The 57,671-nt window shown below is 22.5% G+C and carries 54 protein-coding genes (1 of these 54 running past the window's edge); 33 read left to right on the top strand and 21 right to left on the bottom strand.

Going from position 1 to position 57,671, the window contains the following annotated elements; genetic code table 4:
• Positions 1-176: 176 nt before the first annotated feature.
• Together SFLOR_RS02905 and SFLOR_RS02910 are read left to right on the top strand one after the other, a co-directional pair.
• Entirely contained in the window at positions 177-2,594 is a 2,418-nt protein-coding gene (locus SFLOR_RS02905; RefSeq protein WP_100916599.1) for a hypothetical protein, read from the top strand.
• On the top strand, positions 2,557-4,671 hold the full coding sequence (locus SFLOR_RS02910) for a hypothetical protein (protein WP_100916600.1): 2,115 nt from the start codon (positions 2,557-2,559) through the stop codon (positions 4,669-4,671). Before SFLOR_RS02905 ends, SFLOR_RS02910 begins: the two co-directional genes overlap by 38 nt.
• Before the next feature lie 211 nt (positions 4,672-4,882).
• Here the strand turns inward: SFLOR_RS02910 and SFLOR_RS02915 are convergent, their stop codons facing one another.
• Both SFLOR_RS02915 and SFLOR_RS02920 read right to left on the bottom strand, forming a co-directional pair.
• The gene (locus SFLOR_RS02915) at positions 4,883-6,763 is read right to left on the bottom strand and encodes a lipoprotein (protein ID WP_100916601.1); all 1,881 of its coding nucleotides are present in this window, start codon (positions 6,761-6,763) and stop codon (positions 4,883-4,885) included.
• Positions 6,764-6,993: 230 nt separating this feature from the next.
• Entirely contained in the window at positions 6,994-8,871 is a 1,878-nt protein-coding gene (locus SFLOR_RS02920) for a lipoprotein (RefSeq protein WP_100916602.1), read from the bottom strand.
• 190 nt (positions 8,872-9,061) lie between these two features.
• On the opposite strand from SFLOR_RS02920, the gene SFLOR_RS02925 reads away from it, so the two are divergent.
• From SFLOR_RS02925 to SFLOR_RS02970, 10 genes are all read left to right on the top strand, one after another.
• A complete protein-coding gene (locus SFLOR_RS02925; RefSeq protein ID WP_100916301.1) occupies positions 9,062-9,391 on the top strand; it encodes a hypothetical protein in 330 nt (109 codons plus the stop codon).
• Positions 9,358-10,212: a DDE-type integrase/transposase/recombinase gene (locus SFLOR_RS02930; RefSeq protein ID WP_100916333.1), complete on the top strand. Its 855-nt coding sequence runs from the start codon at positions 9,358-9,360 to the stop codon at positions 10,210-10,212. The genes SFLOR_RS02925 and SFLOR_RS02930 overlap by 34 nt, the downstream gene beginning before the upstream one ends.
• A gap of 36 nt (positions 10,213-10,248) precedes the next feature.
• Positions 10,249-10,434 (top strand): hypothetical protein, encoded by a 186-nt coding sequence (locus tag SFLOR_RS02935; protein WP_100916603.1) that lies wholly within the window; start codon positions 10,249-10,251, stop codon positions 10,432-10,434.
• Positions 10,435-10,542: 108 nt separating this feature from the next.
• A complete protein-coding gene (gene tkt, locus SFLOR_RS02940) occupies positions 10,543-12,510 on the top strand; it encodes a transketolase (RefSeq protein WP_100916604.1) in 1,968 nt (655 codons plus the stop codon).
• 49 nt (positions 12,511-12,559) lie between these two features.
• A complete protein-coding gene (locus tag SFLOR_RS02945) occupies positions 12,560-12,781 on the top strand; it encodes a YneF family protein (protein WP_169919188.1) in 222 nt (73 codons plus the stop codon).
• A 152-nt stretch (positions 12,782-12,933) separates the two neighbouring features.
• Positions 12,934-13,617 carry an MBL fold metallo-hydrolase gene (locus tag SFLOR_RS02950; RefSeq protein WP_100916605.1) on the top strand — a complete coding sequence of 228 codons (684 nt, stop codon included), beginning with the start codon at positions 12,934-12,936 and terminating at the stop codon, positions 13,615-13,617.
• Between the two features lie 211 nt (positions 13,618-13,828).
• Positions 13,829-14,566: an MIP/aquaporin family protein gene (locus SFLOR_RS02955; protein ID WP_100916606.1), complete on the top strand. Its 738-nt coding sequence runs from the start codon at positions 13,829-13,831 to the stop codon at positions 14,564-14,566.
• A 42-nt stretch (positions 14,567-14,608) separates the two neighbouring features.
• A complete protein-coding gene (gene glpO / locus SFLOR_RS02960; RefSeq protein ID WP_100916607.1) occupies positions 14,609-15,769 on the top strand; it encodes a type 2 glycerol-3-phosphate oxidase in 1,161 nt (386 codons plus the stop codon).
• 30 nt (positions 15,770-15,799) lie between these two features.
• Positions 15,800-17,299, top strand: coding sequence for a glycerol kinase GlpK (gene glpK / locus SFLOR_RS02965; protein ID WP_100916608.1), 1,500 nt, complete (start codon positions 15,800-15,802; stop codon positions 17,297-17,299).
• Positions 17,300-17,650: 351 nt separating this feature from the next.
• Positions 17,651-18,502 carry a hypothetical protein gene (locus SFLOR_RS02970; protein ID WP_100916609.1) on the top strand — a complete coding sequence of 284 codons (852 nt, stop codon included), beginning with the start codon at positions 17,651-17,653 and terminating at the stop codon, positions 18,500-18,502.
• A 45-nt stretch (positions 18,503-18,547) separates the two neighbouring features.
• Here SFLOR_RS02970 and plsY read toward each other — a convergent pair whose 3' ends face one another.
• Positions 18,548-19,336: a glycerol-3-phosphate 1-O-acyltransferase PlsY gene (plsY, locus tag SFLOR_RS02975; RefSeq protein WP_100916610.1), complete on the bottom strand. Its 789-nt coding sequence runs from the start codon at positions 19,334-19,336 to the stop codon at positions 18,548-18,550.
• 134 nt (positions 19,337-19,470) lie between these two features.
• Between plsY and SFLOR_RS02980 the strand changes: the two genes are divergently transcribed.
• From SFLOR_RS02980 to SFLOR_RS03010, 7 genes are all read left to right on the top strand, one after another.
• A complete protein-coding gene (locus SFLOR_RS02980) occupies positions 19,471-20,154 on the top strand; it encodes a hypothetical protein (RefSeq protein ID WP_100916611.1) in 684 nt (227 codons plus the stop codon).
• A 17-nt stretch (positions 20,155-20,171) separates the two neighbouring features.
• Positions 20,172-20,465 (top strand): hypothetical protein, encoded by a 294-nt coding sequence (locus SFLOR_RS02985; protein WP_100916612.1) that lies wholly within the window; start codon positions 20,172-20,174, stop codon positions 20,463-20,465.
• A 765-nt stretch (positions 20,466-21,230) separates the two neighbouring features.
• On the top strand, positions 21,231-21,515 hold the full coding sequence (locus tag SFLOR_RS02990; protein WP_100916613.1) for a hypothetical protein: 285 nt from the start codon (positions 21,231-21,233) through the stop codon (positions 21,513-21,515).
• The gene (locus SFLOR_RS02995) at positions 21,499-22,392 is read left to right on the top strand and encodes a riboflavin kinase (RefSeq protein WP_100916614.1); all 894 of its coding nucleotides are present in this window, start codon (positions 21,499-21,501) and stop codon (positions 22,390-22,392) included. Before SFLOR_RS02990 ends, SFLOR_RS02995 begins: the two co-directional genes overlap by 17 nt.
• 76 nt (positions 22,393-22,468) lie before the next feature.
• Complete coding sequence (locus SFLOR_RS03000; RefSeq protein ID WP_100916615.1) at positions 22,469-23,374, top strand: deoxyribonuclease IV; 906 nt, start codon at positions 22,469-22,471, stop codon at positions 23,372-23,374.
• A gap of 117 nt (positions 23,375-23,491) precedes the next feature.
• Positions 23,492-25,330 (top strand): lipoprotein, encoded by a 1,839-nt coding sequence (locus SFLOR_RS03005; RefSeq protein ID WP_100916616.1) that lies wholly within the window; start codon positions 23,492-23,494, stop codon positions 25,328-25,330.
• Positions 25,331-25,729: 399 nt separating this feature from the next.
• Entirely contained in the window at positions 25,730-27,607 is a 1,878-nt protein-coding gene (locus SFLOR_RS03010; protein WP_100916617.1) for a lipoprotein, read from the top strand.
• Positions 27,608-27,661: 54 nt separating this feature from the next.
• On the opposite strand, the gene SFLOR_RS03015 is transcribed toward SFLOR_RS03010, so the two are convergent.
• Both SFLOR_RS03015 and SFLOR_RS03020 read right to left on the bottom strand, forming a co-directional pair.
• Positions 27,662-28,516 carry a DDE-type integrase/transposase/recombinase gene (locus tag SFLOR_RS03015; RefSeq protein WP_100916333.1) on the bottom strand — a complete coding sequence of 285 codons (855 nt, stop codon included), beginning with the start codon at positions 28,514-28,516 and terminating at the stop codon, positions 27,662-27,664.
• Positions 28,483-28,812: a hypothetical protein gene (locus SFLOR_RS03020; RefSeq protein ID WP_100916301.1), complete on the bottom strand. Its 330-nt coding sequence runs from the start codon at positions 28,810-28,812 to the stop codon at positions 28,483-28,485. The genes SFLOR_RS03015 and SFLOR_RS03020 overlap by 34 nt, the downstream gene beginning before the upstream one ends.
• A 167-nt stretch (positions 28,813-28,979) precedes the next feature.
• On the opposite strand from SFLOR_RS03020, the gene SFLOR_RS03025 reads away from it, so the two are divergent.
• From SFLOR_RS03025 to xseB, 6 genes are all read left to right on the top strand, one after another.
• The gene (locus SFLOR_RS03025; protein ID WP_100916618.1) at positions 28,980-30,848 is read left to right on the top strand and encodes a lipoprotein; all 1,869 of its coding nucleotides are present in this window, start codon (positions 28,980-28,982) and stop codon (positions 30,846-30,848) included.
• Between the two features lie 239 nt (positions 30,849-31,087).
• Entirely contained in the window at positions 31,088-32,050 is a 963-nt protein-coding gene (locus SFLOR_RS03030) for a lipoprotein (protein ID WP_100916619.1), read from the top strand.
• Positions 32,051-32,098: 48 nt separating this feature from the next.
• On the top strand, positions 32,099-32,500 hold the full coding sequence (locus SFLOR_RS03035; protein WP_100916620.1) for a transcription antitermination protein NusB: 402 nt from the start codon (positions 32,099-32,101) through the stop codon (positions 32,498-32,500).
• 21 nt (positions 32,501-32,521) lie between these two features.
• Positions 32,522-34,105, top strand: a complete 1,584-nt coding sequence (locus SFLOR_RS03040; protein WP_100916621.1) for a hypothetical protein — start codon at positions 32,522-32,524, stop codon at positions 34,103-34,105.
• Between the two features lie 24 nt (positions 34,106-34,129).
• A complete protein-coding gene (gene xseA / locus SFLOR_RS03045; RefSeq protein WP_169919189.1) occupies positions 34,130-35,395 on the top strand; it encodes an exodeoxyribonuclease VII large subunit in 1,266 nt (421 codons plus the stop codon).
• 4 nt (positions 35,396-35,399) lie between these two features.
• Positions 35,400-35,603 (top strand): exodeoxyribonuclease VII small subunit, encoded by a 204-nt coding sequence (gene xseB, locus SFLOR_RS03050; RefSeq protein WP_100916623.1) that lies wholly within the window; start codon positions 35,400-35,402, stop codon positions 35,601-35,603.
• A gap of 41 nt (positions 35,604-35,644) precedes the next feature.
• On the opposite strand, the gene SFLOR_RS03055 is transcribed toward xseB, so the two are convergent.
• Positions 35,645-36,364 (bottom strand): glucosamine-6-phosphate deaminase, encoded by a 720-nt coding sequence (locus tag SFLOR_RS03055; RefSeq protein WP_100916624.1) that lies wholly within the window; start codon positions 36,362-36,364, stop codon positions 35,645-35,647.
• Between the two features lie 772 nt (positions 36,365-37,136).
• On the opposite strand from SFLOR_RS03055, the gene SFLOR_RS03065 reads away from it, so the two are divergent.
• The 7 genes from SFLOR_RS03065 (at position 37,137) to SFLOR_RS03095 (ending at position 43,918) form a co-directional block, all read left to right on the top strand.
• Entirely contained in the window at positions 37,137-37,574 is a 438-nt protein-coding gene (locus SFLOR_RS03065; RefSeq protein ID WP_100916626.1) for a hypothetical protein, read from the top strand.
• A 64-nt stretch (positions 37,575-37,638) separates the two neighbouring features.
• Positions 37,639-39,273 carry a 1-deoxy-D-xylulose-5-phosphate synthase N-terminal domain-containing protein gene (locus tag SFLOR_RS03070; protein ID WP_169919191.1) on the top strand — a complete coding sequence of 545 codons (1,635 nt, stop codon included), beginning with the start codon at positions 37,639-37,641 and terminating at the stop codon, positions 39,271-39,273.
• A 3-nt stretch (positions 39,274-39,276) separates the two neighbouring features.
• On the top strand, positions 39,277-40,176 hold the full coding sequence (locus tag SFLOR_RS03075; RefSeq protein ID WP_100916628.1) for a hypothetical protein: 900 nt from the start codon (positions 39,277-39,279) through the stop codon (positions 40,174-40,176).
• An 18-nt stretch (positions 40,177-40,194) separates the two neighbouring features.
• Positions 40,195-41,016 carry a TlyA family RNA methyltransferase gene (locus SFLOR_RS03080; protein ID WP_100916629.1) on the top strand — a complete coding sequence of 274 codons (822 nt, stop codon included), beginning with the start codon at positions 40,195-40,197 and terminating at the stop codon, positions 41,014-41,016.
• Positions 41,006-42,316 (top strand): Y-family DNA polymerase, encoded by a 1,311-nt coding sequence (locus tag SFLOR_RS03085; RefSeq protein WP_157806938.1) that lies wholly within the window; start codon positions 41,006-41,008, stop codon positions 42,314-42,316. Before SFLOR_RS03080 ends, SFLOR_RS03085 begins: the two co-directional genes overlap by 11 nt.
• Positions 42,317-42,326: 10 nt before the next feature.
• Entirely contained in the window at positions 42,327-42,947 is a 621-nt protein-coding gene (locus SFLOR_RS03090) for a SprT-like domain-containing protein (protein ID WP_100916631.1), read from the top strand.
• A 119-nt stretch (positions 42,948-43,066) separates the two neighbouring features.
• Positions 43,067-43,918 (top strand): hypothetical protein, encoded by an 852-nt coding sequence (locus tag SFLOR_RS03095; protein ID WP_100916632.1) that lies wholly within the window; start codon positions 43,067-43,069, stop codon positions 43,916-43,918.
• Between the two features lie 172 nt (positions 43,919-44,090).
• On the opposite strand, the gene SFLOR_RS03100 is transcribed toward SFLOR_RS03095, so the two are convergent.
• The 12 genes from SFLOR_RS03100 to holA form a co-directional block, all read right to left on the bottom strand.
• Positions 44,091-44,396 (bottom strand): hypothetical protein, encoded by a 306-nt coding sequence (locus SFLOR_RS03100; RefSeq protein WP_100916633.1) that lies wholly within the window; start codon positions 44,394-44,396, stop codon positions 44,091-44,093.
• Positions 44,396-45,151: a polysaccharide deacetylase family protein gene (locus tag SFLOR_RS03105; protein ID WP_100916634.1), complete on the bottom strand. Its 756-nt coding sequence runs from the start codon at positions 45,149-45,151 to the stop codon at positions 44,396-44,398. The genes SFLOR_RS03100 and SFLOR_RS03105 overlap by 1 nt, the downstream gene beginning before the upstream one ends.
• A gap of 90 nt (positions 45,152-45,241) precedes the next feature.
• Positions 45,242-45,811, bottom strand: coding sequence for an SDR family NAD(P)-dependent oxidoreductase (locus SFLOR_RS03110; RefSeq protein WP_281253756.1), 570 nt, complete (start codon positions 45,809-45,811; stop codon positions 45,242-45,244).
• Complete coding sequence (locus SFLOR_RS06090) at positions 45,763-46,074, bottom strand: SDR family NAD(P)-dependent oxidoreductase (protein ID WP_281253757.1); 312 nt, start codon at positions 46,072-46,074, stop codon at positions 45,763-45,765. The genes SFLOR_RS03110 and SFLOR_RS06090 overlap by 49 nt, the downstream gene beginning before the upstream one ends.
• Positions 46,075-46,157: 83 nt before the next feature.
• On the bottom strand, positions 46,158-46,577 hold the full coding sequence (locus SFLOR_RS03115; RefSeq protein WP_100916635.1) for a MerR family transcriptional regulator: 420 nt from the start codon (positions 46,575-46,577) through the stop codon (positions 46,158-46,160).
• A gap of 9 nt (positions 46,578-46,586) precedes the next feature.
• Positions 46,587-47,156 (bottom strand): dephospho-CoA kinase, encoded by a 570-nt coding sequence (gene coaE / locus SFLOR_RS03120; protein ID WP_100916636.1) that lies wholly within the window; start codon positions 47,154-47,156, stop codon positions 46,587-46,589.
• A 53-nt stretch (positions 47,157-47,209) separates the two neighbouring features.
• A complete protein-coding gene (locus SFLOR_RS03125) occupies positions 47,210-49,150 on the bottom strand; it encodes a hypothetical protein (protein ID WP_100916637.1) in 1,941 nt (646 codons plus the stop codon).
• A 246-nt stretch (positions 49,151-49,396) separates the two neighbouring features.
• A complete protein-coding gene (locus SFLOR_RS03130) occupies positions 49,397-50,440 on the bottom strand; it encodes a hypothetical protein (RefSeq protein WP_100916638.1) in 1,044 nt (347 codons plus the stop codon).
• Positions 50,441-50,454: 14 nt separating this feature from the next.
• Positions 50,455-50,733 carry a hypothetical protein gene (locus SFLOR_RS03135; RefSeq protein ID WP_100916639.1) on the bottom strand — a complete coding sequence of 93 codons (279 nt, stop codon included), beginning with the start codon at positions 50,731-50,733 and terminating at the stop codon, positions 50,455-50,457.
• 88 nt (positions 50,734-50,821) lie between these two features.
• On the bottom strand, positions 50,822-51,319 hold the full coding sequence (locus SFLOR_RS03140) for a methylated-DNA--[protein]-cysteine S-methyltransferase (RefSeq protein WP_100916640.1): 498 nt from the start codon (positions 51,317-51,319) through the stop codon (positions 50,822-50,824).
• Positions 51,320-51,392: 73 nt separating this feature from the next.
• Positions 51,393-52,871, bottom strand: coding sequence for a hypothetical protein (locus tag SFLOR_RS03145; protein ID WP_100916641.1), 1,479 nt, complete (start codon positions 52,869-52,871; stop codon positions 51,393-51,395).
• Positions 52,872-52,891: 20 nt separating this feature from the next.
• Positions 52,892-53,845: a DNA polymerase III subunit delta gene (gene holA / locus SFLOR_RS03150; protein ID WP_157806939.1), complete on the bottom strand. Its 954-nt coding sequence runs from the start codon at positions 53,843-53,845 to the stop codon at positions 52,892-52,894.
• Positions 53,846-53,975: 130 nt separating this feature from the next.
• Between holA and rpsT the strand changes: the two genes are divergently transcribed.
• Entirely contained in the window at positions 53,976-54,218 is a 243-nt protein-coding gene (gene rpsT, locus SFLOR_RS03155) for a 30S ribosomal protein S20 (RefSeq protein WP_100916643.1), read from the top strand.
• Positions 54,219-54,265: 47 nt separating this feature from the next.
• On the opposite strand, the gene SFLOR_RS03160 is transcribed toward rpsT, so the two are convergent.
• From SFLOR_RS03160 to SFLOR_RS03170, 3 genes are all read right to left on the bottom strand, one after another.
• Positions 54,266-55,996 (bottom strand): ComEC/Rec2 family competence protein, encoded by a 1,731-nt coding sequence (locus SFLOR_RS03160; protein ID WP_157806940.1) that lies wholly within the window; start codon positions 55,994-55,996, stop codon positions 54,266-54,268.
• Positions 55,997-56,282: 286 nt separating this feature from the next.
• Positions 56,283-56,816 carry a hypothetical protein gene (locus SFLOR_RS03165; protein ID WP_100916645.1) on the bottom strand — a complete coding sequence of 178 codons (534 nt, stop codon included), beginning with the start codon at positions 56,814-56,816 and terminating at the stop codon, positions 56,283-56,285.
• A gap of 48 nt (positions 56,817-56,864) precedes the next feature.
• On the bottom strand, positions 56,865-57,671 hold the final stretch of the coding sequence (locus SFLOR_RS03170) for a valine--tRNA ligase (protein ID WP_100916646.1). Its footprint extends 1,845 nt past the window's final position; only the last 807 of its 2,652 coding nucleotides appear in the window; its start codon lies beyond the right edge, outside the window; it ends in the stop codon at positions 56,865-56,867.

The following is a 57,671-nucleotide window of genomic DNA, read 5'->3' on the forward strand; positions in this document are numbered from 1 at the left end:
AAAGCAATAAATATATTTTTGATGATAAAGTTTTTAATACTAAAAACGAATTAGATATATATATTGAAAATAAATTTAAAATAAAAAATATTACAACTAAGCGCAATCCCAATGATTATCTAATAAATACATCTGGTGAGTTATCATCGCTTGTAAAAACTAATAGCAATGAAAAAATGCAAAAAGTTTACAAAGGATTAAATGGATCAGCTTTTTTATCAGAAAAAGATGCCAAAGAAACTTTTCAAAATAACTATTCTTTAAATTATAAAGTTGATGGTCAAGTATTTGATAACACTTATAGTGCCAGAGAATATTATTTAAATGTTAAATTAAAACAATTAGAAGATAATGCAATAAAAACTATTTGTTATGAACAAGGAGCAATGTGTCAAACAAAAGAGCAAATTACTTCTTGACTAAGAGATAATACTGTAAAAGGTTTTGAATATCAGGGAAAAGATTTTTCAAATTTAAACTATTCAGAGTTTTTATTAGCAATGAATGATTTAGATGATCAAATTATAGATAAAAATATTAAACCTGTTTTAAATGCTGATAGATCATCTTATTGAGTAACTCAAAATACAAAAAGTAGTTCAGGATATTTTGTAGGTCCAAAATATTTTGAAAGTAATGAAGCAGTTAACTCTGTTGCTAAATTTCAACCAATTAAATCATATGATGTAAATGCTTTTGCTTTACCAATTGCAGGTTGAGCTTTTGCTGGAATTACTAGTTTAGTATTAGATTCTTTAGTTAAAGAACCTGTTCAAAGCAATTATGAAATGATAAAATTTTTAGAAACTACATTTAATAAATTAAATTTAGATATTAAATTATTAAAAAATTTTGAAGATAAATTTTATAAATCCTTATCTAAAAATTTACAACAGGATTTATCATATGGACTTGATGATATAAAAGACTCTGAATTAAATGATTTTTATAGATTATTAATTTCTTTTAAGAGATTTTTAGATATTACAAAAATTTATGATTTGGATATTAAAACAGATGAATTAGAATTAACTTTAAAACAAATAGTTGTAGAAATTTTAAACTCTCAAAAAGAGTTTATGAACAATATGTTAGATATTAACAATGATAAAAATGGAGCAAATATTTTATTAGATTCAAGTATCTCATTTGATGATATTTACAGTTTGTTTTTAAATACAAATGCTTTCTTTAATGATGGGGGAACTAAAAAAATACTTTGAGATATTGCAGAAAATATTTTAAGAAGAATGGATAAAGTCATGGAAATAATTGGCTCTATAGCAGACAATATTGGAAAAGTAACAGACAATATTGGAAAAGTAACAGACAATATTGGAAAAATGAAAACAACTACAAATAAAAATGAGAAAGAGTTTACAACAAATGTAGAAAAAAATAATCAATTAGTAACTGAAACTCTTATTGATAATAGTGATTTATTAATAAAAGAATTAGGATTAAATTTAGATTTTACAACTAATTATATTGGTCCTGCAGCTTTATTATTAGCAATTCCAGAAATGATATCTGCAGTATGAAACTTAGGACAAATGTTGAGTTTTATTTCACTAAAAACCTATGAAGCAAAATTAGATAGTAATCAATCACTATATTATTTTGAACCAACTTTTAAAATACCATTATTAGATATTTCTTTTGCTCAAAGAGTTCAAGATCAAAACATTCATGTTTTAAATCAAAGTCCTTTAAGTTATTTTTCACCAAAACAAGATGGTAAAGAATTAAATGAATTATATGAATTTAATGGAAAATATTATAAAGATAAGAAAATTGCAATTGATGATTTAAAATATGAAATTTATAAAAAACCAGAAAACTTTTTAAAAACAAAAGAGTTATTTACTTCAGTGTTAAGCAAAGATAATAATCATATTTTAAATATAAACAAAATTTGTAGTACTGATGAAGAACAAAAAAATAGAAAAGATAGTTGTATTAGTGCTTATGAATATGAAAAAGAAGTTTCTAAACAAAGCGAAGAGTATATTCAAAGATTATTTAAACAATATTATGAAAATACAGGAAAGGAATATTATCTTGATGGCTTTGGAGGAGCATATGATAATAAAGATATAGCAATTCAGCAATTAAAAAATAAAGTTGATTATTTAGATAATTATCAAAAAGTTTATAGTTATAAAATTTATAATAATAAAATTGTAAAAGATACAGAACAAGAAATTAAAGATTATATTAAAGCTAATCAATATATTGAATCAAAAACAATTATAAATACAGATTTAATTCAAACTAAATCATATGATCTTTTAAAAGAAAATAATGGCTATGATTTTGATATTTATGAAATGAGTTACTATGGTCAAATAAAATATTTTAGAAGTCACTTAGAGGCAATGAATTATCTTGATAAAAAAGTAAATTATGAAGTTTATTCATATAATAGAGAAGAAAAGACTTATGACTATAAAGGTGTAGAGTTTATAAATAATCAACAATTTATTCAATGAGTTAACAGTCAAATCGAAGTTGTTTCACAAAAAGATTTTACAGATAGTGGAGGGGAAATTTCTAATGTTAAAACATATTTTAATAGCTTCAGCTATATCTAGTTTTTCAAGTGCATCTATTGTTCCTTTTATAAATTCAAATAATATAAATGAAGAAGAAAACTTTATTGAGTTTTTAAGAAAAGATATTGAAGAAAATAAATTTTATTTAGGAAAGCAAGTTTACAGTGAATATGATGGAAAAATTTTTACAAGTCAAGAATCATTAAATGAATATATTCTCTCTAATTCAATTGTTCAAAGTGAATTTACTTCATCAAATCCAAGCAAAATAATTAAAGATTATGAACATATGACTTTAGATGAAACAAAAATATATGATATTGATATGGACAAATTCTTACCAGTATATAGAGATGCTTTTGGAAACATTGCTCAAACAAGTCAAAAAGCATTAGACATTTATACACATGGAGGTCTTGTAAGACAAAAATACAGCTATGATGAAGAAGAATGATTTGATTCACCAGAAGAAGCTAAAATAAATCAAAAAGATAAAATGAAAATTAATAAATCGCTTTATTATATTCATAATAACAAGTACTATAATGCTTTTAATTTAAAAGATATTAATAATTTGTTAAATACGTTTGAAGAAGGCTACTTTGTAAACAAAACTAAAAGTTTAGAGGGCAATCAATTACTTCAACCAATAATAGAATATGGAAATAAAGATATATTGTATAAAAAAATGAAAAGAGAATTAAAAGAGAATTTCTTTGATTCATATTTTTATGAAATATCAGATATGGATTATCAAAATAAACTTTCTTTTGAAATAAAAGATAAAAACGAACTAAGAATTGCATATCCTGGAAGAAGTCAAGAAATTTATTATTCTGGATCAAGACCACAAATAACTTTTGCAAATAAATACTCTTCAACAAAAGATATGATTGATGATTTCAAAAATATTGTAAAATGAAGTGAAGGTGTGGAAAGTGGAGGTGCAGGTATTGGAAGATATTATTGATATAGAGACTTTGATTTAATTGAAAACTCAAATAAAGTAACAGCTACAGTCAAATTACTTCCGAAATGAAGTGCGGGTTTTGGTAAAAATAAACCAAGCTTTGATCATTATACATATACAAATAAAACTGTATCAAAAATAAATACTTATTATGATAAAAGCAAACAACAGTTAGTAGATTCAGTTGGAGAGTTTTCAAAAAGATATTCTATTCAAGAATCAACAAGAGAAGACAAATCAATTATGTATGATTCATGATTTGATGAATATTTTCAAAAAAATATAACAAGTTTTCCTGGAAATGAAAATAAATTAGTAAGATATGAAGATATTTTACAAGAAAATTTTATTAAAAATTCTGATCAATCTGTTTATAAAGATTTATTATATGATGTAAATTATGCAAAAGGAACAGCTTACTCATTAATTAAAAGTTACTATGATTGACAGAGAGTAAAAAATGATTTATTAAATAATCCTGTAACTGTTAATGAAGAAATTATGTATCAATTAAGACCAGATTTCTATGCAACAAAAGAGCAATTAGATTCTTTTATAGCTTTACAAGGAAAATTTAATGCTGTTTTAAAATACTCATATGGATCAAATGCAGATTTATCTAGTCCAGATGGTAAATTATTGGCAAACACTTACGAAGAGGCAAGAGAAAAACAATTTGCAAATGCAAATTTAAGTCTTAAAAAAAGATATATTGCCTATGATGTGTTTGAAAACGCAATTGAAAGTGGTAATTCTGAACAAGAGGCAATAAGAGAATTGCAAAATAATATTCTTTTAGAATCAAAAATGGTTCATAAAAAAGAAATTGAAAATTGAAATTGAGATGTAAAAAAATCTTATGACTCTATTATAAGCGATGGAAGATACTTAGTATATAAAGTAAAAGCTCCAAAATCAAATAATTATATTTATTATTCATCTCAAGAAATGGCATTAAAAGCAGCTCTTTCAAATGCTAGAATAAGTGGAGATGTAAATAAAATGTCTCTTGAAAAATATGTGTATACATATACAGATTCCTTTACACAAAAAGAGTATAGTGTTATTTTTTACAATAATGATATTGATTCAGCAATTCAAAAGATATTATTGGAAATAGAATCAATTAAAAAAATCTTACATTAGTTTTTAAAAAAAGAATATTTTAAATATTCTTTTTTTAATTTTTTTATAAGTTTATATAGTTATATTTACTTACTTAAAGAAAAACTAAACTCCATAAATATAAGCAAGTAAAAAATATTAAAACTTAATTATTAATAAAATAAAAACCCCCTTTAAACTTTAAAAGGGGTTTTTTCAATATTTATTATTTCTTTGCTTTAATATAAAATTACTATTCTACAAATTTAATAATTTCTTTTGTATCTCCATTTTTATTTATTAATAAGTCTTCAATATTTATTGTAAATTTTAAATATCCTAATGCAACAGTAATGTATTTAAGTAAATTATTATTTTTTAAAGATATTGAATTTTTATTAAAATTAATAATGTCACTATTTTTTTCAAAAACACCTCAAGATGTACCTGTAGTTTTTGAATCAAAAATTGTACCTAAACTATTTAAATTGATAAAGTATTCTCTTCTTAAAATATACTCCTTATTAATAAATTGAGAAAAGTTTAGTTTATCTCTCAATTCATTTAGAGATTTTGTTCTTGAAAGATATCATGATCCATTTGAATTTCCACTTAAAATCATATTTAAAATTGCAATACTATATTTACCACTATTTGAAGTATTATCATTTTTGAAAATATCTATAAGCTCTTTATTTTTAATATTAAATAAATAATTATCATTTGAATCAAAGTCAGGATATTTAAAACTTGTATCTATTCCATAAAATTCTTGCATATTTTTTACTATGTTTTTTAAAATTAGTTCATTTAGTAACTCTCAATTAATATCTTTTTTAGAATTATAAGAATAAGAACTTAAAATATTAAAATCAGGTAATTCATGAGTATAGCTGTTTTGATCATCACCTAATTTAATTGAAAGTCCTGTTATTTTTAATTTAAAGTTAGCAATTGAGCTTTTATATGAATCAATTTTTTTAATACTGTTTATTTCATTGTCATTAAATTTCATTTCTTTAAAATAATTATCTTTAAGTAAATCTCATTCTTTTATTCATTCTTGCTTATTAGAAGAAGTTAAATAAACATCATTTAAGATTTGTTTACTTTCTTGACTATTAGTATCTTTTCTAAATAATAGTTCAAACATTTTTTTAGATTGTTCTTTTAAAGTTGAAAAGTTATTAAAATTTTCTACTCTTTTATTTTCAAAAGCTGTTAAGAAATTGTTCTCAAAAGTTCCTTCTTTATAAATTGATTGCTTCATAAAATTCATATTTAGATTTTGAAAATTTTTAAAGTAATTTTTTTTAATAAAACTTATTAAATTCTGAGAATAAGTATTATTTGAGTTTACATATTTTTTTATATTTTCACTATAATCTCCAAATGCTTCTCAATCTTGTTTATCATTTTTTATTTCATCTCATTTAAAATTAGAGAAGTTTCTTGTTTCTTCAGATAGGAAAAACTCTTTTGTAATTTTTTCTTGCATTTGTTCTCCAGCTAATTTAAATGCTTCACTATCTGTTGAAGTATATTTTAAAGTATCTTTTATTTCATATTTTTCAATGTCATTTTTACCTTTATAGTTTATATTAATTTTAAATTCTACTATAAATTTTCCAATAAAAACTCCTTGTGAAAGTTCTCCTGAATCAATTTTAAAGTTGTCATTGTAAATAACTTCAACTCCTTTAAAAATAGAGTCAACTTCATCAAGAATAATTTTATACTTGTTAACTTTTTTTAATTCATTTAACTTTTCTTCTAATAGTTTAGCTTTTAAAATTACATTAATATCATTTTCAATTTCTTTTTTGTTTTCTGGTTTTATTTCAGTTTCTTTTTTAGAATAAGTTTTAATATTTTCTTTTTTAATAAATAAATGATTTTTTTCTGTTTCTGATAAACCAATTAGTTGACTAAAAACCTCTGTGTTAATGTGATTATCATAAATTTTTGTAACATCATTTTGAAAATCTTGTATAATTTGAGCTAAATTATCATTTTCTGGCTCTTTATCTTTTTCTTGATCTTTTACTTCTGTTTTTTTACCACATGCTATAACTGTTGAAGTTGATGTGGCAATTAAAGTTACTGTACCTAATAAACTTAATAATTTTTTCATATTTTTCTCCTTTTTTAAGTAATCTTTAAAAGAGCAAATAAGTGAACAATTTAAGTTGAAAAACTCATAGTGATTATAAAAAAAAAAAAAAAGTCAAATTTTGCGAAAAAAATTTAAGAATAAGATTTAAAAGATGAAAGGGAATAGAAAATACTATAGTTAGATTTTAATCAAAAAAAAATATTCTAAATTTAATAGAATATTTTAATATTTTTAAAAATTTATATTTGTTATTCGACAAATTTAATAATTTCTTTTGTATCGCCATTTTTATTTATCAATAAGTCTTCAATGTTTATAGCAAATTTCAAATATCCCATTTCAAAAGATAGAGATTTTAATAAATTGTTATTTTTAAAAGTAAGTCCAGTTTTATTCAAAACAATAATATCTTTATTATCTTGAAAAACTTTTGTACTAGTTCCTGTAGAGTCATCGTCTTTAATATTTTCTAAATTATTTAAATTAAAAAAGTACTTTTTATTTCTATTATTTTTACTTATAAATGAAGTGAAATTTAGTTTCTCTAGTAAACTTTTTAAAGAATTTGTAGTGTTATAATAATATGTTCCTTTTGAGTTTCCACTCAATATCATGTTTAAAATTGCTATACTATGTATTTCATTTTTAGCAGCTCCTGAATTTTTCAAAATATCAATAAGTTCTTTATTTTTTAAATTAAATAAATAATTATCTTTTGATTGAAAATCAGGATATTTAAAGTCTGTATCTATTCCATAAAAGTCTTGAATATTTTTTACTATATTTTTTAATATTAATTCTTTTAACATATCTCAATTAATTTCTGTTTGAGAGTTATAAGAATAAGAACTTATAAGATTGAAATCTGGCAACTCATGAATATAGCTATTTTGATCATCACCTAATTTAATTGAAAGTCCTGTTATTTTTAATTTAAAGTTAGCAATTGAACTTTTATATGAATCAAATTTTTTAATATTGTTTATTTCATTTTCACTGAATTTCATTTCTTTAAAATAATTATCTTTAAGTTGATTTCATTCTTTTGATCATTCTTGTTTATTAGAAGAAGTTAAATAAATATCATTTAATATTTGTTTACTTTCTTGACTATTAGTATCTTTTCTAAAAATTAGTTCAAACATTTTTTGAGATTTTTCTTTTGAGTTTGAGAAATTATTGAAGCTTTTCATGTTTTTATTTTCAAAAGCTGTTAAGAAATTGTTTTCAAAAGTTCCTTCTTTATAAATTGATTGTTTACTAAAATTCATATTTAGATTTTCAAAATTCTTAAAGTAATTTTTTTTAATAAAACTTATTAAATTCTGAGAATAAGTGTTATTTGAGTTTACATATTTTTTTATATTTTCACTATAATCTCCGAATGCTTCTCAATCTTGCTTATCATTTTTTATTTCATTTCATTTAAAATTAGAGAAGTTTTTTGTTTCTTCAGATAGGAAAAACTCTTTTGCAATTTTTTCTTGCATTTGTTCTCCAGCTAATTTAAAAGCTTCACTATCTGTTGAAGTGTATTTTAAAGTGTCTTTTATTTCAAATTTTTCAATGTCATTTTTACCTTTGTAGTTTATATTAATTTTAAACTCTACTATAAATTTTCCAATAAAAACTCCTTGTGAAAGTGCTCCTGAATCTATTTTGAAGTTATCATTGTAAATAACTTCAACTCCTTTAAAAATAGAGTCAACTTCATCAAGAATAATTTTATATTTATTAACTTTTTTTAATTCATTTAACTTTTCTTCTAATAATTTAGTCTTTAAAATTACATTAATATCATTTTCAATTTGTTTTTTATTTTCTGCTTTTATTTCATTTTCTTTTTTAGAATAAGTTTTAATATTATCTTTTTTAATAAATAAATGATTTTTTTCTGTTTCTGCTAAACCAATTAGTTGACTAAAAACCTCTGTGTTAATGTGATTATCATAGATTTTTGTAACATCATTTTGAAAATCTTGTATAACTTGAGCTAAATTATCATTTCCTGGTTCTTTATCTTTTGAAGAATCTTTTGTTTCTGTTTTTTTACCACATGCTATAACTGTTGAAGTTGATGTGGCAATTAAAGTCACTGTACCTAATAAACTTAGTAATTTTTTCATATTTTTCTCCTTTTTAAGTAATTTTTAAAAGAGCAAATAAGTGAACAATTTAAGTTGAAAAACTCATAGTGATTATAAAAAAAAAAAAAAAAAGTCAAATTTTGCGAAAAACAAAAAAATTGACTTTTAAATGAATGTTCCCCCCATTTAGGCAACAATTTTTATACAATAATAGAAAAGGATAAAGTATATGGCAAAAAAAGGACAAAAGTTTAGAAAGTGAACTCAAGAAGAAAAAGAAAAAATTATTGAATTAAGTTTGAATGGTTATTCTCTAAAGGAAATAGCATTAAAATTTAACTCAACTACAGGATCAATTGGAACAATAATAAACAAATACAAAAATACAGATATTGGTGATTCAAAAACTCGTTTACCTTATAAAATAGATTACAGTATATCTCAAAAGGCAAATGATCTGTTTGTAGGAATTCTATTTGATTACAATAAGGAATTAATTAAGGAGAATGATATTTTAAAAAAGCAATGAGCCTCCAAGGCCAAAACCAAAAAGAAATAGTTCAACAATTATTGATAAATACCAAGAGCAATAGAACAATGATTTGTAAAATTTTAAATATTAATAGAACATCAACATATAAAAAAAATAAAACTTTAATGAATTTCCTGGATGATACAAGAATTATGAATTTAGTTATTTCAGAAATTGAAAGGAATAATTTCCTTAGTGCTTATAGTGCTAAAAGATGAGCCCTATATTTTAAATTAAATTATATTGACCCTTTCAGAATTAATCATAAAAAATTAGAACGTATATTTAAAAAATTTAATCATATTGCATATTACATTAAGAAACAATCTAAACATGAGATTAAAAGATATAACGAAACTATTAGAAAGAATTATTTAAAAGAAGCAAAAGAAATTGGTTTTGAAAATATTTGAACTAGTGATATAACTGAATTTTCAGTTAAAACAAAAAAAGGTTATATTTGCACAGTTCAAGATAATTTAACTGGAGAAATAATAGGAAAATCTAAAAGAATTGATAATCAAAAAACAGATTTTGTTCTTGAAGCTGTAGAAATGGCATATAAAAATAAAAAATATTTAGGTTCAATATTATTACATTCAGATAATGGAAATCAATATACCTCTCTGGATTACATAAGTTTATGTAATGATTTACAAATTATTAGAAGCTATTCAAAACCAGGAACACCTCATCATAATGGTAAACATGAAAGTTTTCATGGTCGTTTAAAAGATGAAACTATAAGAACATGTCATATTGAAAACATTAATCAATGTATGGAAATAGCATGAGCATGATTGGACTTTTATAATAATGATAGAATTAGAATGAATAAAAAATGATAAAAAAAAAAAAAAAACGTTCCCAATTTGGGGGGAACGTTGAATGTAAAAAATTATATTGAAACTTTAACTCCTTTTGGATGTCTATATATGTTTTATGGTAATGCAATAGGGGGATTAACTTTAAATACAACACAAATTATTATTTCATCATTTATTTTATTAATATGAATAGCTTTACTTTGTGCATTTAGCATATTTTCTATTAAAGCAATAAGAAAATAATATTTAATTTTTATTAATCAAATTGATAAAAAACCTTACTAGATAAGGTTTTTTATTGTTTTTATAGATATAATTATTTTGAATAAATAAGAGAGGTTTTCAAGAAAAATGAATAAAGATAACAAAAATTTAAATGCTCTAAGAATTTTGGGTATAGAAGCTGTTAATAAAGCAAATTCAGGACACCCAGGGATAGTTTTAGGAGCAGGTCCAATAGTTTATACACTATTTACAAAATTAATGAATTTAAACCCTAAAAATCCATCTTGATTTAATAGAGATAGATTTGTATTAAGTGCAGGACATGGTAGTGCTTTACTTTACAGTGCTTTGCATTTATCAGGATTTGATCTTTCAATTGAAGAAATGAAAAAATTTAGACAACTGAATTCAAAAACTCCAGGACACCCAGAATTTGGTCATACCCAGGGAGTTGAAGCAACAACAGGTCCATTGGGACAAGGATTTGCTATGGGAGTTGGTATGGCTCTTGCAGAAAGTCATTTAGCAAGTAAGTACAATACTGATAAACACGAAGTTATAAATCACTTTACATATGTATTGTGTGGAGATGGAGATTTACAAGAGGGAGTTTGTCAAGAAGCAATAAGTTTTGCTGGAAGATATAAACTTAATAAACTAGTTGTTTTACACGATTCAAATGATATTCAACTTGATGCACCTGTCAAAGTAGCACAAAGTGAAGATATTCAAGCAAAATTTAAAGCAGCAGGGTGAAATACATTAAAAGTAGAAAATGGTGAAGATTTAAAAGCTATTGAAAAAGCTATTGAAAATGCTCAAAAAAGTGATAAACCAACATATATTGAAGTAAAAACTATCATTGGAATTGGTTCTACAAATCAAGGAACTACAAAAGTTCATGGAGCTCCGTTAGGAACAGATATAACAACAGTTAAGCAATATTTTAATTGAAATGAACCAGAATTCACAATACCAAAAGAAGTTTCTGACTTTTGAAAAGTAAATGTTTTAAATAGAGGAGTTGCTCAAAACGATCAATGAGATAAAATGTTTGAAGTTTATCAAAAAGAAAATCCTCAATTAGCAGAACAACTTTTAAAATCAATTAATAAAGATTGAAACATTGATTTAAAAGAGCTAGAAGCACTAAATAAAGGCACAGAGCAAGCAACAAGAGTAAGTAGTGGAGAAGTATTTAACTTATTGAGTAAAAACATTCCTGCAATGATTGGGGGAAGTGCTGACTTGTGTGAATCTACAAAAATTAAAGGTGCTGATGGTAACTATGATTTTAATTCTAAAAAGGGAAGAAATATCATGTATGGAGTTAGAGAATTTGCAATGAGCTCAATAAATAATGGTATAGCACTTCACGGTGGATTGCTACCAGTTGCATCAGGATTTTTTGTCTTTGCAGATTACTTAAAACCAGCTTTAAGAATGAGCGCAATTATGAAATTACAAACTTTAAGTGTATTTACTCATGATTCAGTTGCAGTTGGAGAAGATGGACCAACTCATCAACCAATTGAACAACTTGCAATGTTAAGAAGTATACCAAATATGAGCGTTTATAGACCTTGTGACATGGCAGAAACTATTGCAAGTTATTATAATGCTTTAAATAATAAAAATAATCCAAGTGTAATCATAGCAACTCGTCAAAATTTAAAAGAATTAGATCACTCAAAAACTATTGTTGATGATGTTAAAAAGGGAGCTTACATTTTAAGCAAAACTGATAAAGCAAATATTACTTTAATAGCAACAGGAAGTGAAGTTTCACTTGCTTTAGAAGTTAAAAATGAATTAGAAAAAAATAATCAAAAAGTAAATGTGGTATCTATGCCAAATATGAATGAGTTTTTAAAACAATCAAAAGATTATCAAGATTCAATTATTGATAAAAAAACAATTAGATTTTCAATAGAATTATCATCAACTTATGGATGACATAGATTCTTAGGAGATAGTGGAAAAGCATATGGAATTGATACTTTTGGCTATTCTGCTCCAGCAGGAGATGTTATCAAAGAAATTAAATTTACAAGTAGTGAAATTTCAAAAGACATTTTAAATCATTTAAAATAAAAAATATGATATTATTAGTAATGAAACCGTTAAAAGGAGAATATAAAATATGACAATTGTTTGATGAGGAGCTCTATTAATTGCAATAGGTGCAGCTGTGGTTGGAGGAATTATTGGTTTTATAATAACAAGAAAAGTTATTCAAAAACAACTTAGAGAAAATCCACCAATTAATGAAAATCAAATTAGAGCTATGTATAGAAGTATGGGAAGAAAACCTACTGAAACTGATATTAAAAAGACAATGAATGCTGTTAAAAGAGGAAAATAATATATTATTTATAAAAATATTTTTATCTGATAAAAATGTTTTTTTTTTTTTTTTTAGCATTTATGATATATAATCATTTAGGAATTTAGCAACGATAAAAAAGAAAAGAAATACAGAATAAAAATTATAAATTATTAGGACGGTGGACAAAAATGATACAAGTATTTACTTGTAGAGGTTTTAAGAAGGTAAATGCCTTTTTATTACACAATGAGAATAAAAAAGCTATATTATTTGATACAGGATATTTAGTTTATGAAGATATAATAAAATTCGTTGAAGAAAACAATATAAAAATTACAGATATTTTTATTACACATGGACATTTCGCCCATTTTTATGGAATAAATGAAATATGTAAAAATCAAGATAATCCAAATGTATTTATTGGAAAAGATGATTTATTAAATCTTTTTGACTCTGTTAAAAATCAAAGTGAATTTTTTGAAGGTGTAGGAAAATATATTTTACAACCTATTAAAAATCTAAAAGTTATAGCAAAAGATACTAAAATAAAAGTAAATGGATATAATTTAGAAATATATGGAAAGAAAATACATACAGATGGATCATTGTTATTTTCAGTTCCAGAAAAAAAATTTATTTTCGTAGGAGATTTTATTTTTAAAGATGAAAGTTATCTAATGGATGATTTAATGAACTTAGATGAAGAATCTGAAAAAAAAGCAAAAGAAATTTTCAATTGATTTATTAACAAATTTGATAAAAACTTCTCAGTTTTTCCAGGCCATTATGAATATGGTTTTAAAATTAGAGATATTTTAGAAGAAGATGAAGGTAAACTATTAAGAAAATATATTGAAAAAGCAAGCTAAATTATTTGTAATAAAGTGCAACCAAGTGTTGCACTTTATTACTTTATATTATTGAAATTTGCTTTAGGATTATAATATAGATATTGACTAAAAAATAATATTTAAAATTTAATAAAACTATTTAATAATTTCCAGTAATTTTCTATTAAAATGGAAATTTTTTTTATATACTATAAATGAGGGTTAGGTGCTTAAAAGAAAGGAGTACTAAATGAACGATTGATTTATGCACTTTGGAACGGAATTAATTGGAACAATGGTTTTAATTCTACTTGGTAATGGAGTAGTTGCCAATGTTGTTTTAAAAAACACAAAAGGTAACAATGGAGGATTAATAGCTATAACAATTGGATGGGCAGTTGCAGTAATTTTAGGAGCAACTATTGCTTCTGCAATGGGGGGAAAAGCCCATTTAAATCCAGCTGTGACAATTGCAATGATCTCAAATGGATGAGAAAAAAATGTTGGTAGTTTTTATTTATTACCATTAATCTTACTTGGACAAATATTAGGAGCTATTTTAGCACAAGTTATATTAGACATTTTTTATATCAAACATATAACACATACAATCTCAGAAAATGAACCAAGTATGGTTTTAGCAATGCACAGTACTGGCCCAACATATAGAAATATAGTTTTAAACTTTTTTTCAGAATTTATTGGCACAGCAGTTTTAATATTGGCAATATTTGCATCAGCAACATGATTTAAAACAGCTAATTTTATGGGACCAATATTTGTTGGAATAGCAGTTTTGGCAATAGGTTTATCATTGGGAGGAACTACTGGTTATGCAATTAATCCAGTAAGAGATTTAATGCCAAGAATTGTTTATCAGTGTTTGCCAGTTAAAAATAAAGTCAAAGCAGATTGACAATATTCATGAATTCCAGTTGCAGCTCCATTAGCTGCAGGTGTAATTGTTGGACTACTATTTTTAATCTAATAAAGATAAAAACGAATGAGATAAAGAAAAAGAGGAAATGAAATGAGTAATCAAAAATATGATATTTGTATTATCGGTGCAGGTATTATTGGAGCATCGATTGCTAGAGAGTTATCCAAATATAATTTAAATATTTTAGTTTTAGAATCAAATGTTTCATATGGTTTAGAAACAACAACAGGAAATTCTGGTGTTATTCATGGTGGTTTTGATCCAACTCCTGGAAAATTAAATGCCAAATTAAATCAAAGAGGTAAAAAACTTTATAGAGAAAGATGATTTAAAGAATTAGACTTTAAACATTTACCAATTAATTCATTGGTTATTGCTTTTAATGAAGAAGAAGAAAAACATTTAGAAATTTTATATAAAAATGGATTTATAAATGGTTTAGAAAAAGAAGAAATTAAATTAATTGAAAAAGATGAAGTATTAAAATTGCAACCAAATATTAGCAATAAAGTAACAAAAGCACTTTTGTGTAACAGTTCAATTGCAATTGATGCAGTTGAGTTAACTGGAGTTTTACTAAAAAATGCTAAAAGAAATTCTTGTGATGTTAAATTTAATCAAAAAGTTATGAAGATTGAAAAACAAAAAGAAGAGTTTATTATTCAAACAAATGATAGTAATTATAATTCAAAAATGATTATTAATTGTGCAGGGCACTATGCAGATGAAATAAGCAAAATGGCTGGCTATGATGAATACAAATTAGATACAAGAAGAGGAGAATATATTGTTTTAAAAAAATCAAAAGATAATTTTGTAAATAACATTATATTCTTAGTTCCAACAATTTGAGGTAAAGGTGTTATTGTTGCTCCAACTATGGATGGAAATATTCTTGTAGGTCCAACTTCACAAGAAGGTGTTGGAAAAGAAGAGACAAGTTTAATTACTAATGAAAAAGAAAAATTAATAATGGATATAGGTAAAAAAATTATGCCCAATCTTGATTATTCAAAAATAGCAAAAAGATTTTCAGGATCTAGACCAATTTATAAAGCAACAGATGATTTTTATATTCAGTTTGCAAAAAATGATAAATACTTTTTAAATGTTGCTGGAATAAAATCTCCTGGTATAGCTGCAGCACCAGCTATTGCAGAGTATGTAATTGATATGATAAAAAAAGTAATAACTTTAAAAGAAAAAGAAAATTGAATTTCAAAAGAAGAAAATATATTATTGAAAAATTAAAACTACTTTAAAACAGAAAGAGGAAAAGATATGGAAAAATATATTGTAACTTTAGATGAAGGTACAACAAGTGCTAGGACATTGGTTGTAAATAAAAAAGGAGAAATAGTTGTTTCAAATCAAAAAGAGTTTAGTCAATACTATCCTGAAGAAGGATGAGTTGAACAAGATGCTATTGAAATTTGAAATACACAAAGAACAACATTGCTTAAAGCTTTAAATTCAAAAGAAATTCTACCTGAACAAGTTGCAGCTATTGGAATTACAAATCAAAGAGAAACTGTTATAGTTTGAGACAAAAATACAGGGAATCCAATTTATAATGCAATTGTTTGACAAGATAGAAGAACAGATGATTACTGTATTGATCTTTCTAAAAAGTATAAAGAAATAATTCAAAAGAAAACAGGATTAGTTATCGATGCTTATTTTTCTGCAAGTAAAATTAAATGAATTTTAGATAATGTAAAAGGAGCCAAAGAAAAAGCACAAAAAGGTGAACTGTATTTTGGAAATGTTAACACATGATTAATTTGAAGGTTGAGTGGAGGTAAAGTATTTTGTACAGATCATACAAATGCTTCAAGAACAATGCTTTACAATATTTCAACTCACAGTTGAGATGATGAACTTTTAAAAATATTTGATATTCCAAAAAGTTTATTGCCAGAAATTAAATCTAATAGTGAAATTTATGGTCATACATTTCCTGGATTGCTATCAAAAAATTCTGAATATCAAATCCCAATTGCAAGTTCAATAGGAGATCAACAATCTGCTTTATTTGGACAAATGTGTTTAGAAAAGGGAGATATTAAAACTACTTTTGGAACAGGAGCATTTATACTTATGAACACTGGAGAAGAAAAAGTAGAAAGTAAAAATGGACTTTTAACAGTAATTGCATATTCAATTAATGATAAATTTGTTTATGGATTAGAAGGTTCAATAATGATGGCAGGAGCAACTCTTCAATGATTAAGAGATGATTTGAGAATGATTTATCAAACTCCTTTAAGTGAATATTATTCAGAGTTGGTTAAAGACTCAAGACAAGTATATTTTGTTCCAAGTTTCTCTGGGTTAGGGTCACCATACTGAGATCCTTACTCAAGAGGGGGGATATTTGGTCTCGATAGGGGAGTTAGAAAAGAGCATATTATTAAAGCTGCTTTGGACTCAATTGCTTATCAATCCAATGATGTTTTTGATGTAATGCAAAAAGATTCAAAAATAGATATCAAAACTATAAAACTTGATGGAGGAGCAAGTAAAAATAATTACTTAATTCAATTTCAAGCAAATATTTCAAATAGAGAAATAATAAGACCTAAAAATGTTGAAACTACAGCAATGGGTGCTGCATATTTAGCAGGTCTTGCTATTGGATATTGAAAAAATATAGAAGAGATAAAAGAAAATTGAAAAGTTGATGTTAAAGTAAAACCTCAAAAAGATATGACAAAAGAATTAAAAGGCTGAAAAGAAGCTGTAAAAAGAACAAGAAACTGATTAAAAGATATTGCTTAATAAAAGACATTGAACTTTTAAAAATAGAATTAATTTTCTATTTTTTTTAATTTAAACTTAAAAAAATTTTTAAATATTAAAAATCTTTTATTTTTTAAAAATTTTTTTTGAAAAATAAAAACTAAATAAAATAACATTTTTTTATACTTATAAATGTTTTAAATATTCTAAAAACTTGAAAAACAAAAAGTCAAGTTTTTTATAACTTTTAAATTTATTGCTAAAAAAACTGAAAAGTTTATATTTTATTTAAGCTTAATAAATTATTAAAATTATTAAGTAAAAATAGTTATTGCTAACATAAGCATTAACTATAAAATATTATATTAAAAAAATAAGAGGAAGATAAAAATGAAAAAACTAATTACCATTATGTCGTCAGTAACACTTGTAGTATCAGCAACAAGTTCATTAACTTTAGCAAATCAAAATAAAAAAGTTAGTGAAAAAAATATATTAGATACAGATATTAATTGAAATAAAATTGAGAATAATTTATCAAATATGTTTGATGAAACTTTATCTGATTCTGATCAAACTGCAGCAATGATAGAAAAAGCTCGTGAAGAGTCAATGAGATATTTTGATAACATAAAAAAGAATAATCTATCACTTGAACAAATAAATAGAAATTTAGCAGAGATTACAACAAAATATGAAAATAAATATCAAAGTGAAATAGCAAACTTTAGAGAAAGTAACAATAAAGAATCAAAAAATATTAATCAAATTAATAACTCTCAAAACTTTTATATTTCTAGAAGTAGTGGAAGTTATGAAGATGCAAAGAGATTATTATCTGATTTTGAAAAAAAACTTGCAATTACACAAAATACACTTTCAACATTAGCAGTTACTGCGGGAATAGCTGCAGCTGGATTTTGAGCTGCATCTTGATGATTTGGAATTAGTATTCCATGAGCAGTTGCAGCAACAGCAATTAGTGCATCACTTGGTGTAAGTTCAGCAGGAATAGGATTTTACAGACAAAAAAATAATTTAAATCCAAATATTTTGAGTGCTGTTTCTTGAGCACTAAATATTAGAACTATTGCAACATCTTTTAAAGAAATTGTTTATCCAGTGTTAATTATTTCAGAAACAACTGTTACATCTTCATCATGAGCAGTTCCTGCAACATTTGCAGCAATTGGATTGATTTCAGTAATATTTGCTTGAGTAAATGATCTATCATCTTTTTAACTAAATAGGTTAAAAAAATTCTCCTTTAAAAGAGAATTTTTTCATCTAAACTTGATCTTTTGCTTTTTGATCTTTCTTTTTAAATAATGATTTTTTAATAAAGTAGGGCTCTGTTCCTTTGATTAAACGTTCAATATTTTGCCAATGTCTTGCCAATAATATAATCATAGAAAGAGTTGTTACTAAATTAATTATTAAAAAACTGTCAAATTGATTTGCATGATTTAAAGTGTGCAGTTGATTATATCAAACAGCTGTAAAATCATTGTTACTATAAATTTGAGCAAAACCACTACCATCGATATCAAAGCTATTTAACCCTGAAATTTGAGGAATTCACATTAAAATAGCTGTTAGCAAAGAAGCAATAATTGATCCAATACTTACTTTTCTTGAAGTTAATACAAGTATTACTCAGGTTCCAAACATAATAATTCCTGCAATTCAATTAATTGTAAACATTAATCCCATAAAACAACTAACTGCTTTTCCACCTTTGAATTTATAATAAATTGGTCAACAATGACCAATTAAAGCAAATAATCCTGGAATAATTAGAATTACATTTTGAAAAATATTTAAAGGAATTTGACTTATTGCTAATGCTATTAAAACTGCAAGCAATATTTTAAAAGCATCAAGAAACATAATAACAATTCCTCATTTTTTACCAATAACTCTACTTGCATTGGTTGCACCAGCATTTTTACTTCCTTCTTCTCTAACATCTTTATTAGTTTTTAATTTAACTATTGTTATTGAAAAAGAGTAACTACCTATTAAATAACTAATAACAGATACTATAAAAGTACCTGCAATTATTTCTCAAACCATATGATTAATACTCCTTTAAATTTTTTAAATACACACTTTATCTTACTATAAAGATATGGCAATATGCAAGAAAATAGGTTAAAATAACTAAATAGCATTTTGACCAATTTAATAGTTATGGGAGTTTTTTGAATATGAAACTAAGTGAAAAAATAAATTTAAATAAAATTATTTTTGATTTATATAAAAAAGATTTAAACGGTTTAATAAATAATAAAGATTTTAATTTAAGTGATGAACAAAAAAATGAACTAATAATTTTAGGACAAACAAATGAATGTAAAACTTTATTTGAAAGAATAAACAATTTCTTTGAAAAAAATATAAATAATGAGCCTTTAGAATTAAGTTTAATGTTAACTTTAATTTTACAAAGATATAATTACTTTTATAAAACTGAATTGCAATGAAAAGAGTATTGTACCAATTTTGAAAATATTGAACAGAAAAATCCAGGAGAATTTTTTTTAACTTATATAAGTCAATTTTTTGATGATCAAATAAATTTGTATAATAATAGTTATTTAGAAATAGTTGAAGAATTTAATATTGAAAAATGAAATAAGAATTTTTCATCTGATATTAATAAACTTTTAAAAAATATTAATAACTCAAGTAATTTTCAAGAAAAAATGCAAAATTGTGAAAACATGATTTTATTCTTACAAGATACAAAAAATATCTATTCAAGTTTAGAATCAGTTGGAGTGGAGAATGAAAAGCAACAATTTTTAGCTCATACAAATGAATTGAAAATAATATATCAATCTTTAAATCATTTAATAAATGAAATTTTAAAAGATATTATTGTTGTTTAAAAAGAGGTAAATAAGATATGTTTGAAAAATATGTAAATATGAATAAACAAGATATGGAAAAAGATCTTGAAGAAATTGAAAAACAATATAAACAACTTTTAGAAGAAGAAAAAAAAATCGACAAAAAGGTAAGAAAAAATTTATGACTTTGATTTCTTTTTCCATTACTAGGATTGCTTTTTTATCAAATTCACTTAAAGAAAAGAAAAGAAAATGATAAAAATTACTATGTAATTAAAAATAAGAAAAAAGATATAATTTATGTTGAATTAGAAATTCAGTTTTTAAAATCAAAATTAGAAAAAATGTAATTTTTTCTTTTTTTATTTAATTTTTTTATAAAACTTATCTAAGAATTTTTTTCATAAGTATATAAGTTATATTATTAAAATAATAAAGTAAGCAAAAGAGTAATTTAAAATATAATGTAGCAGGTGAAAATGTTGAATATGCATTTAAAATTAAGTTAAATTACATTCAAGAAAATACAAGATCTTTATTTTATAAATTAACTTGATTAAAATATTATACAAAAGACTGAAAAAATGATAAAAATAAAGAAAACTTTCAAAATATAAAGATTTTTCTTTATTTTTTTATGCTGTTTATTTATAAATTAAATATGATAAATCTATAAATAAATATCTATTTTTGCTCGTTAGGATGAATTTGTTAATTAAAAGAAAGGTAATTGCATATGTTAAAACTTCTTATTTTTTTTGGAACTTCTTTTTTGTTTATAAAAAATATTAGTTCATTAGTAGAAGAAAGTCCTTTGACCGAAAATAATATTTGAGATTTTAATGAAGATATTGATTGAGAGAGTTTGTTAAACTTATTTTTTAAATGAAAATTGATATAATAAAATCATTGGGATATAAAAATTATTAAACTTTAACTTCAATAATTAGATAATCATTTTGATTAGAATTATGAAAGACAACTAGATTATCTTGAAAGAAAGATTAAATTTTTAAATTGTACTGAAAATAATCAAAGCAATTATATTAAATTCATCAAATTATAAATTTCTAAATTTAAATAAATATGTTAAAATTAATAAAAGGAAAAGCAATATGAAGAAAAAGATATTTTATTTAAACGAAGATTTAGAATACACTTATGAATATGTTTTTTACAATCAAGGTATTGGAGCTTGTTCTCACGAAAAAATAGCAAATGACCAAAGAGATAATAAATTTAAATGTATAAACTGTTTTATGATATTCTCTTTTGTTAATCAAAAACAATTAGATAGATTTAGCAGCAGAGTTATAAAAGAACACGATTTTGAAAGAGCAGAAATTGAATTAAAAAGAAGAATTAAAGGAAAAAAACTGGTAAATGAGTATGACAAATAATACATTAGCTTTTTTTTACAATAATTTAACTATGATTATGATGAATCTTGAAGATTCAATAGGATTAATAGCTAATTTTGAAAATTGAAGTGAAAAAGAAGATAAACAAGTTGAAAAATTGAAATTATTAGCAAAAGAAAATAATCTTAGATCAACTTTATTTGTTATTACAAACAGAGAAATGAATTATGGATTATGAAATTCAAACAACATTATTAAAAAAGCAAATGAAAAAGAAATAGATTATGTTATTTTTTATTACACCAATCCAATGATAAATCAAATGCCTGATTTTGATTTATACAAAAATATTGAAGATTTTTTAAGTGTGAGAAAAATGATAATTTCAAAAGATTATACTGATTTAAATCACTCAAGATTTACAACAAGTTTTATAGAGCAAAATTGAAAAGAAAATGCAATTATAATAGAAACATCAGTAACTAAGGATCTTGAAAATAATTTAAATTTATTAAAAAAAAGTAAATTTGAAGAATTTCAAAAACTTAATAAATTAAATTATCAATTTGATGCAAGAGTTAGTGAAGGAAAGAAATTAGGAAGAACTATTGGTTTTCCAACAATTAACTTAATTACAGAAGAAAGAATTGCTTTATCATATGGAGTTTATGCATGTAATGTGTATGTTGATCACTTAAAAGAGACTTTTTTGGGAGCAGGATGTTATTGAAAAAATGAACTAAACCAAGATGTTTTTGAAATTTTTTTAATTGATTTTGATAAAGAAATTTATGGCTGAAAAGTTAGCGTTTCACCAATTGAAAAATTAAGAGAAAATATTAAAGTTGATAGTTTAGAAGAACTAAAAAAACTATTGGCAAATGATGTAAAAACTACTTTAAAATTTAAAAAATAATTCAAAATAAAGTTAACAAAAATTAACTTTATTTTTTTATGCTAAAATACAATTGAAACGAAAAGAGCAAGATAATATGGAAAAACCAAAATTTTATTTAGGAAGTCATGTAGGAATGAATTCTGCAAATGATTATTTAATAGGAAGTGCAAAAGAAACAATTAATAATGGTGCAAACACTTTAATGTTTTTTACAGGAGCTCCTCAAAATACAAGAAGAACTGAAACAAGCAAATTAAATATTGATCAATTTAAATCACTTTTAATTGATAATAATATTGATATAAATAAAGTAATTTGTCATGGACCTTATACAATTAATTTAGCAAATACAGTAAAACTAGAAACTTTTGAACTTGGTGTTAGACTTTTAGAAGAAGAATTGCTGAGATTAGAAGAAATAGGAGTTCATACTGTTGTTTTACATCCAGGGGCAGCTGTTGGAGCTCCAAGAGAATTAGCTTTAGAAAGTGTTGCAAAAGGATTAAATATGGTTTATAAAAAATTGCCAAATACACCAGTAAGAGTTGCTTTAGAAACAATGTCAGGAAAAGGAACTGAAGTTTGTATAACTTTTGAAGAAATTAAAAAAGTTTTAGATTTAGTTGAAGCAAAAGATAAAGTAGGAGTTTGTTTTGATACTTGTCATATGCATGATGCAGGCTATGATGTAAAAAATAACTTTGATAAAGTTGTTGAAGAATTTGATCAAATTATTGGTTTAGATAAACTAATGGCAATTCATTTAAATGATAGTAAAAATCCAATTGCAAATCATAAAGATAGACACGAAAATATAGGATATGGCTATATCGGTTTTGATACTCTTGCAAGCATAGTTCACAATCCCTTATTTAAAGAAATACCAATTGTATTAGAAACACCTTGAATTGATGGAAAAATAAGTCCTTACAAAGTTGAAATTGAAATGATTAAAAATAATAAATTTACAAATCCATTTAAAGAAAAGGAATTAAAATAACATTTTTTTGAAGTTAACTTAAAAAAGTTGACTTTTTTTTTTTTTTTTATAATCATTGATATCAATTTGAATTGTTTATTTGTTTTCTAAAGCTCTTTTTAAAAGAGGAGGAGAAAAATGAAAAAATTATTAAGTGTATTGGCAGGAATTGGTATTGCTTCATCATCAGCTACTAGTGTAGTTGCATGTGGGACAAAAAAAGAAGATAAAAGTAGTACAAAACCAGAACAACCAAAAAAAGATATTACTCAAATAGTTCAAAATTTTGAACAAGATGTTACAAAAATATGAAATGAACATTATGAAAAAGAAGTTGCAGTAAACTTAATTGGTGTTGAGAGTATGGAAGAGGACAATGAGTTTTTAAATAAGCACAATATTCAAAAATTCTCTAAACCTGAAAATAAAAATAAGTTAACTGTAGAAAATAAAAAGCAACTAAATAATGATGTTGAAAAGTTATTTAAAGTTAAATTATTAGAAGAAAAATTGAATGAACTAAAAAAAGTTAATAAATATAAAATTATTCTTGATGAAGTTACATCGGTTTTTGAACATGTTGAATTAATTTTTGACAATGATAATTTTAAAATAAACTCTGGAGAGTTATCTCCTGGAGTTTATATTGGAAATGTAATAGTTGATTATAAAGTTGTAACTAACTATAAAGGCCTTGCAGATATTGAAAAGTTTAAGCAATCTGGAAGATTAAAATATACTTCCACAGATAGCAAATCATTTAAAACTATAGGAGATGAAATGTATAAAAATATTGCAAAGGATATATTTGCATCAACTGAAACACAAAAATATGTAAATTTAAAATGAAGTGAAATTAAAGAAAGTAGTAAGGAAATTGATGCATATTTAGATTCCAATGCTAAATTGAAAAAGAGTTATAATGAAAATAATGAATTTCATAATGCAATGTTAAAAACAATTAAAACTAATTATTTCAAAGGTGATTTTTCTTCATTAGATATTAATTATGAAAAGAAAAGTATTTATAAAACTGATGATTTTGTAAAGCAAAATAAAGATTATTTAATCATAAGTAATTTTATGGGAAGTTTGGATTTAAAGAATGTAGAAGATCAAAAAGATATTTCCAAAATTCTTCAAGGTGATAAAAAAACTACTGAGTTATTTTTATATAGATATTTTTCAAATAAAAATATGTCTAATATAAGAGAAAATTATAGAAAAAAACAAGATGAATTTTTAAATAAGTTTTTAACTAAAGTAGAAGTTGATAATTATAAAAAAACAAATAGTTATAAATTTGCAATAGCAATGGGTTATGCTGATTTTATTGGACCAGTTATTAAAATTGGAAAAGGTGAATCAACTTATTCACATGAATTACCTGATTTCAAATTAGCTATTTCATATTCTATGAATGGTAATGATGAACAACAATTTCCACAAACTTTTGTTGAGTTTGGAATAAAAGCATTTGAAATATATAAACAAGTTTATAAACCAGATTCAGAAAGTATTAAAGAATTAAAAGATAAGTATGATTATGACTTTCTTTTTGATTTAAAATTTGACAACGATATATTTATCAAAGATCAATATAATTTTGTTCAACCTAAAACTAACTCAGAGATTAATAATTCATTAAAAAAATTTGACAATGTTTATTATACAAGAATAAAAGAACAGTTAAGTAGTATAGGAGAATATGAAAAAATACTTAATAATAAAGATATTCTTTTTGAAATGAAAACTACAAATGAAATTTTAAGTAAAAGTCAAAGTAATTATATTAGATTTGAAAGTAAACAAAGTCAAAAAATAGGTTATTTTCAAATGAACAATTATCAAATTAATAAAGGTGATAAAATTTTTAAGGAGTTTGAATATATTCAAATTAATTTATTTGGAGTTATTAAAATTAAAATATATTTTGATAAAGATTATAGATATTCTAAATCAATGACAATTTTTTAAAAAAATAATTTAAAATATTTATAAAGTAAGTTAAACTAAATAGACGTATTTATGTCTATTTTTTATTTGTGTAATCCCTGTATTAGGGATTTTTTTATTTATTAAATTTTTAATGTTATTTCCTTTAGAGAATAGTCATTTAAACTTAATTCAATATTTTTTTCTTTTTCTTTTTGAGTTCATTTTATAAACTTTTGTTTTTTTGTTATATACTTTATTATTTCTATTATTGTATAAAAAATTGTTACCTAAAAAGTTGGAACATTCGTAAAATTTTTCAATTTATCTATTGCTTTTTTTTTTTTTTTTTAACATAAAAGTAACAATTTGAATTTAATAATAAAAGACAAAGGATGCTTATTTGTTTTTTCATTTATTTATTTTAAAAAGGAGAATAAAATGAAAAAATTATTAAGTGTATTGGCATCAATTGGTTTTGTATCATCTTCAACTGTTAGTGTAGTTGCTTGTGGTACAAAAGAAAAGTCTAAAGATACTTCTAAACCTCAAGAACCTCAAAAAGATGATTTAAATGAGATTATAAGAGACTTTCAAACTGAAGTTACAAAAATTTACAATAGTCATATGAAAAGTGAAGTTATTGGAAATCTTATAGGTTTACAAGAAACAGAAAAAAACTATTTGTTTATTAAAAAAGATAATATAATAGCTTTTTCAAATAAGGAAAAAGATATAACAGCTGAAAATAAAAAACAAATAGAGAATGATGAAAATCTAATTTTAAAATCAAAACTATTGGCAGAAAAATTAAATGAGTTAAAAAAAGTAAATAAATATAAAGTAATTTTAGATGATGTTGACTCTATTTTTAATGGAGTTGAAGTTATTTATAATGATAATTTTAAAATAAAATCAGGAGAGTTATCTCAAGGAGTTTATATTGGAAACCTTATAAATGAATATAAAGTGAATATTAAATATAAAGGAAAAAATGATATTGAGAAATTTGAAATTGGAGATACATTAAAATATACTTCAACAGATGATGAAACATTTAAAATAGCAGGAGATAATCTAGCAAAAAATATTGAAAAAGATTTTTTAGTTTCAAATGAAATGAAAAGGTATTCTAATTTTGAATGAAAAAATATTAAAAATAATAAAAACTTTTATGAAGGGTATGGAGAATTTTCAAATGAGATAAAAAATTATATAAATTCAAATGATGAATATAAAAATAGTTTAATTAACTTTATTAAACAAAATTATTTTAAAAGTTTTGAAAATTTAAATTTAGATTTTAATCAAAGCAATATTTATATGGACTCAAGTTTTAGAAATAATTTATTAAATGTATTTGAAAGTAAAAGTGCAAAGTCTTTTGAAGATTATACAAAATCAGATCAAAATTCTGAGAAAATTTTTAAAACTATTTTTAGAAATGATCCAAATAGTGAATCAACTAAACAAGTTTTAAAGGAACTTTATTTTACAAATAATAATATGGATAAATGAAATAAAGAATTAATCACTTTAAAAAGTAATTATCTTAAAAATTTAAAATTAACAGATCAACAAACTAACTTAATTGAAAAATCTAATGAATATATTAGTGCAGATTCAATAGGAAATATTAAATTAAAAGGGGCAACTATTACAATAGGTTCAGGAGTTAATAAATATATTCATGAATTGCCTGATTTTAATTTATATGTAACATATAATGCTTCTTCAAAAGTTGAAGAAAAAATTGACTTTTTAAGTGAGTTTACTTCAAAAGTAATAATAAAAGGTATGCATAATTTTTATGGAATGGATTCAAATTTTAAATATCCAGAGTTTAATTCTGATCAAGATTATTTAATGAATATTGGAAATAAAGAAATAATTTCAAATATAAAAAATAATTTTGATAAGGAATATCAATTAAAATATCCAGGAACTTTTAGTCAAATTTTTTGAAATATTTGAGATAAAGTGAGTAATCAAAAATCTAAGGAATTTATTAGCGATTTAAATATATTTAATATGTTGTTAACTAATAATTTGAGTTTAGTATATTTTATTTTTGAGAACTTTTCACAAGATTTATATGATTTAGTATATTCAGGAAGTGGAAATAAATATAATAATAAAATTGAACCTGTTGTAAACGAAAATGATGTATCTCTTATTTCTACAAAAACCGGAGCAAAAGATAAAAATCCTGATTCAATTACATTTAAATTGGGTTATTTAGCAGTTAACTTTAAGTATGAAAAATTATTTAATTTATCTGAAAGTCAAAAATCAAAAATTTTTATTAAATTTGTGTAGTTTAAAAATATTTTTCAACGTTCCCCCCAAATTGGGAACGTTTTTTTTTTTTTTTTATCATTTTTTATTCATTCTAATTCTATCATTATTATAAAAGTCCAATCATGCTCATGCTATTTCCATACATTGATTAATGTTTTCAATATGACATGTTCTTATAGTTTCATCTTTTAAACGACCATGAAAACTTTCATGTTTACCATTATGATGAGGTGTTCCTGGTTTTGAATAGCTTCTAATAATTTGTAAATCATTACATAAACTTATGTAATCCAGAGAGGTATATTGATTTCCATTATCTGAATGTAATAATATTGAACCTAAATATTTTTTATTTTTATATGCCATTTCTACAGCTTCAAGAACAAAATCTGTTTTTTGATTATCAATTCTTTTAGATTTTCCTATTATTTCTCCAGTTAAATTATCTTGAACTGTGCAAATATAACCTTTTTTTGTTTTAACTGAAAATTCAGTTATATCACTAGTTCAAATATTTTCAAAACCAATTTCTTTTGCTTCTTTTAAATAATTCTTTCTAATAGTTTCGTTATATCTTTTAATCTCATGTTTAGATTGTTTCTTAATGTAATATGCAATATGATTAAATTTTTTAAATATACGTTCTAATTTTTTATGATTAATTCTGAAAGGGTCAATATAATTTAATTTAAAATATAGGGCTCATCTTTTAGCACTATAAGCACTAAGGAAATTATTCCTTTCAATTTCTGAAATAACTAAATTCATAATTCTTGTATCATCCAGGAAATTCATTAAAGTTTTATTTTTTTTATATGTTGATGTTCTATTAATATTTAAAATTTTACAAATCATTGTTCTATTGCTCTTGGTATTTATCAATAATTGTTGAACTATTTCTTTTTGGTTTTGGCCTTGGAGGCTCATTGCTTTTTTAAAATATCATTCTCCTTAATTAATTCCTTATTGTAATCAAATAGAATTCCTACAAACAGATCATTTGCCTTTTGAGATATACTGTAATCTATTTTATAAGGTAAACGAGTTTTTGAATCACCAATATCTGTATTTTTGTATTTGTTTATTATTGTTCCAATTGATCCTGTAGTTGAGTTAAATTTTAATGCTATTTCCTTTAGAGAATAACCATTCAAACTTAATTCAATAATTTTTTCTTTTTCTTCTTGAGTTCACTTTCTAAACTTTTGTCCTTTTTTTGCCATATACTTTATCCTTTTCTATTATTGTATAAAAATTGTTGCCTAAATGGGGGGAACATTCTTTTTAAAGAAAAGTCAATAAACTTGACTTTTTTTTTTTTTTTTATAATTATTGATATCAATTTGAATTGTTTATTTGTATTTTAATAGTTCTTACAAAAGGAGGAAAAATGAAAAAATTATTAAGTATGTTAGCAGTATTTGGTATTGCTTCATCAACTACTATTACAGTGGTTGCATGTGGTGTTAAAACAGAAAATAAAAATCCTGATAAAAAACCAGAAGAACCTAAAGAAGATTTAAATCAGATTATAAAAGACTTTCAAAATGAAGCAACAAATATTTATATAGATCATATTAAAAAGGAAGTTATGCAAAATCTTATTGGAATACAAGAGAATGAAAAAAAGCATTTATTTATTAAAAAAGATAATATAATAGCTTTTTCAAATAAGGAAAAAGAATTAACTTTAAAAGATAAAAAAGATATAGAGCATGATGAAAACTTAATTTTAAATTCTACTTTGCTTGCACAAAAATTAAAAGAATTAAAAAAGGTGAATAAATACAAAGTTATTTTAGATGATATTGATTCTATTTTTGATGGAGTAGAAATTATCTATAATGACAATCTTAAAATAAAATCAGGAGAATTATCTCAAGGAGTTTATATTGGAAATTTTATAAATGAGTATAAAGTAAATATTAAGTATAAAGGAAAAAACTCTATAGAAAAATTTGAAATAAAAGATATATTAAAATATACATCAACAGATGATGCAACATTTAAAGTAGCAGGAGATAATCTAGCCAAAAATATTGAAAAGGACTTTTTAGTTTCAAATGAAATGAAAAAGTACTCCAATTTTGAATGAAAGAATATTAAAAATAATAAAAACTTTTATGAAGGGTATGGAGAATTTTCAAATGAAATTAAAAATTATATAAATTCAAATGATGAGTATAAAAATAATTTAATTAGCTTTATTAAACAAAATTATTTTAAAAGTTTTCAAAATTTATCTTTAGATTTTAATCAAAGCAATATTTATATGGATTCTAACTTTAAAACTAATCTGTTAAATGTTTTTGAAAATAAAAGTTCAAAGTCTTTTGAAGATTATACAAAATCAGAACAAAATTCTGAAAAAATTTTTAAAACTATTTTTAGAAATGATCCAAATAATGAATCAAATAAGCAAGTTTTAAAAGAACTTTATTTTACAAATAATAATATGGATAAATGAAATAAAGAATTAATCACTTTAAAAAGTAACTATCTTAAAAATTTAAAATTAACAGATCAACAAACTAACTTAATTGAAAAATCTAATGAATATATTAGTGCAGATTCAATAGGAAATATTAAATTAAAAGGGGCAACTATTACAATAGGTTCAGGAGTTAATAAATATATTCATGAATTGCCTGATTTTAATTTATCTGTAACATATAATGCTTCTTCAAAAGTTGAAGAAAAAATTGACTTTTTAAGTGAGTTTACTTCAAAAGTAATAATAAAAGGAATGCATAATTTTTATGGAATGGATTCAAATTTTAAATATCCAGAGTTTAATTCTGATCAAGATTATTTAATGAATATTGGAAATAAAGAAGTAATTCCAATAGTTAAAAATTGACATTTGATTAATTCTAATAGATTACCTGGTGATTTATCATTTATGTTTGGAAGTATTGTCAAAGCAATAGGGATATCAAATAAACTAGATTTTATTAGTAATTTAGGAATTTCATTCTTAATTAAAAATATGTCTAAAAACTACATTATTATGTCTGATTACTCTAATGATTTAGTTGATTATGAAAATTGAAATAATGGAACTAGATATAATAACAAAGTTGAATATGTTTTAAATGAAAATGATATATCTTTTATTCCTGCAAAAAGTGGAGCAAAGGATAAAAATCCAGACTCTATAACATTTAAATTAGGTTATTTAGCAGTTAACTTTAAGTATGAAAAATTATTTAATTTATCTGAAAGTCAAAAATCAAAAATTTTTATTAAATTTGTGTAGTTTAAAAAATAAAGTAAGTAGGCTTTTTAAAACAAATAAAAAATAAATTCTGCACTTTCAAAAAAATGAAAGGTAGAATTTTTTTATGTCAAAATAGTGAAATATTCATATTGGTTTATTAAAATAAGTGAACATTCTCTTTAAAATAACATTTTATTTTAAAAAACAAGTTTGAATAGGTAAATTTTACTTATTTTGAGAATTTATTAATGTAAAATAATAGAGAATAAGGTGAAAAAATGAAAAAAATGCTTACAATTTTAACTGGTTTATCAATTATTGTTACTCCAGCTACTCAAATAGTGAGTTGTAATATAGCAACAAACAATACGTATAAAACAGCTTCAGATATAGCTAAGTTTTGAAATTTTAAATATTTCAATACAATAAGTGTTGATTATACTTCTAGTCAAACAAATGCACAGCAATATAATGTTGACACTAGCAATATTGAAACAAATATAAAAGAACTTATCGCTCATAATTTTAGAAATCAAGAAGAGGTAAATAAACTTCTTGGAATAAAACAAACAGAGGGAGAAATAAATAATGATATAACATTTACTTATTATTCAGCTCCTAAAGTTAAAATCTCTAATTTAAGTGAGTATTTAGAAACTGAGTTTAAAGATGTAAAAGAGCCAAAAAAGGTAGAAATTTACTTTACATATAAGTTAAAAGATTATGAAGATAAAAATTATTTAAAATTAAATATAACAAATGTACCAAAAATGAAAAAGGAAGTATTTTCAACTTACTTATTCTTAGAAAAATTTAATAATCAAAATAATATAGATATTGAAAATTCTTTTATTGCAGATTTAAGAAAAATTGCAGAAAAGCAAAACGATAAAAAAATTACTGCTAATTTATTGGAAAAGAATAAAAAAACTACATTAAACTTTATCAAAGGTATGTTAACTTCTCTTGAAAAAATAACAAAAATTAAACTTTCAGATGACTTACAATATGTAAAAAATGAAAATCTTCATGATCCAAAAGTGGAATGAAGAAGAGTAACTCCTGAAGAACAATTATTTAGATTATTATTTGAAAAAAATAGTGATTCTATAACTGATTTTGTAACTTTTATAAATGAACTGTGTGATAAAGATAAAAATAGTTCTACTGCATTTAGTAAATGATTAGGTTTACCTCAAATCAAAAATTCTAATAAAGATAGAGCATTTCAAATCATCTAATAAAGTAGATCTTTAAAAACTAAATAAAATAGAATAGGTAATAAAAAAATGATTCAAACAATAAGTCAATTAAAAAATAGAAGAAAAAAAGTTATTCAAATTTTATATCGTCTTTTTTTATTAAATGAAAACATTGATAAAATAAAACAAGAATTGCTAGATGGTTTTCAATTAGAAACAATTGATGAAGAACTAGTTGACTATATTTTTGAAATTTTAAATAATACTTTAGATTACAAACAATTAATATCAAACTTACTTCCTGAATTGTGAAATTGAAATAGGTTACCAAAAATAATTCAATCTATTTTAGTAAATGGTGTTTTTGAAATAAAAAAAGAAATTACACCAAAAGCGGTAGTCATTAATGAAAGTATAGAGTTAACAAGAGAATATCTACCAAGTTTTGAAACTTCATTTATTAATGGTTTACTAGACAACATTGAATAGAAAATTTAGAGGGTTAAAAAAATGAATATAGATATTTTTGCAAATTATAAAGAGGATTTAAAAAATTATCTTAAATCTTTGAAAAGTGATATAAAGCTTTTAATTTATAAAGAATTTAAAAACTATATTTTTAATACAAAATTAGATTCTCATAATATATTTGAGAAAAGTTTTTTTACAAAAGCTTTTTGTGAACTTGCAACATATTGTTATTTGCAAAATTATAACTCTAAATTTTTTAACTCTAAAAATTCTAATTTAATTAATAATTACTCTAAATTTTCTGAGGAAAATTTTTTAAATAAAAAATTTGAAAATGTTGTTATAGTAAGTGCTCAGAAATTATTAAAAGAAGATGAACAGTTAAATGATTTTATAAAAACTCTAACAGATACTTTAAAAGTAAATGTTTGAATTAGAAATCTTAATTGATATAATAATGAACATTTTTTAGAAGAAGTTAAATTAAGTAAAAAACTAAAAGAATATAAAGAAGAACTTTTTAAAATAATAAAAAGTTATAATAAAGAATTATTTGATTTAGTTTCCAATAATAAATTTGTTTCAACAAAATTAAGTTTTAGAGAAGATTGAAACTTTTTTTTAGAAAAAAAAGTTTCATATAGTTTAGAAAAATTTATTTTTACGCCGATTAATTATGATGAAGATAACTATAAGAAAAAAATTAGTAAGTTATCTGAATTAGTTACAGAAGATACATTATTTATTTTTGTAAATAATGTTGAAGTAAATTCAAAATATAAAACTACTTTATTAAATGATATAAAATTATTTTCAGAAATGATTAAATTTAATAATCCTATTTTTACAATTGATAAAAATAATAATTTTTTTAGTTTCTTAAATATTTTATCATATGGAAATTTTAAAAACTTTAATGATATTTCAAAGTTCTTTACTAAAAGATCTAAAGAAAATAAACCTGAGAAATTAAAATTACAAGATTCAAAAAATGTAGATCCATTAAATTGATATTGAAATAAAATTTTAGAAGATGAAGATAAACAAGAAGATTTAAAAAAAATATTAAAAAAACCTAAAGCTGTAAAAAAAATAAAAAATAGAGATTTAGAAAAAACTATTACATTTAGTGAGCATAAAGAATTAAATGAAATATTTAAAGAAGAAAAAAATATTAAAGAAATAGATTTAGAGAAGACTGTTACATTTAGTGAACATTCAAATTTGGATGAAATATTAAAAGAACATGAATCTAATGAACTTAATAATAATATGGATGAACTTCTTTTAGAAGTTACTCAAGAAAATATGTTATTAAGCTCTGAATTATCTAAAAAAGCAAATAAAGAATTTACTAAATTTATAAAATTATTTGATAAAGAAATAAACAATATTGAATTAACAACTAAAGAATATAATAAAGATAAATATTTCAGTTTTAAAAAAATGATTAATCAAAAAAATATTAAAGAAGTTTTAGAATTTTTAACTAATAAAAATGATAATTTATTTTCTAAACTGAAAAATAAAAAAATGACAAAGCAAGATATAATGAATTATTATACATTATATATAAAAGTTAAAAGCTGTCTTTATGAAATGAAATTTTTAAAATTAAAATAATTAAATTTAAAGGAGATGAAAAATATGACTGAAATGATTTTTAAAATTACAGATTTTGCAGATATATTAAAAAATTATGTTGAAGAATCAAATGCTTTAAAAAATATTAATGTGAAAGGTGAAATTGCAAATTTAACTCATAATAAAAGCGGTCATATTTATTTCTCTCTTAAAGATAGTCAAGCAAAAATTGATTGTGCTATTTGAAAAACTAATGCAAGTAGATTTATAGAACAAAATATTAAAGAAGGAACCGAAGTAATAGCAAAGGGATCAATATCATATTATAAACCTACAGGAAAATTAACTTTTACAATTTATGATATTAGAGTTGATGGAATTGGTGAACTTGCTATTATCTATGATAGACGTTTTAGAGAATTACAAGAGCAAGGGTGATTCTTAGATGAGTTTAAAAAACCTATTCCTAAATTTCCAACAAATATTGGAATTGTAACTGCAGCAACTGGTGATGCAGTTAGAGATTTAATAACAACTATTAAAAGAAGATATTCATCAGTTAATATATTTTTATTTCCGTCATTAGTTCAAGGTGAAGAAGCACCAAAAGATATTGCTAAAAAAATTAAACAAGCTAATAATTTTACAGTAAAAATTGATACTTTAATTGTTGGTCGAGGTGGAGGAAGTTATGAAGATCTTTGATCTTTTAATGAAATGCAAGTTCTTCAAGCTATTAAAGATAGTAGTATACCAATAATAAGTGGTGTGGGTCATGAACCAGATATAACATTAACAGATTATGTAGCTGATTTTAGAGCTTCAACACCAACAGCAGCTGGAGAAAAAGCAACTCCAGATACTGAAAATGTTTTGCAAGCCTTAAATAGTAAGAATCATGAATTTGCAAAAGTTTTAAATAACAAAATAGAGAAGTTACATATGGAAATTGATAATTTATCTTATACATTAAAAACTTCTATTCAAAATAAAATTGTATCTTTAAATAATAATTTTAAAAATACTTCAAACTTCTTTAATTCTTTAATTAAAAATAAAATAATTATTATGAATAATAATTTTAAAAATGATATTCATAATTGAAAAACAAATTTAAATAATAAGTTAAATAAAAACTTAGAGCAATTAAAAAATTACAAGGAAAAAATTGATTTGCAAAATCCTTATTTGCCTTTATCAAAAGGATACTCAATTTTAAAACAAGATGATCAAATAATTAGATCAAAAGAGAATATAATAAAAAATAAATTAGTTACTGCTATCTTAAATGATGGAGAAGTTAAATTAAAATTAGAAGAGGAAAATTAAAAATATGAATAAGAAAAATTTTAATGATTTATTAAATGAAATAAAAAATATATCTGAAAAACTAAATGATTCAAATACTTCAATGGAAGAATCAATAGAATTATTTAAAAAAGGAACTGAATTAATTAAAGAAGCAAAAGACCAATTAACAAATCTTGAAGGTGAAGTAAAAAAAGTTTTAGAAAATAACGAATTTATAAATTTTTAATAAAAATAAAAAAATGAATTAAAAACTCATTTTTTTATTTTTTAAGCTTTAGCCATTTTATTTGCATCTTGATCAATAATTAAATTAAAATGGGGATGTAAAGTTAATAAAGAAGAAGGAACTTTTTCAACAACAGGTCCATTAATAATTTGATCAATTACTTCAGCTTTGTTTTCACCATTAGCTATCATTATAATATTTCTTGCTTTCATTATTTCTCTTGGTCCCATTGTTACAAATTCATCATGAAATAAATTCTCGTTCGGTTTTGGGATACTAGTATTTTGCTCTAAATCTTTTAATGTTATTATTCTAGTTCTATCTCCAAATTTTGTAACTCCAGACAAATTTCCACAAAAGTGACCATCAGTTCTAATTCCAAGAAGTACCAAATCTAAATCTCCATCAATTTCTAATTGTTTAATATGTTCTTTTCAATTTAATAAGCTCATTCTATGAATATTTTCCTGTTTTATTTTTCCTGGAACAAAAAATATTTTTTCTAAATCCTCAATTGTTATTCCAGTTGATAAATTACTTTTGTAAGGTACTTCATCAAAGTTATAAAAGTGAATCTTACTTAAATTTTTTATTTTATCTAAATTTTTAATTAATTCTTTATAAAATAATAAAGGCGATTTTCCTCCTGTTATTGCAATATTTATTCTTTCTTTATTTTGATTATTATTAATAATCTCCAAAAATAATTCAAGGGCTTTAAATGACATCTCTTCGTAATTTTTTGTTTTAAAAATTTTCATTATATTCTTTCTTTCCTTTCAATACTATTTTAATCTTAATAAAAGCCTATTTACTTTCCATTTTGGAAAGTAAATATTATTTTGCTATAATAATATAAGTGAGGAAAAGTTATGATGAAAAAGAATTATAAATACATTATTTTATGAAATATTATGATTTTTTCTTTTGCTATAGCTTCAATAAAACTCTTTATTATTTTTAACATATTTAATATTTTTTTAATTTATTCAATGGTTTATATAATAGGTTTAAGCTACTTTAAAAATTATTATAAACTAATAAAAAATATTAATGTAAACTCAAAATTTAAGGATGTGGAATCATATAATTTTTTAAAATTGATGTCATTTTCTGCTTTAACTTTTAGTTTCTTAACACAAGCATACAACTCAATTTTTATTACAGATCTTACTGAATCATTTCTTAGATTTAATTCTTATTCAATATCATTTATTCTTTTTATTACTCTTTTAAATTACTTTATTTTTATCTTTTTTTTAATATCACTTAAATTAATATTTAATTTAATAAAAAAAATAAATATTAAAATAAGTTATTTATTTAAAAAGTATTTAAAAAAAGTAAATTATATTTTAATAATTTCTCTTTATCAAAAGAAAATATATAGTATATTTTCTTTGTTTTCAGTTTTTTTAATTAAAATAAAGTTTTCACAAATAAATAGAAATGTAAAAATTTATAAATCAATATTGTGAGTAGATAAATATAATAAACTTCTAATTTTATAAAAAAAATTAGAAGGAGAAAATTATGAAAAAAACTAAAAATTATGAAACTTATATAAAGCTTTTTATAGCTGGACTTTTTATTATTACTATTTTTGATACTGCTATAGTACTTTCCATTTCAATTAGAGGTATAATTTATTTATTTGAAGATAAATGATTTATAATTCTAATTCAAATTTTACCTTTAATTTTCTTTGTTACTTTGTTGACCTTTGAATTAAAACTTTTAATTAAGTATTTTAAAAAGCTACGTTCATTTAATAATGAAGAAATAAAAGAAAGACATATGTTAACATTTGATTACATAGTAACTGAAAATAAAAATCATTTCAAAAAGGAAATGATTTTTGTATATATTTCATGTTCATTTATTGTGTTATTTGGAGGAATAGGAGTAATTCCATTGGTTTTTCTAATAAATGGACAAAAGTCTCATAAGAAGTGATTACAAGAAAAATAGTTATAAAACCCAAATTAATTGGGTTTTTTATTCGCAATATTGTAAAATATGATTGGTGAGACAAATGAAATTATCGCAAATAGCTAACTTTAAAGAACTATATAATATAAAAGATAATGAAAATTTAACAGAATTAGCACAAGATATAAGAGACTTTTTAATTGATTTTGTAAATAAAAATAACGGTCATATTGGAAGCAATCTTGGAGTAACTGAATTAACATTGTCTATTTTTTCATATTTTGATTTAGACAAAACTATAGTTTTATTTGATACAGGTCACCAATCTCACATATATAAACTTTTAATTCACGGTGTAGATAAATTTAAGACAATAAAGCAGTTTAAAGGATTAAGCAATTTTCAAGAAATGAAAGAATCGGATTATGATTGAATAAGTACAGGACATAGCTCAACTGCATTAGCATATCAATTTGGCTATTCTCTTGCGAGTAATAAAGAAAATATAATTTCAATAATAGGAGATGCTGCTTTTTTTGGATCATATACTTTACCAGGTTTAATGAATTTAAGAAACTCATCAAAAAAAACAATAACGATATTAAATGATAATAATGAAGCAATTGGAATTAACTCTTTGAAAATTAAAGATATAAAAATGTATGTTGAATCTTTAGATATTAAATATATTAAATGTGATAATGGTCATGATTTTCAAAAATTATTTAAGTCGTTTGATGAAGCTAAAAAAGAAGAGGGTCATGTTCTTATTCACTGTATTACAAAAAAATCATTGGGTTATAATGGAGAGAAGCAATTATTTTCAAATCATTCAGTGGAAAGTGAAATAAAAAACAGTTATTCTAAATTAATTGCTTTAGAGCTTGAAAAGAAATTTACACAAAATGATTATTTAATTTGTCCTGCAATGTTAAATTCTTCTAATTTGGCTAATTTAAAAAACAAGTTTAAGAATAATGTAATTGATGTTGGAATAAATGAAGAATTTAGTTTATTAACAGCAAGTGCTATTGCAAATTGCAAGAAAAGAACTTTTGTTTCAATATATTCGACATTTTTTCAAAGAGTTTTTGATCAATTAGTGCATGATGTATTTAGAAATGATTTAGCGCTTACTTTTCTTATTGATAGGGGAGGTTTAAATTTTAGTGGGGGAGTTAGTCATCATGGAATTTATGATGTTTCGCTTATAAATAACTTTTCAAACGCTATTATTTGTCAACCTTACAGTATAAATGATGTAAAAATTTTACTTGAACATGCTTATTTAAATAAAGATAAACAATTTTTTTTAAGATATGAAAATTTAGAAGCTATAAATGATAATTCAAACTCAAAATTTAATATTGGAGAATGACAAGAATTAATTTTTGATCAAGAAAATAAAATAACATTAATAGGTTATGGGCAAGTTTTAAAAGATTTTTTTAATTACATTAAAAATAATAATTTAAATATAAATTTAATTAATGCAAGATATATAAATCCTATTGATAAAAAAATGTTAGCAAAACATTCAAAAAATAAAATTTATGTATATGAACAAGTTATTGATAAGAATAATTTATTAACAAATATTAAAAGACAATTTAATAATTTAGATATTAGAGGTTTTGCTTTTAATAAAATAAATATTGAACACGGTAATAAAGATTTAGTTTTAAAAGATTTAGCAATGGATGTTGAAGGTATTATACATAAGATAGTTGAGGTGTAGAATATGAAAGATATAATAGATAAAAATTATTTTATAAATAAACTTTCTAGAGATAAAGAAATTATTGATTTAATTTCTAAACAATCTGATAAACAAAATGTTAACTTTTTTGAAAACTTAAAAAAAATAAAAGATATATTACATTTGAAAAATCAAACAGATAAAAAAATTCTAGATGAATATGAAAAGTTAATTATAATACCAACAGGAACAGAAGAAACTTTAATTAGAGAACTAAATCAATTTAATAAGGAAATGTATGATAATTTACCAGAACATTATATTATTGATTTTGATAAAACTTTAACTACAGATACTAATTCAAAATTAGATATTTCAAAAATAAACAATTCAAAAAAAATAAAAAAAGATTATAAGAAAAATATTTTAAATCTTTCAAACCCATATATTCAAGATTCATCAATTGCTTTTGATGAGCAAGAACATAAAGAAATAGATCCTTATGTTGAAAAGACAATTCATAATTTTGAAGATTTATTCAATAATGATTCGTTAACAAAGGATAATCAAAACTATATTAATAATCTTTTAGATGATAATCAAGAGTCTTTTAATTTAGTTAAAAGTACTGAACAAATTTATGCTCAGTCAATTGAAGAAAAGGAAAAAATGATTTCAGAAATTAGAGAAAGTTTAGTTGATGGAAATTATGGAAAGTTAAATCTAACAAAACCTTTATCAATTTCAACAGCAAGATACATGAGAAAACTAGCTTCTCTTAAAAAAGGTTTTATTAAAAGTTATGGTGGAGAATTATTTAAAAAAATTAGTGAATGAGTTCACAAAGAAGAAGTAATGTTTGAAAATATGGATAGAGCGCAAAAAATTGACAAACTAGCAAAACAAAAAATTAAATTAATAAATAAAAAAAATTCAAAATAAAGTTTAAGGAGAATTTTTATGAAACAAAGACTTGATCAAATATTGTTGAAAAAAGAATTAGCAGAAAATAGAAATAAAGCAAGAGGTCTTATAATAGATGGAAAAGTTTTAGTTAATAATGAAAAAATTACTAAACCTGGAACATTGTTTGATCAAGAAAAAATAAATATAAAATTATTGAATCAAGAAAATGAATTTGTAAGTAGAGCTGGAAAAAAATTATTCAAAGCTATCAATTTTTGAAAAATAAATTTAGAAGATAAAGTTTGTTTAGATATTGGTTCTTCAACTGGAGGTTTTACTGACTGTTGTTTGCAACATGGTGCACAATTTGTTTATGCAGTTGATGTTGGAACAAATCAACTTGATTGAAAAATAAGAAATAATATTAAAGTTAAGTCGATGGAAAAAACAAATTTTAGAAATGTTACTAAAGATTTTTTTGATAAAGAAATAAATTTTTTTTGCTGTGATGTAAGTTTCATTTCAGTCGAAAAAATATTAACTCCTTTAAAAGAAATTGTAAGTGATAATGTTTTGGGAATAATTTTAATTAAACCACAATTTGAATCTGATAAAGAAGATGTTAAAAATGGAAAAATAAATTCTAAAGAAGGACATATAAAATCTATAAATAGAGTTACTAGTTATTGTAATCAAAATAGTTTCTCTGTAATTGATATTAATTGATCTCCAATTCTTGGAAACAAGAAAAAAAATATTGAATATCTTTGCCTTATAAAAAAAACAAGTCAAATTAAAAATCAATTTGATCAAAATGAAATTCCAAATCTTGTAAATAATTGTTGAAAGTTTTTTGAAAATAATTATGAAGAGTAAAAAAGTTATTTTTCTTTTAGACATGGATGCTTTTTTTGCAAGTTGCCATATGGCAGAAGATCCAACTCTAAGAAATAAAAATCTTGTAGTGGCTTCTCCAAATAGAAGAGCTATAGTTACAACAGCTAGTTATAATGCAAGAAAATTTGGAATTAAAGCTGGAACTCCAGTTTTTCAAGCAAAGGAATTATGTCCTAATCTTTATATTGCAAATTCAGATTTTAGTTTATATATAAAATATTCAGAGCAAGTATTTGATATTATTTATAATAATTTTACAAAAGAATTTGAAGTAGCTTCAATTGATGAATGCTATATTGACATGACAAAAGTTTGAAAAAAATATGGTTCTGTTAAAAAAACTGCGCAAGCTTTAATTGATATGATTTATAATCAAACAGGTCTTTCAGCATCAATTGGAATAAGCACAAATAAATTTTTGGCAAAAACTTGTGTTGAATTTAATAAACCAAAAGGCATTTCAATTTTATTAGAAGAAGAAATTGAAAAAATTCTCTGACCAATGGAAATTAAAAAAATGTTTATGATTGGTCCAGCAACAGAAAAAATCTTAAATGAAAATAATATTTATAAAATAAGAGATTTAGCTTTAACAGATGTAAATAAAATTATAGAGTTACTTGGAAAAAGGGGACTTACACTTTGGTATTGAGCAAATGGTAAAGGTGATGATCAAATATCGCGTCAAGCAAGTGAATTTAAATCAATTGGTAATGAACTTACTTTAAATTTTACAACAACAAATTATGAAGAAATTGAAGAAATAATTTATGAAGTAAGTTTAAAAGTTGCAGATAGAGCAAAAAAAAGATATTTGCAAGGAACTACAGTAACTATTGTGGCAAGGTATTTAGATGATATTAAACCAGAAATTTATAGTAATAAAGAAAGAAAAAAACATTTAACAAAACAAGAATCTTTTCAAACTCCAACAAATGATCCAGAAATAATTTATTCAATTTCAAAACAGTGTTTTTATGAATTATGACAAGGCCAACCTATTCTTTTATTAGGAGTTAGATTAAGTAACTTAAGCAATCAAATAGAACAAACAAAACAACTTTCAATTGATGAAATAGATTTAAATGAAGGAATAAATTATAATGAAATTGAACAAATAATTTATAACTTAAATTTGAAATTTGGAAAAGATAAAATTTTTACAGGAGATAAGTTAGTTAAATATATGGACAAAAATATTGTCCAGTCGAAATTTCTGAAAAATGATGATGTTCATATTTCAAATGAACAAATAGTTAATAAGTGAAAAAATAAATAGGGGAGTTAATATGAAATATAGAATTGATGATTTAATACTTGAATTGCATTCAATACACAAGCAATTAAATACTTTTTTATTTTCAAGTACCCTTTCGGAAGTTAAAATTTCAATTGAAACAAGTAAACGAAGAAACAGATTAACTTTGGGACACTTTGATACATCAAAAGATTGATCAGATAAACTAAATCAAATAACTATATGAACATTAGCTTTAAATGGAGATTATCTTAATATAATTGCAGTCCTGGTTCATGAAATGGTACATCAATATAACTATGAACATGATATTAAAGATGTTGAGAATAATCAAAGGCATAATAAGCAATTTAAAAAAGTAGCAGAAAGTATTGCCAAATTAAATATTATTAAAACCAAATCTAGACTAGGTTTTGCTTTTACAACTCCTTCAACAGAACTTGTAGAGTTCATTGAAAAAAAACTTGATTTTAACAAAGATATTTTTAGAAAAATGATTCACAAAGATGCAATAGAATATAGACCTAGAGGTTATAATAAGAGTAGTAGATATATTTGCAATATCTGTAATACAGTTATAAACAATTCAAGAGAAAAACCATTAAAAATAATGTGTATGGATTGTAATAATATGTTCGAAAAAATAAAATAGTGCATATTGCAATATACACTATTTTAAAAATATATCTAATCTTTGTTTAATTTAAACACTCTATAATGTTAAAATTATCTTAGTATTATTGATATATATATAATTTTTTAGGAGGTTCTATGTCAGGATTCGCACCAAAGTTTTGCCCTACTCATTTACAAATTCATGTTTGTGAGTTACAAAACGTATTTGAAAAAAATAAAAAAATAGAAGATAAACTTAGTGCAAAAGTTCGAAGACTTCATGGAACTCAAACAGAAGAAGAACTTGCAATAGAAAAATCAAAAAGAAAAGATAAAGAAGGTACTTTAGGAGATATTTTAGCTAAAGCTAAGAAAAAAATTAAAGCAGATAAAGAAGCTTTAGCTAAAAATGATGTAGAAACTAAACCTGCAAGTGAAGAGGAAATAGGAGATAGAATGGCTGCTTTAAGAGCAAAAATGAGTGGAGAACCCTCTTCTTCCCCTATTTCTGATAATTCAAAAATGAGTGTTGTTGAAGAAACTGGACTTCAAAAAATTATTAATCATGCAAAAAATCATCAAAATAATCATCCACAGGAAAATTTTAAGACCCCTCAGAGAGCAAAAACAGGTGAAAAGCAGCAAAATAGTACTTTAAAAAATAATAAACCTTCTCAAGTGTCAAAAGACTTAAATTTAAATAAGATTGAAGCTAAAAATACTGATTTAGAACAAAAAGCTATTAAAAAAGAAACTAAATCATTAAAAAAACAAAGTTCTGTAAAAATGTTTAGTCAAAAAGAAGCTGAAGAGTTAATTCAAATTGCAGTAAAAGAAGCTTTAAAACAAGTTGGTGTTTTTGAAGAAGATAAATTTGATATTAAAGACAATGATCAAAAAAGTTTAGTTAAACAATCAGTTTCAAAAAAAATTAACAATGTAAAAAGAAGTACTTCTGATAATAAAACTAAATCAACTAATAAAACTGTAAAAAAAGATAAAAAATAAAAGAGAAAGAAAACTTCTCTTTTATTTTATTATTAATTAATTTTATAAATTGCTATTTTTAAAGAAAATAAACTCCCCCTTTTTAATTTTTTAAGTTTTTTTGTTTTCCTTTAGAAACTTCTACTCTTAAATTAAATCTATAAAAACTATTTTTTCGAAAGTACACTTATTCTTATTTAAGCAATTTAAATTTACAGTTTTTATCAAGAATTAATAATAAAACAAATACAATTGTATTAAAAATTATAAATGAAAAGTTAACTCCTGTTATTACTCCTCATGATGTTTTTCAAAAAGCAAAGGTTAATATATAAATTAGGATAAATCAAATAATATTTAATACTGTCAAAAAGATATATAATGACTTCATTTTTTTAGTTAATGTAATATTAATAAAGTTAATACTTGCAAAATAAATCATAAATATACATATTAGATTTATTGTAATAAATTGAATTATTTCTATAACTGATCACATTAGAATATTAACCCTCCATATTTTTGATATCCTCAATTTTGTTCATTATTAAAGTTTACTGTTTTATAATCATTTTCTTTTAAAAACTCAAGTAAGTCAGGTAATCATTCTTTTGCATATGCTCTTGTATGACAAACTAAAATTTTACCTTTACTTAAATGAGATTTATATTGTTTTAAAATTTTTTCTTTTCCACAACTTTGTTCCTTATAATCGCAACCTAAATAACCTCTTATGAAATAGTCAATTTGTAATTTTTCTTGTAAATAACCCATTCCTCTATAATATTGAAGATAAGGCATTCTTACTGGAATATCAGCAATACTTTTTTCTATACCATTTTCAGCATATATTTTAACTATAAGTTCACTTGTTCTATAAAATTCTTTTTCATAAGCTTTTTTTGTTTTAAATTGATACTTATTGTGATTATATGAGTGATTTCCTAATGAATGACCATCTTTTATCATTCTATCAACAACTGCTTTTGTTTGTCCTTGATCAGTAAAGTACTTTTCATAATTAATTCCTGTACCAAAAAATGTTGCTTTAGCATTATATTTGTCTAATATATTCATAATTTCAACATCATCAGTAACAGAGGGACCATCATCAAAAGTTAACATGACTACCTTTTCACTTGTATTGATTTTGTTCACTTCATAGTTATGTTTTGGTGTTGAAAAATTAAATACTAAACAAAAAACTAGAATAAAAACAATTAATATATTAATTAAATTAACTTTCTTTTTCATTTTTTTCACCCTATTAATATAATATAAAAAATATTTGAAAAAAGTAGTTTTAATTTACTTTTCTGATGTAATCTTTAAAATTAATAAAACCTATTTGTAATGTAAATTAGTAGCAGCAGTTTCAAGAATATCTAAATCTTTTTCCACTAACTTAATTTTATTTCTTGCCATTTCATAAGAATCTCTTCCTACAAAAATGTGCATTGGAATTTTCTCAATTTGTGATAAATCAGTTAATAATTGAGCATATTTTTCTGGATCTCCATCTTGAAAACCATTTCATGATTTAACTGTATTGACTCATTCATTTCTTTTATCTGCATAATCTTCAATAATTGATTCACCTGTTACTAAAGAATTCTCTTTTAAGAAATTTGTTCTAAATCCCCCAGGTTTTATACTTGAAATAGTAATTCCTAAAGGTTGCAATTCATAGCTAATACTTTCTGCAAAACCATCTAATGCAAATTTACATGCTGCATATAAGCTGTTAAAAGGAATTGTTGCATAACCTCATCCTGAAGAAGTTACATAGATATGACCTCATTTTTGTTTTCTCATAAAAGGAAGAACACATTTTATTACATTTAAAGTTCCAAGTAAGTTATCATTTATATAATTTTGCATTTCTTGTGAACTTGTTTCTTCAAAACTTCACATATATCATAACCAGCATTGTTTAATAAAATATCTATTGAATTAAACTTTTTAATCCCCTCTTCAATAGCTTTAGTAATACTTTTTTGATCATTAATATTCATATTTACTATTAATAAATTTTTATTATTTTCAAATAATGATTCTAACTTTTCTTTATTTCTAGTAGTTGCTATTACTTTAAAATTTTTTGATAATAATTTTTTTGTAACTGCTAAACCAAGTCCTTGACTTGCTCCAGTTACCATTCAAATCTTATTTTTCATTTTTTCTTATCTCCTTACTTTTCAAGTTTAAAACACTATAGCAAGTATAAGGCAAGTAAAAATATTTTTATTTTTTAATTTCTTTAGTTATTATCTATTAATTTATTAAAGTTAATTGGATTTCATTCATCTTCAATACCTGTTTCTATTATTTTTTTATAATGCAATTCTTTTAAATTAAGTAAATCTAATTGTTCTTTAAGATTGTTAATTTTTTCTAATAAAATATTTTTTTGTGCAACAATAATATTAAATCGTTCTGTTACAGTTCCATCTCCTTGTAAACATAAATTTAAATATTCTTTTATTTTTTTTATTTCCATTCCAGCATCTCTTAATATAAAAACCATTTTAAATCATTGTAAATCCTCAAAATTAGCATATCTATAGTTGTTTAATTCTCTTTTCATAAATGGAAATAGTTCTTTTGAATCATAAAATCTAAAAGTCTGTTCAGTTACATTAAATATTTTTGTTAGTTCCTTAATTCCAAGTTTTTTCATTTTACACTCCTACTTTATTAATTCAACTAAACTATCAATGTTTTTATAAAAAGTTTTTTTATCTGAATTATTTTCCAAAATATAATCAAATTTATAATCTTTTAATTTTTCTTTTTGAAATTCAGTAATTGAATCTATCTCTTCACAATTTCTATTATCTCTTTTTTCTACTCTTTTAATTCTTTGACTGTGATTTTTTACAAGCAAAATTGTTTTATCAAATTTAATATCTATGCCACTTATTACAGCAGCTTCAATAAAAATTAACTCTGCTTGTTTTTCAATTAAAATTTCATTTTTAATTTCTTTGGTTATTAAAGGTCATGCTATTTTTGTAAATTCATTATTTAATTTATGATTATTAAATAATTCTTGTCTTAAAATTAATCTATCAATTTGTTCATTAATTAAAGCATTGGGTATTTTTTGTTTAATAAATTCTATAAGTTCTTTTTCATAAAGTATTTTTTTTGAAATTTCATCTGCTTCAATTATTTTAATTTTGGGATTTTTATCTAAATATTGCAACATTGTTGTTTTTCCACTGCCAATAAATCCACTTACTCCTATAATTTTCATTTACACACCTTCTTTAATTAAAAATAGTACTAAAAAATTTTTTTATACTATTTTTAATTATAAATTATTTTATTAATGTAGTTTGCAATTGTTGCTTTAATTGGAGACATTTCTTGAATTATTTCTAAGCAAATATCTCTATAGTTTTTTAAGTCTTGATTATTATTTGCTATTTCTAAACGATTAATTACATTGCTCTTTTCATCAATATTCTTTCAAATTGATGAAACTCTATTTTTTAAACAAAATCCAATTTTGGGTAGTAATTTTTCATTTTTAAAAGATATTATAAAAATTCGTTCTAATTGAACTTCAGCTGTAAAAAGATCTCAAGTTTTAAGAGAAAATTTATAATAATCAATTAATTCCTCTAAATCAATTTTAAGTCTTCCAAATAAATTTAATTCTGAGTTATTTATTAACTCTTCTATTAAATCAACAAACTTTTTATCTGTTGAAGTTAAATTATTTATCTCGATTTCAATTTGAGAGCCAATATAATCTCAATTTATGTCTTTTGTATTTTGAATTTGCTCTAATTTTTCAATTGTTTGTTTGTATAAAATTGAATTTTGATTATTTGAATCTTCAAACATTTTTTTAATACTTTTGAAATATAAAATACATTTAGTAGAAGCATTTTCATAATATTGATAACTATCATTAATAGTTTCATGTCTTTCAATTTGATTATTTTCTAATTCATTAGTTTCATCAGTTATAGTAAAAGTATTATCTTCTTTATTAATTTGTTGATCATTTAAAATAGCTGAATCAAGAGATTCCTCTTTTTTATTTTCTATTTCATCAGTTACATTAAAAGTTCTATCTTCTTGATTGTAATATTCATCAGTTATATTAAAAGTATTATCTTCTTGAGTGATTTGTTGAATATCTAAAGTAGTTGAATCAAGAGATTTTTCTCTTTTATTTTTCATTTTATTAATTAAATTTAAAGTATCGTTTTGTTCATCAGTTTCATTAACAGATTTATTTTTTATTTTGTCAATTTCATTGATTATATTCAAAGTATCATTTTCTTGACTATACTGCTCATTTGTTGCACTAAAAATATCTCATTTTTCAGTATCTAGTTGACTAGTTGTTTCAAGAGTTTCTAAAACTTTTGGATAACTAGATTCATTATCTTCTACTTTTTCTTTTTTATTTTTTGATTTTATTTTTTTCTCTTTTACTATTAATTCTTTTACAAATTTTTGACCTGTCTCTTCTTCTAAACTTTTTAAAAATATTATATTAACTCTTTTTCAACTACATTCTCCACAAATTGTACCTGCTAAAGCAACAATTGAAGCTGTAAATTGGATAATTGTAGGAAGCAAAATTCATAAAATTAAATCTGAACTTTTATATTCTGTTTGACTTGTTCATATACCTGATGAACTGTGAAATATACCAAATGAAAGTCAATATATGTTTGCAAATTGACCATCTAATAACTTAGAAATTGAATCTGCAATATCTTTATTAAATGATATAAAACTACTAAAACTAAATTGAAAAGAAATACCTAATATAAATGGCGATGCTGACAATACAGAAATTAATGAAGTAAATGAAAGTAGTATCAATAAAATTCATGACAATGTCATTGTTAATTGATAACTTCTAATTGGTCTAGTTATTTTAATGATTTCTTTTTTATTTTTTAAGTTGTATCCAATAATATGGATTATTAATCTACAAGTCATAATAATTAAACCTACAGTACTTATTATTAAAGGAGTTCAATATATTAAAACATCATCAGCAGCTACAATTAAATTTTTACCATCATATAAAAAACTTAATAAAACTTTTTCAAAGTTATTTGAAACGATAATTTTATTAACTTGATACATATTTTCTTTTGTAATTATTGGAGATAACATCATTAATAACGAATATGAGAAAATAATTATTGAAAAAATCATTAATGAAATTATCATATAAAATGGCTTTTTATTATTTTTTAATAGTTTAATTTTTTTCATATCTATGATTCCCTTATAAAATTAACTTTTTATTATTATATAATATCTATTAAAGTTATTTTACCTCTAAAAACCGTATTGACATTCTAAATTTTATATTTATTATAATTCACCCCTAATTTTATTGATATATAATTCTAAACCTATTTTTACATATAAATAATTAAAAAATGTTTTAATTCATTTAATAAAAACTATTTTATTAAATTTAAGTAAATAAAAAAACCTTTGAAAAGGTTTTAAGAATTAATATTTAATAAATTGCTCAAAATCTGATTTTAAATCTCGATAAGTTAAGCAATCATTAATTAATTTAACTTGATTTTGAATTAATTCAAATGTTGAGAACTTAAATCTTTGTTCACCAGATAAATAAATTCCATCTTCTTCTATCTTATGATCAGGTTTTAAACAAAATGGTAAAACTTCTTTATTTATCATACTTTCATTAAAATATTTAAATAAAGGTCTGTACTCTCCTCTACCTGGACCCAAATTAACTAAACCTAAAGCAATTTTTGGATCTACTATAAATAAGCTTAAAATATTAATCTTAGTTCTATCATCTATAAAATTAGCTATTGTTTTATTTGTTAATAAGAAAGTATCTTCGTCTAATTCAGATATTTTGAAAAATTTAAAAAATGTATTATTTACCACATTGTGAAAATAAACATCTAAGAATTTATAGTTTTGATTTGTTAAAATATCGCTTGGAATAATAATTGTTTTTTGATATTCTTGCAAATTAAAGTTTATTGAAGATGTCTCTACATATTCATAAAGACTTTCAAAAGTTCTTTTACTAAAAATATAATCATACATTTCAAATAGTACATAACTGACAACATTTAAAATTACTAATCTATAATATTGTTCAATTTCAAAATTTAAAACATCAAATATTCTATACTTTTTATTTAAATCTCCAAATGAATATTTATATTCACCATTAATTAATGTTATTAAAAAATAAAAATATTTTAAAAATAATACTTCTTTACCTGTCATTTCTACAAATTCATCATTTTTCTTGATTCTTTTATCAACTATAGCTTTTGCTACTTTTGATATTTGATTGAATTGTTTTATTATTTTTTTAGTATCAAAATTTTGATATTGACTAAATAAAAGCTCTATAAAAGGAACATTTTCAACTTCAATTTCTTCTACTTGATCACTTACAAAATCAATGTATTTAAAACAAGAGCTTCCATCTTCATTTTGAGTTTTTCAATTATTTAAAAACTCACTTGGCAGTATTAAATTTCTTCTAATTCTTCTTTTCATATATTCACCTGTTTTTAATCATTTTCTATTAATTGCATTTGCTTTTCTGGAGAAATTGGTGTAGCAGTAATTATTAATTTATTTATTTTTTCAATAACAAAATAAATATCTTTCTTTGGAGTACTTATATATATGTGTCTTGATGTTTCAAAACTATAAGTTGATTTTTCGATTAATTTTAAGATTTTCTCTTTTAATTTGAATTCTTCTTCATTTGCTAGATTAAGACGTTGTCTTATCCTCTGAATTGAATGAGTTGAAAAATTATATTCATGTTTATAATAATAACTCAATCAAATCACCTCACTTATTAATTATAATCACTTTTTTCTTTATTACAAAGCAAAAATGCTATTATAAATTAATAAAAGTTAAAAAATATTAATAATTATTTTTTATTAAAAATTTTTTAATTTCTGATCCACTTCTATATTTGATTTCATTATTTTTTGAAATTATTCTATGACAAGGAACTATTAATAATATTGGATTTTGAGCCATACAAGTTGCTATAAAACGTGTATGATCTGGTTTATTAATATGTTTTGCAAAATCAGAGTAAGTCATGTATTGTCCATAATCTAATTTAACTAGTTCTTTTAATACATTCAATTGTTTTTCAGTTAAATTAGGAAGAAAAAAATCTTCAAAATTTAACTCAATTTTTTCTTTTTTTTCAAATTTTCTTAAAATATCTATGTATTTTTCAAATTCATCTTTTCTTAAAACATTTCTAACTTTATAACCTTTATAAAATTGATAAATATCATCTTTTTCAAAACCTAAATAACATAGTTTTTCACCAATTATTCCAATTTTCAATATTTTGTTTTCAAATATATTTATTTTAAAAACTTTAATTAATTTTTCTTCTCTCATTTCGATACACCCAACTTAATTATAAGAAAAAAAACACAATAATTATTGTGTTTTTATTTTCTTTAAAATCTTTTTATTTTTTTTCATCATCTTTATCTTTATTTTTATTTTGTCGGTCTTCAAGTGATTTTAAGAAAGCATCTATTTCTTCTTGAGGTTCATATAAGTTTGGATCTATTTCATAACTTCTTCCTTGCATAAGTTCTGAAATCATCATTTGATATTCATCATTTGCTTTTGCAATTTTTTCTCTATCAAGTCTTGGATTTAAGAAAAGAATAATAATTATAGTAATACCTGCCATTAAAACTGAAATAAAGAAGAATCATATTAATATTTTTGCCATTGTCATATCAAAATGATTATTCATTGCAGTTACTAATTGATCTAATCCTGATTTATTTGCATTTATTCAATTATTAAAACTTTCTGTTGTCATTGATTTATTATTTGTAACAACAGCAAGAAAGCCTGATAAACTACTAAAAGGAACATTTGCTCCAAAAATATAACCAATTGCTCTACTACAAGTAAATATCATCATAATTAAAAACATTGCAGGTACAACTAAGTTAATACCAGGGATTGTAAATTGTTGTCTATAAGTTTTTGGGGGTTGAACAATTGTAAAAATAATTCAACCCATCATTAATCCTAAAATAACTAAAATAACTATTGAAAATGGTCCACTTTGTATACCTAATGAATTTGATAAATATCAACTATATTGAGTTGATTTTCTTTTTTCTAAATAAGCACTTCAAGCTTGTGCAAATTCCTTGTCAAAACCTGATAGACCATTTAAATCATTGGTAATTTTAAATGAACTTACTAATTGAAATACAATAGATATTAGAATAAAAAATACAACAGATAATCCTAAAACTATACCTAAAGTTAGTTTTAATCATTTGGTATATTTAGGTTTTGTACTATAAGGATAAAACCTCATATCTTGTAATGGAGTTGGTGGAATTGTATTTAATCCACTACCCATAAATGGATTACCTTGTCCTGCATTTCCTCCTGCTCCTGCAACACCTGCAAATCCTTGAAAACCACTTTGTTGATTAGTATTTGTATTTGGTTGTTCTTTTGATTTATCTACTACTTCAGGTTCTGGTTTTTCCGATACTTTTAAATACTTTTCCTTCATTTCATCAGTAATTTTTGAGTTTTCTTTAACTAAATCTTCGGTCAATTCAAAATTTTGATCAGTTAATGAGTCTCTTGATATTTGTAAATTATTAAACAAATATGTTTGAATATAAGTAATATCACTTAAAACATCATCTGCTTTTTTATCTTCTGGTTTTATAAATTTAAGTTTTTCTTTAGTAATATTTACTAAAGCTTTTCCAAAAACAGGACTTCATTTTTGATCTTTAAAAGTACAATTTTCATTAATTTCCAAAACTAATAAATCATTAATTAATTCAATTGTTTGCTTTTTAAATTCAGAATTATTTAATAATTCAACTCTTAATTGCTCATTTTTTATCAAATTTGCTAACAAAAATATCGAATCCTGATATATCTTTTTAGCTTCCATCTTTTTAACCTCTATTCTTACTAAAAATTAAACATTTTTAATAGTTCAATCTCTGGAATTATTTTACTATCATAAATTCCATTTTTTATGTTTTTTTCAAGAACATATAATACTTTAATTTTATCATTTATTTTATCAATATTAAGTTTATTTTGTTCTAATAACTTTGATATTCTATAAGGATTTATTGCTAATGTTGAAGCAATTTCTGAATTATTCATGTTTTTTTGCTTCAATATTAATATATTTCTTAAAGTAATTAAGTTATTTGCCAATAAGGCTAAAAATGAAAATATATCACTGTTTATTTCTAAATAACTTGATCATTGTTTTAAAAACATTTTGACATCATTTGAAAGAAAACAATTTGCAATTTGAAATGTATCAAAATTATGATATTTCATAGTTATTTCTTCAACTAATTGACATGTAAGCTTTTTATTTAATGAAATTATTTTTGCTAATTCATTTGTAAAAACATGCATATCATTTGGTAATTTTTCAATAAATAATTCCAAAGCTTCATTTTCATACTCAATTTTGTTGTTTTCAAGTTTTTTGACTAAAATATCTTTTTTTTGCTCTGAATTTGGCTCATCTAATTTTAAAAGTTTACATTTTTCTTCAACTAATTTAGTAATTTTTAATCTTTTTGAAAATTTATCTGAGTTTAAAGTCATAATTATTTGAACTTCTTTATTTGTTGAATTTAAAATTTGCTCTATAAATTTTAAATCATATGTTTTGTTCATTTTAATTTTATTTTCAGTAACAAATCAGCATTCATTTATAATTATTATTTTTTTTGTTGAAAATATTGAATAAGTATTTATTTCTTCTAAAATAGAAGAAATTGGATCATCAATTAATGAATATTCAAAAATTTCATATTCTTTATCCACATTAATTTTTTGAGTTAATTTCTCTATTTGTCTTTTTATTAAAAAGTTGTCATTTGAGTATATAAAGAACATTTTTATCACCTTTATAATATAATTTAACATTAAAAATAAAGAAAAAATATAATTTATTTTGAATTACCTATTTTTTTACTATATACTCTATATGTATATAAAATATCTTGTTCAAAGGGGTGAATTGAAAATGGCAAATATTAAATCACAAGAAAAACGTATTTTAACTAATGAAAAATCACGTTTAGCAAACAAGGCTTTCAGAAGTTCAGTTAAAACTGCAATTAAAAAAGCTTTAGCTGCAAAAGCAGAAGAGTCAAAAGAAAAAGATGCTTTAATTAATGAAGCAGTAAGTTTATTAGACAAATCAGTAACTAAAGGAATCTTTAAAGCAAATAAAGCTGCAAGAGAAAAATCAAGATTAATGAAATAATTAATTAAACAAATAATAAAAAAAGCTCTTATTTTGATAAGAGCTTTTTATATTTTAAATGTTTCTCCATTTTTAATCTTATATTTATAACTTGTAGTGCCATTTGTCACATAAGTTTGGCATTTATATTTGTTTAGTGTTTCAATTGTTTCTTTATTTGGAAAATTTAAAGTCTTAGATTTATGCCCAGATATATAACAAGTTTTTGGTTTAATAATTTCAATAAACTTTTCAGAAGTACTAGTTTTGCTTCCATGATGACCAACTTGCAAAAAGTCAATTCCCCCTTTTATTTTAGTTAAAAATACTTCATTTTTAACTAAACGATATTCTCTTTTCTTTGTTGCATCTCCTGTAAAAAGAATTTTCTTGTTTGCAATTTCAAGAAGAGATATTTGCGAATTGTTATTTTCATCATTATTATTTAATTCTATAAAATTTGTAATTTTTAAGTCTTGAAAGATATAGTTAGTTTTTAAATTATAATTAAAAAATATATTCTTTACTTTATAACTATTTTTTACACTCTCAAGTTGATCATAGTGATCTTTATGATTATGACTTATAAATACAGCTTCAATTTTTCTTATTCCTTTATAAATTAAAAACTGCTCTAAACTATTTTTATTAAATCCACTTCCTTTTCCAGCATCAAATAAAATAGTTCTGTTTTTATATTGAAATAAAAAGCTATTGCCATTACCTACATTTAACATTGTAATACTTGGACTAATTTGTGAAAACTGATTTAATTCAAATATTAAAAATATATTTAAGCTAAATAAAGAGATGAAAACTAACTTTAGTATTTTTTTACTGAATTTAAAATGACTAATCAATATAAACAAAGTAAAGTAAGCAATTAAAAATAGAAAACTAAAGCTTCCACAAATTGTTGTTAAATTAATATAGGTCAAAGATTTAGAAAAGAAGTATAGTAACTGATAAATTAAATTAAGAACTGTTTTTAAAAATGGAATCATAAAGAATAAAGAACTTGTAAAACTAAAAGTTATTATTGGAATTAAAAGTACTTTAAAAATTGAACTAAATCAGAAATATTTGTAATAATAGAATATTTGAACAGGTGCAAAAACTACATTTATGATTAAAAAATTATAGAAAATATTTGTTATTGGTTTTTTATCAGTATATTTTTTTATAAATAAAAAAGCAATAAGAGTAAAAATAAAACCAATATTAAAAATGAATAAAGGATTTATAAATAAACATGCAATTCAAAGTATTGATAATTTGGTAACTCTAGAGAATTTAAATTTTCAATTTAATTCAATTCAATTAATAATAAGTAAAATAGCAGATTTCAATATAAATAATTTGAAATTTAAAAGATAGCTGTAATAAAAAAGTAAGATAATTAGCACTATTTTATATTTTTTATATATTTGACATCTATCAAATAATTTTTTATTTAAAAAGTTAGATATTATATAAATATTTAATCCACTTAAATTAATTAAGTAACCCAAAGAATAGGAATTTAAGTTATTGTAAATTGGATCATCAGTTTTTTGTTGAAAAAGCAATAATTTGGAAAGATTATTAGACGAGTTTATTATTTTGAATAAAAAATATTGGATAGAATAAAAATTTAATTTCCTAATTGAACTGTCAATTATTTTATATTTAACATTTCTATTTAATAAATAAGAATTAAAGTCCAACTCTCAAAAATTACCATTAACATTGATGTTTTCTAGATTACCTGTTAAAGATATATACTCCCCTACTGATACATTAACCTCCCCTACCTTCAAATAATAGAGAGTATTCAATTGGTTTATTAAAATATAATTTTCTTTTACCTCAATTACTTTATAAAAATTAAATTTTAAAATTTTATTAATATCAAATTTATAAAATAAAAGAAATCAAACTAAAAATAAAATAGTAAATATTAAAAAAGGATAAGATTTTTTAATATTAAAGCTAAATATTAACAATACTAATATATAAAAAATAGTGCATATATAAATATTGCTTATACTTTTAGTTAAAGCAATACATATAACTAATAAAAAAGTTAAAAAGAACCAATTTACTTTAGTAGATCAATTTAGGTAATGCTTTTTTATAAAACTCAGCATTAAAAGTACCTTTATAAATTTCTTGCAGTTTAGTCATGCACTCTTCAAAAGAATTTTTAGTATCTAAAAATATATCAACACTTTTTTCTGCTAATGTTTCACTTATACTTCTAGATGTAAAAAATTCTTTTTTAACTTCAAATCTGCTAATTCTTAAAACTTCAATAGTATCTTTTGGATAAAACAAAATAGTATTATTCTTTTTTAAATTTTTATTATTTTCTATTTCAAACAAGTTTTCCAAATAAGTTAATTTATTTTCTTTTAAGAAATCTTTTGTTTTATTTGTATTGTTATTATTTTTTAATTTTACAGGCAAAATTTCTTTATCTAATAAAGTAATATCAAATTTTACTTTGAAGTAGACATAATTATCATAAGTGGTTTTATGAATTGAATTACTTTCAAAACTAGTATTCGCTATAAAAAATAAACTTGCTCCTATTAATAAAGAAAATATCAATATTGCAAGATAACGAAGTTTTTTCATATATCACCCCAATTAAATTTATCGACAAAAAAATAAAAGTTATAAGTTTTATTTTTTTAATTCATTAAGTTTTTCTAACAGTAGAATATATTGTTTTTTATAATCTTCATATTTTCTTTTTTCGTCTTCAACTTTTTCTGGAGCAGCTCTTTTAATAAAATTCTCATTTGAAAGCATTTTCTCACTTCTTTCAATTTCTTTTAAAAGTTCATTTACTTTTTCTTGAGTTTCTAATAAGACTTTTTCTTTATCAAAAAAATCTTTATTTGGAATATCTAAGAAATAATCCTTAACTGGAAGTGAAGTAAATTCTTGTTCATTAATTTCATTTATTTGTAAACTACAATTAACTATTTTTTCAATAAATAATTTAATGTATTCTATTTCATTATTTAATATTTCTTTAAATGATGATTTAGAGATATTTAAATAAACATTTAAATTAATTGAATTTTTAATATTTTGATTTGCTCTAAACTCTCTTAAAGTTGTTATGATATCAAAAATATGTTTAATTGATTCAACTTCATTATTAAATTCTTTTTCTAATCATCTTTCTTTTAAAATAGATGATTCTAGATCAAATGATTGATAAATTTCTTCTGTCACAAAAGGCATAAAGGGATGAAGCATTATTAAAATATTTTTTAATACAAATCCTAGAGTTAATTTACTAAATTCTTTTTGTTCATTATTTAATAAATCATTTTCACCTATTTGTGCTTTTGCAAGTTCAATATATCAAGAGCAATAATCATCTCATATAAAGTTATACAAAACTTTACCTGCTATAGTAAATTCATATTTATCAATTGCTTCTTTTACTTGTATTTGAGTTTCACTTAATTTATTTAA

Source organism: Spiroplasma floricola 23-6, from assembly GCF_002813555.1.
Lineage (GTDB): Bacteria > Bacillota_I > Bacilli_A > Mycoplasmatales > Mycoplasmataceae > Spiroplasma_A > Spiroplasma_A floricola.